Origin of the sequence: Pseudoxanthomonas yeongjuensis, assembly GCF_010093345.1 — a bacterium.
Lineage (GTDB): Bacteria > Pseudomonadota > Gammaproteobacteria > Xanthomonadales > Xanthomonadaceae > Pseudoxanthomonas_A > Pseudoxanthomonas_A yeongjuensis.
This window is the reverse complement of record NZ_PDWT01000004.1, coordinates 114,085-169,898: the sequence shown is the minus strand read 5'-3', so window position 1 is coordinate 169,898 and position 55,814 is coordinate 114,085. Positions and strand designations below refer to the sequence as shown.

The following is a 55,814-nucleotide window of genomic DNA, read 5'->3' as shown; positions in this document are numbered from 1 at the left end:
GCGATTGCGTAACCACTCTGCAGACCACGAATGGCCAGCCGTATTACTTCAATTTCCACGCCACGCATCCTGCGGAGAACTCATTGGGTGAGAAGGCGATCGCCAACACCATGGTCATCGGAAAGTCCGGTACCGGCAAGACCGCGTTGATCAATTTCCTGCTCAGCCAGGTGCAGAAGCTGAAGCCCTCGCCGACGATCTTCTTTTTCGACAAGGACCGGGGCGCGGAAATTTTCGTGCGTGCGTGTGGCGGAAATTATCTGGCTCTTGAGAACGGTCGTCCTACCGGATTCAATCCCTTCCATTGCGAACGCAATGAAGCCAACGTGCAGTTCCTGGCCGACCTGATCAAGGTGCTGGCGGGAAAGCTCAGCTATACCTCGCGCGACGAGGAAGACATCTTCCGGGCGGTCGAGAACATGCTCGATACGCCGATGCATTTGCGCAACATGACGAATTTCCAGAAGAGCCTGCCCAACATGGGCGACGATGGATTGTTCGCGCGCATGCGCCGCTGGACGGCAGGCAATTCCCACGGCTGGGTGTTCGACAACCCCGTGGACACCATCGACATGCAGAAAGCCAACATCATCGGCTTCGATTACACCGACATCATCGACAACCCCGAAGTGCGTGTGCCGGTGATCAATTACCTGCTGCATCGCCTGGAGGCCTTGATCGACGGACGCCCGTTGATCTATGTGATGGACGAATTCTGGAAGATCCTCGACGGTAAGGGCGGCCTCAAGGAGTTCGCCAAGAACAAGCAGAAGACCATCCGCAAACAGAATGGCTTGGGCATCTTCGCCACCCAAAGCCCGGAAGACGCGTTGGCCAGCGATATCGCTGCCGCCCTGATCGAGCAGACCGCGACCATGATCCTGCTGCCAAACCCTAATGCCAGCCGAGATGACTACATCAATGGCCTCAAGCTGACCGAAGCCGAATACCAGGTGGTCGTCAGCCTGGACGAGCGCTCACGCTGCTTCCTGGTCAAGCAAGGTCACGCCTCCAGCGTGTGCCAGCTCAACCTGCGTGGTATGGACGATGCATTGGCAGTGATTTCGGCTTCGACAGACAACATTGAGATCATGCATCAGGTGCTGGCAGAACGAGCCCGCGTAGAGGGCATTGAATCCGATGAGCTGCGCCCGGAGCAGTGGCTTGAACAGTTCTACGCCAGCCGGAAGGGATCTGGAAAGAGCAGTACAAGATCTCCCGAAGGGCGAAAAGCCATCGCATAACGATTATTTCAATGAGTCAAGGTTTCGGCGAAAGATCAGTGGAAAATTTGTTCACGTGCTATGGCTACGGACTATAGGAGAAAGCAATGAAAGCTGAATTGTCATCTGCGAACAAGCGCAATAGTAGTCGCCCGCTCGCCTTGTCTCTGCTCGCGACCATGATGGTGGCAGCGGGCAATGCGCAAGCCATTATTCCCGTGACGGATGCGGCTCACATAAGCTCCACTTTGACGAGCTGGTTTGGGGAGTGGGGCAAGACAGCTGCGCAATGGGGGAAGGAAGGTGCGCAGTGGAAGCAGACTTGGGATCACTACTTGCAACAACTTGTGATGATGAAGGGTCTCACGATGTCAATGGGCCTGGACAAGGGCGTGAACCTGGAGCCGGTTGACGAAAACACTTACATGGTGGCCGAGCGCTGTGGTTCTGGATTCAGTCTCGGTAGTTTGACCAAGATGATCAGCCTCAATAGCTCCGGAAACATCTACGAACAGCAAAAGCAGATATGCGGGAACATACAGCGCGTGCAAAACATGAAGTACAACCTCACGGTTAAATTCATGAAGGACAACGTGCCGAAGATGGAAGACATGCTCAAGGAGATAGAGAACGAGCGCAATGCCAACAACAATCAAGGCACCGTCGAAGGCACCACCAGCAAGTCCGCACAAATGAATAACTCGATCGCTTTGAACTTCCAGAATTACCAGTCGCAGATTACGACTTATGACGCATATGTAGAGACGCTTGAAGGCACCCAACGAACCTTGACGCAGGGTGCTCTGAAGGGAAAGCAGGGAATGCTCGGCGCTTTCGTGAAAACCGCGGCACTGAAGACTGCCTTGGAAGTCGGCGACTGAATTTTCTTCAATGAGATTTTCGATAGTCAAAGCGGTGGCTTTTAAAGGATAAGAGCAAAGATGAGCAGGGGAGTTGATATCGTGGGTGGATTGCTGGGAAGCAATGGATGGCTGGAGTGGCTCCATCCGAAAGTGCAGTCCGTCGGGGACTTCGTCTTCTTCCGGCTCATCCTGACGTACCTGCGGGAAGAGATACGCGATTTCGGTATCAGCCTGATGGGCAATGCCATGCAATGGGTAGGCGGCATTGCGCTTACCCTACTGACGCTATGGATCATGATCCAGGGCTATCGCATCGTGACGGGCCAGTCGCGTGATTCGATGATGGCGCTGGTGACGAGCTCGCTGAGAGCGGTATTCATTCTCACAGCTGCCACCACAATGGCCATGTTCGGCTCGGACCTGCATAAATTCCTCAACGAGGATGTCAAGAACGAGATCAACCATGTAGTGACGGGCGATGATGAGTCCCCGGAAGATCAGATCGACAAGAACCTGGCCTGGATGCAGGTTGCCCTGTCGAGCATCGATGGGCTGGACGTCATGGGTGACCCAACCCTGGACGGTCAGAAGACGCGTGCCATGTGGTTCATAGGTATAGGTGCCGGTGGCCCGGCGATTACCGGAGGTACGATGTTGTTGTTGTATGAGGTCGCCATGGCCTTGTTTATCGGACTAGGTCCAATCTTCATCCTGTGCCTGCTGTTCGATCAGACCAAACCATTGTTCCAGCGATGGCTTTTGTATGGCATAGGCACGATGTTCTCGATGGCGGTGCTCAGCGCCATGGTGTCGATCGCCTTGGCGATGGTCACCCGGGTGGCCGCCGCATTTTGGACTACCGCTCTGGCGGGTTCTCTGCTGGGTGAGAATTTCAGCGACGGCATGACCAGCCAGGCGATGCAGCAGGGCGGTATGGGCCTGATTCTCACGGCCTTGATCATCAGTGCGCCACCCATGGCGGCGATGTTTTTCCAAGGGACCTTAGGCCAGTTTATGGCGTACTCTCAATTTGGTGGCGGTGGAGGTGCTGTAGGCCATCGTCCTGGCGAGTCAGGATATCAGGGGGGGAATGGATCACATATTGCATCGGCGCCACAGAATAGCCAACAGACAACGCAGGCACTACCCACTCAGCCAGCCAACACGAGAATAGCTGGCGCCCCAGAGCCGTCAGTGGACGTAACGGCCGGTCAGCGTGGATTAGCAAACAAGGGGCCAGTATCCTGAGCTTATGACTAGTGCAATGGGTATAGAGATGAATATCTGGCGATTACTGATTCTATGCTTGCTGGGCGTCGGCTCGTTTGCTCATGCTGAAGGTGGAACCTGCCCACCCGGCTACTACCCACAAGGAGGGCAGGGCGCAATGGGCTGTGCTCCAATTCCGAATTATCAAGGCGGCGCCAGCGGAAGTTCTCCTATAGAGCGCCCTCAAGGTCATTGGAAACTTACTTGGGGAGCAATAGCTATGGACTACAGTGGAGATGTTGGAGTCACAGTTGGGAAGTTCTCAGAGAATGACGCCAAGCGCGATGCTTTAGCACGCTGTGCTACTTGGGGGGCTAAGAAGTGCAAGATCGAGATCACTTACAACAATCAATGCGCTGTGATTGTGAAGCCAATGCGTGATGGTGAGATTTCTGCTGGAACAGCGGTTGTTCAAGGTGGACCATCAATTGAAGCTGCCACTCGACTTGCCATGTCGACATGCGGGGAAAAAAATGAAACTGAAGAGTGCAAAGTTATTTACTCAGACTGCACGAAGCCAGTGTTGGAGTACTAGAAGGTACGTAAGAATCCCCGAAGTCACAGGGCGCACTGAAGGTCGAACGTGATCCCGTCGTAAGGCTGGATCTTTAATAAGGAATTAATCCATGTCGCGAACGCTCCGGTTAGCAAGCATCCAATATTCTAAGTAGATTTGAACAATGTGATCAGCTTCATAATTTATGACTATATTGCGTTCGCTTAACAAAATATTTGTTTTAATGAATTGCCTATAACATATCTTTGGTCCTGCATGGAGCAGCCCTATGACGCACGGAAGAACGATCCTATTGATACTGATAGCGCTGCTGCTCGGGTCTTGCAAAGCCAAGACGCCCGATGAGGTCTCTCCGGCCGCCGTCAACACCCCTACCAATCCGGTAAAGCAGGACACCCCCACTGTGGCCAATGATCATCAGAACGAAGCTGTCACGCAGCCTCCGTCGCCCAGCAGCGCGCTCTATTTCATCTATCAGAAGGATGGCGATGGCGCCTTGTCGTATGAGGTCGAGAATGGAAGCTGGACCACTTACTGGTATGGCTATCAGTTCGACCTGGATGGAAAGCATTACTACACCGGTTTCGCCTACGACACGCCGTTCAAGTTCAGCAAGGCCGAACAGGAAAGCGAGCCTGCTCCGGAAACAAAAGCGACAATCGCCCAGTCGACTTTCTTGCTGACCGCCCCGGGCACGGATAAACCGTGGACTTTCCAGGGTTCGGATCGTTCCGTCGGTGAATTCGGTGCCTATGAGAAGGGCAACGAAATCGACGACAAGCGCGAACCCCAAAGCTACCGCACGCCCGGTGGCAACCTGCTGTTGGCGATCCCCACCTGGTATCTGGCGTCCGGCACGCGGATCAGCTCTTTCGACCTGCTGGTTTTCAACCCCCACGAGCTGACCAAGACCGACCAGCAGCGCTGGGTATATGTCGGCAATGTTGTGGTCGGGGCGGACAACGGCGCCGCCTGTGATGAAGAAGACGGTGGCAAGATCGCCTGCGCCAGTAGCGCCGGCACATTGAGCTTCGTGCCGCAGGCGCAGGACGATCTGCCACTGCTTCGCGTTGCGCGCAGTGGGACGGAAATCGCCGAAGGCGGAAAACTTCGCACGCTGGGGCCGGCCGACAGCGCCGAATATCGCTACGACGCCAACAGCAAGCAATACCAGTAACAGCAACGGTTGACCTATTGCTCAGGACCCACGGATGGGTCCGGTTGACGCAGCGCGGCGGGTTTCGCCGTAACTCAACCCAAAGGAATGAGAATCATGGAACGTGATTACAGCAGGCAGGAAGTCCTCGACATCATCGAAAGCGAGGCGCGGGAACGGAACATTCCGCGCGATGACTTCATGCGCTTCGCTTATATCGAGACCGGCGGCAGCTTCAACGAGCAGGCTTCCCGCGGGGCTGCCGGCGCCAAGGGATTGTTCCAGTTCGTCCCGGATACCGCCGACGCCTACGGAATCCGTGGGCGCGAACTGGATGCGGTAGCCAATACGGATGCGGCGGCGCGCCTCTATCAGGACAACCGGCAGACGTTGGTCAATCGCCATGAACGCGATGGGCGTCCCTATCTTTCCGGTAAGTCCGAGCCCGATGGGCTGGACATGTACATGGCGCATCAGCAGGGTGGTGCGGGCTATCGCTCTATCCAGACGGCGATCGCCACGGGTCATTTCGGCCGCGACGATACCCGCGCCAATATCCTGAACAACGTCAGTTCCCGGGACTTCGAAACGGTTACCGGCACCAGATATGCGGATTTCAGGAACATGTCCGACCGCGACATGGCGACCACGTTCACGCAGTACTGGGACCAGAAATTCGACCGGGTACGGATTCCCGAAAAGGGAATCGAACCCGTGACCGAAGGCGGGCAGACCACCGCGCCCGTGCAGACAGCGCCAACCCCAATCCTCCCGTCGCAGCCTGCCCCCGGTACGACTGCGGAAACCGCGCAAGGAATAGCGTTGACCGCGGCTCATGATCTGAGCGTGAAGTACGACCACGTGAAGTACGCCATGAGCGGCAAGTACCCCGGTGTCGACGGAAAACACCCGGACCAGGGCTATGTCGACTGCTCGGGATGGGTGGCGACCATGCAGAACGCGACCATGGCCGAAATCAACGCCAAGACTGGGCGCGAAGTCTTCGACAAGAATGAACTGTTCAAGCTTGGCACCGATGGCGCGGCGATGATCGTCGACAAGGCCCAGGCACGCTCGGGGGTCATGATCGAGGGCAAGGCCGTCACCCGGGATGTCCTAAAGGAAGGCATGATCATTGGCGAGGACAATGGCCCTACCAAATGGGACGCCGGCCGTTACAAGGGCATAGACCACATCACCATGGTGGTACGCGACCCGAAGAGCGGCGAGCTCGTGATCAGCCAGTCACGCGGCGGCGAAGGCGTTGAGCTGAGTTCGCTGGACGGGTACCTGGAACGCAAGCAGGCGAATGGCGTGAAGTTGTATGCCACGGATCCACTGGCCGAGGCGCGCACGCTGTTGCAGGACAAGCGGCAGGACCAGGTACAAGGCCAAACGCAAGCATCAAATCCGCAAGCGCCGCGAACTGCCGCTTCCGATGGGATGCTCAAGCATGGCGAAAAGGGCGAAGATATCCGCCATCTACAGGACACCTTGAACAAGCTGGGCTACCGCGATCATGAGGGTCGCGCCTTGAAGGAAGATGGCGGTTTCGGCGACCGGACCAAGGAGGCCTTGCAGGCTTATCAGCGAGCGCATGGGCTGAAGGCCGATGGCATCGCAGGCCCGCAAACCCTGGAAGCATTGAAGAAATCGGAGCAAGCGCCCCTGCTCTCCGACCCGCGGCACCCCGACAACGCGATGTTCCAGCAAGCGTTGAAAGGCATGGAGCAACTGGGTCCGCAGGCGTTCAAGAACCGCCAGGAAATGGAGAATGCGGCCGGTGTGGCGGTATTCGAAGCCAAGGCCAGTGGCTTGAAGCAGATCGATCACATCGTCTTGAGCAGCAACGGTACCGGCCTGTTCGCGATGCAGGGTGCACCCAACGATCCGGCCCACCACCGTGTGCATCTGGACAAGGCGCAGGCCGCAGCCGAGCCAATCGAAAAGAGCACGGTACAAGTACAGCAGGAAACCCAGCCAAACGCGCAGCTGGAACGGGAACAACAGCGTTCGATGAAGGTGTAGCTGTCCTTCTTCAAGCCGACAAGAGTCCAAGGAGATGGGCTCTTGCGAGAATCAATTTCTGGACAAGATCGCCATCGTCTGATGTGTCTGATTCGGCATGCTGCTTGTGCGGTCACTATCGATAGGGACGTTCAGGAGTCTGTTCAGTTGCAGGAAATACACGCGAGAATGCGGATGACGATCTAGCTCCATCCACTATTCAATCTCGAGTTTGCGGCGATCGTGTTTCCGTTTCTTCGCTTTCCGCCATTGAGCCGCTGAAGCAGATTGCTTTTTCAACATGACCGAAGGAAACAACCGCATGCATGGAAAGATCATTGTCGCCCTGGCATTGTCCGCCTTGGTAAGCGCATGTGATGCCGCGCCTTCAACGGATACTCAGGCAAGGGCCGCAACCCCGGCCGTGAATGAGCCGGCGCAATCGCAAGTCCGTGCTGCTGAGCGCGTTCTCGAAGGTGTGCTGAAGAAAGACATGGCGTATGTCGATCTGCGTAACGCTGTATTGGCGGAAGGCTGGCTTCCGTTGGTGGACCCGTTATGCGAAGAAAATGTAGGTGGCGAAGCTGCAATCTGCAGCCAGCTTGCGGAGCTTGAATCATGCAGCGGCGATGGCCGTTGTCTCATGCGGTTCGCGCACGGTTCCGACCAAAGCGTGCTCAAGGTCGATGCCTACGGCGATTACACCAAATGGCCGCTCTCCGGCGCGGCGGCGGTACTGAATGTGCGTGGCTGGGAATTTTCACCTGCCCAGGGCGCCACCATGGTCGCGCAATGCCCGTCGCAGAATTTCGAGGATTTCCTCAATGCATTCGCTGGTGACGACGGTGTTCAGAGGGATTTCACCCTCCCGTTGGTCAAGGTGATGCAATACCGCGATGCAGGCGAAGACTACGAAACGTATCCGAGCTACGTGAGCGCGGCGGACTATTCCGGTTTTCGCATTGATCGCGGCGCCGATGGCTTTCATATCGTCGACAGCACCGGCAAGGCCGACCCCATGCCCACGCCGCTGGAGATCAAGCCAGAGGCCGAAGGTTCTTATTACGTGAGTTATCGCTACGGCATGTCGGAAGGCAACTCGTATCGTTTCCAGCATCGGCGCGGTTGCTGGTATCTGGCTGAAGACCCCGACGCGCCCAGCCCTTGATCGCTGCAGTTCCAACACACACTCAGTCTAGGAGACAGTCATGAGCAGGTACAGGATTACGGAAAGTGTAGGAAGTCGCGTCGAGGATGTCGGCAGCTTTCGAGACCTCGAAAAACACCATCCCAGTTCGGGCCGCGAGTCGGGGCGGAATTACGAAACTATCGACGGCGAGTTGGAAGAGGTGCGACGCACCAGCGATGGCCGCACCTTGGTAAAGAAGGATTTCATCCTCAGCCAGGACAGCCCGGGGCCGGTATACGTTCCGTCTCCGGCCGCCGGCTACATCCATTATCTTGGTGACGCGACCAACGCCGTCCGCATTTACGACCGTCCCTTCGGCGAGCCTGGAGCCAGGCTGCTGGCACAATCCCTGCATATGGAGCGCGGCAACTCGCCACCGGAGGGCGCACGCGTCGAGTATGGGCAACGCTTGGGCCAGATGGGCGATACCGGCTCGCCGGGTTCGTTCCATGCGCACGTGGAGATGGAACCCGCGCAGTTCCGGCGTTATGTCGCCGATATAACCAGCGGTGTCATCACCCCTGATTCGTATCCCACAAGGGGCAGCGACGGGCCGGTACCGGTTTCCGTTTCCGCGCTCGCCGACGGCGTGCTGAAGGAAGGCGACCGTGGCCCCGAAGTGACCGCTTTGCAGCAACAATTGAACCAACAGGGGTTTCGCGATGCACAGGGCCGGGTACTGGCCACTGACGGCGATTTTGGCCGGAGTACGGAGCAGGCCGTGCAGGCCTTGCAGCGCGCGCGCGGACTGGAGGCCGATGGCGTGGTGGGCCGCGACACCACTGCTGCCCTGCGCGCGCCTCCACAGCAAACTGCGACCACGCAGCCGTCCATGATTGCTGCGCAATACGGGCCGACCACGCTCAGCAACCTGATCGGCAGCGGTGAAGGCGGGTACAACTCCTACAACCGCGGCCGTGCCGGTGACGCCGACGGCAAGGAAATCGATTTCTCGCAGATGACCCTGGCCGAAATCATGCGTCGCCAGGACCTGCCGCGCAATGATCCCGATCGGCTATTTGCAGTGGGCAAATTCCAGATCATTCCCGGCACCATGGAGGAAACGGTCACCGCGTTGCGGCTGGACCGCAACCAAAAGCTGACTCCTGAATTGCAGGAGCGGATGTTTTCCGACTATCTGGTGGATGAAAAGCGCCCTGCGGTCAACGCGTACATCACCGGAGAAAGCAGCGGACCCGAAGGCCTGCGTCGCGCACAGACCGCACTGGCGCAGGAGTTCGCCAGTGTGGCCGATCCGCGTACCGGTCGCAGCTTCTACGATGGCGATAATGCCGGCAACAGCGCCTCCATCACCCCGCAGCAAGCAGGACTGGCTTTGGAGCAGATGCGTACGCAATACCAAGCCAATATCGCCCGCGGCCTGTCATCCGATGCGGCCTATCGCGGTCTGAGCGGTGAGGCATCGGCGCAAGCGCCACAGCCACAGATCCAATCGCAGGGTCCGGCTGCTGCCACTCTTCTCGCCACTGGTACGCGAGGGCCCGAAGTAGTGCAATTGCAAGAAGCATTGGGCCGTTTTGGTTATCTCGACAGCCAAGGCCGTGCGCTGGCAAAGGACGGCGATTTTGGACCCCGTACACAGCAGGCAGTGCAGGCTTACCAGCAGGCGCATGGATTGAAATCCGATGGCGTGGTGGGTCCGCAGACGCTCGAGGCACTGGCGAAGTCGAAGGAGGCGCCGTTGCTCTCCGATCCGCGGCATCCCGACAATGCCCTGTACCAGCAGGCGGTGAAGGGCATGGAGCAACTGGGGCCGCAGGCGTTCAAGAATCGGCAGGAGCTGGAGAACGCGGCCGGCGCCACGGTGTTCGAGGCCAAGGCCAGCGGCCTGACGCGGATCGACCACGTCGTGCAGAGCAGCAACGGCACCGGACTGTTCGCGGTGCAAGGTGCGCCCAACGATCCGGCCCATCATCGCGTGCACCTGGACAAGGCACAGGCGGCAGCCGAACCGATGGAAAAGAGCACGGTGCAGGTGCAACAGGAAATCCTGAGCCAGCAGCCGCAAGTCCAGCAGCAGGAGCGTGAGCGACGCTCGATGGTTGCCTGAGTGTCGGCTATGCCGAGGTTGCAAGAACCCCTGCCTGGCGGGGGTTCTTGCTGTAGTGGATTCTGTGGCAGGGTTAGGCAAGCAGCCTGTGCGGACCATGGCTGCCGCTCCTTGCGGAAACGCTTGTCACCATGAGCGTGTCGACGAAATAGACCGGTTCCTGCAGCCAGGCATCCAGACCGGCCGCCGATAGCGTCAACTGCGATGAGAGATCATCATGCCTCTGCTGGCCATCGTGGAGTCCAGGAAACCCGTGGACCCATGCCTTACGTATCGGCTGGGGCATCGCCTTCGCGGCTCACGTCGCTCCTACGCGAGCCGGGTCGTCTTCGCTGTTGCGCATGGCGAAGTTTAGCTATTGTTTCCGCGCATCTGATTCCGTACTTACTGGACAGTTCGACTTCCCCATGATTACCCGCGATACCACCGCATTCCTGCAGTTCGCCGGCCAATGCCCCGCCGACTTCGGTCCACCCATCGCGCGCGCCGCATTCCTGGTGGCTCCGGATGGATTCGCGCGGGCGGAGCAGTCGGCCAGCGACAACCAGTACATGGCCCAGGCCGGAGCGTTCGATGCCGCAGGGGCCATGGCCCAGCATCGCGGCTTGCATCGCGGACTGGCCACCGAATTGCCTGTGGTGTGTTTCCCCGGCGATCCGGACACGCCAGACGCCCTGTTCCCCAATAACGTCTTCGCCACCGCACCGGCGCGGCTCATCGTCGGCCGTATGCGCCATGAAGTGCGTCAGCGCGAAGCCGTGCGTGCCGACCTGCGCGACTTCTTCACCGGCCTGCTGGGTTACCGCGAACTCGATCTGTCGCTGCAGCCGCATCCGTGCGAACTGACCGGCGCCCTGGTCATCGACCGCGCCCGCGGCCTCGGCTACTGCGGCCTGTCCGAGCGCTGCGACGAGTCCGGCGCCGCGCTGATGCACGAAGCCTTCGGCCTGCGCGCCACCTTGATGTTCGACCTGGCCCCGGGCGAATACCACACCAACGTGGTCCTGGCCGTACTCGCCGGACGTGCCGCCCTGATCTGCCCCACCGGCTTCGCCGATCCGGCGGTGGTCGAGACCATCGCCAACTTCTACGCCCCGCACGGCATCCGCCTGTCCCCGGCCGAACATGCCGCCTTCGCCGGCAACGCCATCAGCCTGAGCGAGGCTTCGGTCTGGATGAGCGCCGGAGCCGACGCAGCGTTGACCGCGTGCACCCGCCAGACCCTGGCCGAGGCCGGATTCCGTGTGCGCAGCGTGGCCCTGGATGCGATCGAAGCCGCCGGCGGGTCGTTGCGCTGCTGCGTGGCCGAGGTTTTCTGAGCGTCAGTGAACCTGAATGGCCTGAGGCGGCCTGTGGACAAGTTCAGACCGAATTCACCGCTGCGGCCCAAAATCGCAGGCCATTCCTCATTACAGCCGGTGACGGGTCCCGTTCATTCAGGGAAGCCGAAATCCGTTACGATTCCGTTATGCGATTGTTGTCCCGTTCCGTACTTCCCCTCGTCCTGCTGATCGCCCTTTCCGGGGCGAGCGCGGTCGCTTGGGCGCAGTCCGACGCACAGGAGCCTCCGCGGCAGCGCGAGGACGCCGGCCCACCGAGCAAGCCCAGCCGGATCTCGCTGTCCGACTCGGTGCGGCGCGCGCAGCGCGAGACCGGTGGCCAGGTCCTGGGTGCCGAGCGCGTGCAGTTCGACGGGCGCGAGATCAACCGGGTCAAGGTAATGGACGATCGTGGCCGGGTCCGCTACATGGACGAAGACCCGCAACGCGGACGCAGTCGCTCGGGCAAAGAGGATTCCAGGCGCGAACGCGGCTCCGATGAGCGTGGTCGTGGCGTCGAACGTCCCGAATCCGAGCCGCGTGCACGCCGCGATAACCCGCACAGGCCTTAACCTGTTCATCAACGTGGCGCAGTCGCCACCAGTTCCGATTAGGGAGAATCCATGCGTATTTTGCTGGTCGAAGACGAAGCCCCCCTCCGCGAAACCCTGGCCGCGCGCCTGAAGCGTGAGGGCTTTGCCGTTGATGCGGCGCAGGACGGCGAGGAAGGCCTGTACATGGGGCGCGAAGTGCCGTTCGACGTGGGCATCATCGACTTGGGCCTGCCCAAGATGTCGGGCATGGAACTGATCAAGGCCTTGCGCGACGAAGGCAAGAAATTCCCGGTGCTGATCCTGACCGCGCGTTCCAGCTGGCAGGACAAGGTCGAAGGCCTGAAGCAGGGCGCCGACGACTACCTGGTCAAGCCTTTCCACGTGGAAGAGTTGCTGGCCCGGGTCAATGCGCTGCTGCGCCGCGCCGCCGGCTGGAGCAAGCCGACCCTGGAATGCGGCCCGGTCGCGCTGGACCTGGCCGCGCAGACGGTCAGCGTCAACGGCGGCAACATCGACCTGACCAGCTACGAATACAAAGTGCTGGAGTATCTGATGATGCACGCCGGCGAGCTGGTGTCGAAGGCCGACCTGACCGAGCACATCTACCAGCAGGACTTCGACCGCGACTCCAACGTGCTGGAGGTCTTCATCGGCCGCCTGCGCAAGAAACTGGATGCGGACGGCGAACTCAAGCCGATCGAAACCGTGCGCGGACGCGGCTACCGTTTCGCCATCCCGCGCAACCACGAGGGCTGATGCCCCCCCGCGCGGCGGACGCTGGTGCGGGAAAAAGCGGGCGCGATCCTTTCGCAGGGTGGCGCCCGCGTTCTTTGCGCGCCCGGCAACTGCTGGCGGCCAGCATCGGCCTGGTCGCATTCCTGTTCCTCGCCGGCTACGCGCTGGACAAGGCCTTCGTCAGCACCGCCGAACAGAACCTGCGCCATCGCCTCAAGGGCTACGCCATGTCGTACGCCAACAAGGTCGAATTCGCGCGCGACGGCAGCCTGATCCCGCCCGAATTGCCGGTCGATCCGCGCTTCACCCAGCCCGGCAGCGGCCTGTACGCCGAAGTGAGGCTGCCCAACGCGCGCTGGGGCTCCGATTCCACGCTGGGGCCGGGCATGCAGGAAGTCCCGATGCTGGCGCCGCTGCAGGAAGTCTTTACCGGACCGGTGCCGATCACCCAGGTCGATGGCAGCGAGGGTAGCGTTTACCGTTTCGGCCTGGGCACGGTTTACGCCAATCGCGGGCCGGATGCGGAGTTCCCGTATTCCATCTATGTCTCCGAGGATTCCAAGGTGCTGTCCTCGCAGCTGCGCACCTTCCGCGGCGCGCTGTGGGTGTACCTGACCGCGGCGGGGATCTTCATGCTGCTGCTGCAGGTGCTGGTGCTCAACTGGAGCTTGCGTCCGCTGCAGCGGGTGATCAACGAACTGACCCGCGTGCAGCGCGGCCAGGCCAGCCGCATGAGCGAGCGCCATCCGCGCGAACTGGAACCGCTGACCGAAAGCATCAACGCCTTCATCGAGAGCGAGCGCGAGAACCTGGATCGCCAGCGCAACACCCTGGCCGACCTGGCCCACAGCCTGAAGACGCCGCTGGCGGTGTTGCGCTCGCAACTCGACGAAGGCATCCACGCCACCGCCCTGCGCGAGGAGCTGGATACGCAATTGAAGCGCATGAACAACCTGGTGTCGTACCAGCTGGCGCGCGCGGCTTCCAGCGGCCACGCGCTGTTCGCCGCGCCGGTGCCGATCGAGGCCAATGCCGAGGAGATCGTGCGCGGGCTGGAAAAGGTCTATGCGGCCAAGGGCGTGATCTGCGAATTCGAGATCGATCCCGAGGCCCGCTTCCATGGCGAACCCGGCGACCTGCAGGAACTGATGGGCAATCTGCTCGAAAACGCGTTCAAGTGGGCGCGTTCGCGGGTTCTGTTGACCGCGACCCCGACCAGGACCGTCGGCAATCGCCGTGCCGGCCTGCTGCTGGCGGTGGACGACGACGGCCCCGGAATCGCCGAGGAGGACGTGGCCCACGTGCTGCAGCGTGGCGTGCGCGGCGATGAGCGCGTGCACGGCCATGGCATCGGCCTGTCCATCGTCCAGGACCTGGTCCGCGGCTATCGCGGCGATTTGCAGGTGCAGCGCTCGCAGGAACTGGGCGGCGCGCGCTTCGAGGTGATCCTGCCGCAGGGGTTGTGAGACGGATGGTTGTGGGAGCGACGTAAGTCGCGAACGGGAGTTCCGCCCACCTCGGGAATCATCGAAGGTTTCGTTGCCAAGCATCGCGACTTACGTCGCTCCCACAGCCGTCGCCCTATGCCACTCCTACGGCGTAGAAACGTTGCAGGTGGGCGGCGACTTGCGGCAATTGTTCTCGCAGTACCTGCGGTGCGGAGAAGTGGTATTCGCTGGCGACGGCGAAGAATTCTTCCGGTGATTCGGAGGCATAGGGATCGATGACGGTGTCATGGCCGGCGTCGACTTGCTTGCAGAACGCATCGTATTCGCGCTGGAAGTCGGCCGCCCATTCGCGTTGCCAGCGGCGCGGCAACGGTGGGGTTCCATCCATCGCGCCGTCCAGTGCATCGAGCTTGTGGGCCATTTCGTGGATCGCCACGCAGAAGCCGGCGTGCGGGTCGGCCAGGTCGGCCTGCACGTCGGCCCAGGACAGGATCAGCGGGCCGCTGTCCCAGGATTCGCCGATCAGTTCGTCCTCGTATTCGTGCAGCACGCCGGCCGCGTCGACATGGCTGCGCTGGACCCGGAACGCATCCGGATACACCAGCAGTTGCGACCAGCCACGCAGTCCGCCCGCGCCGTATCCGAGCAATGGCAGGCAGCACAGCGCCGCCAGTTGCAGTCGCGCAGTCGCGTCGAGTTCCAGTCCGGCGACCGGGGTGATGGTCTTGCGTTGCAGGAAAAGCGCAGTCAATTCCTGCAGGCTTGCGTCGCCGGCATCGTCCAGTACGCTCAGCAGCGCGGTCGAGCGACGCATTTCACGCCATGACACCGGATCCGGCAGGGCAGGCGGGCGTCGCAGCCAGCCGAACAGGGATCCGATCAGCGAAACATTCCCGGCAGGAAGCTGTGCCACTTGGAACCACGCAGGCGCGGCTGGTTGTCGTCGTCGTTTCCACCGCCACCGCCGCCCGGGTTGATCGCGGGTTTGGAGGCCTTGGCACGGACCGGGGCGGCCGCCTTGGCGTGGACCACGCCCGCCGCCTGTGCGGATTCATCGCGGCCCATGGCCTCGGTGGCCTGGCAATTGGGGACCACGCTGTCGGCGCGGTTGTTCAGGGCCAGGGCATGCGCGCTGGCGGACACCAGCAACAAGGCGATGATGAGGCGCAGCATGGGCAAGCTCCCGTCGGGGCCGCGGTACGGCGGCGCGGAACTATAGCGCGGTTTCCACCGCCTTGCCTGTGCCGGATGCTGCGTCGCAACAGGCCCCGGCAACGTCTTCATGCAGACTCCGGGGCCATGCAGATATCCGCCGATGACTCCCTCAGCGCCCCTGCATTGCGGCGTGCATTGATCGCTGGCGCGCGCCGGGTCATCGCCTCGCGCGACGGGCTCAACAAGATCAATGTGTTCCCGGTCGCCGACGGCGATACCGGCAACAATCTGGCCGCCACCCTGGGCAGTGTGCTCAACGGCGCGCTCAGCCGCCGCAGTCGCCATGCCGGCGAATTGCTGTCGCGGGTCGGTAACGACGCCATCGATGGTGCGCGCGGCAATTCCGGCGCGATCCTCGCCCAGTTCCTGCATGGCATCGCCGAACACGTGAAGCCGCTGCCTTCGCTGGACGCGGGGTCGCTGGCCGCGGCGGTGCGCCACGGTGCCGCCAGCGCACGCCTGGCCCTGGCAAGGCCGGTGGAAGGAACCATCGTCAGCGTCATCACCGCTTTCGCCGAGGAGCTGGAAAGGAGCTCGCTGGAAAACCGCGATCGCGGTTCGCGTGCAGGCTTCGCTCTCGCCTTGTCGCGCGCACGGCGCGCGCTGGCCGAGACGCCACGGCAACTGGCGGTGTTGCAGAAGGCGGGCGTGGTCGATGCCGGTGCCCAGGGTTTCGTGGACCTGCTGGAGGGCATCGCCGAATTCGTCGAAGGCGGCCCGCGCGCGATCCGCATGCGCGGTGCGAACGCGCCAGCGGCCAACGAAAATGGCGAAACGGTAATCCACGAACACGAGGTCGATCCGCAGCGCCGCTGGTGCAGCGAATGCCTGCTGCTGGGCGAGGCGCTGGATCGCGAGCGCCTGCGCCTGGCGCTGGAAGCGATCGGTGCCGATTCCATCGTCATCGCCGGCGGCGCGCAGCGGCTGCGCGTGCATGCGCATGCGGCGAATCCGCAGGCGTTGTTCGATGCCTGCGCCGCCCTCGGCCAGGTGGAGGCGATGAAGGCCGACGACATGCTGCGCCAGCAGCGCAGCGCGGCTTCGGGCCTGCGCGTGGCCGTGGTCACCGACAGCGCCGCCGACCTGCCCGAGACCATCGCCGAGCGTTATGCGATCGGCGTGGCCCCGGCGCGGGTGGACCTGGACGGTCGCGACTACCTGGACAAGGTGGGCCTGTCCACGGGCGAGTTCTATCGGCGCATGGCCGAGTCGCAGCAATTGCCGCGCACCAGCCAGCCGCCGTCGGGGGATTTCATGCGCCAGTTCGAGCTGGCGCTGGCGCATCACCCGCAAGTGGTCTATGTGGGCCTGTCGCGCGCGGTATCGGGCACCCTGCAATCAGGCGAACACGCCGCCGCGCGCAGCGACAGCGGGCGCGTGCGGGTATTCGATACGTTCAACGCCGCCGCCGGCGAGGCCTTGCTGGTCTGGCGTGCGGCGGAAATGGCCGCGACGGGCGCCGATGCCGCCGCGATCCTGGCGGAACTCGAACGCCTGCGCCCGCAGACCCTGCTCTGGGCGATGACCCGCGATATCAGCCACGTGGTGCGCGGTGGACGTATCCCCGCCTGGGCCGCGCCGCTGGCCCGGCTCACCGCGATGACCCCGGTGGCGCGGATGCGCGCGGACGGCACCCTGGGACTTTCCGGTGCATTGTTCGCTCGCAAGCGCGCACCCGAAGCCTTCGCCCGCAGCGTGTCCCGCAAGTTGCCGGCAGGCGTGCGTTGGCGGCTGATCGTCGGCCATTGCGATGCGCCGGCCGCGGGCGAACGCCTGCTCGCCGCACTGCACGCGCGCCTCGACATCGGCGAGTCGTATCTGGTCGAAACCGGGGCGGCGGTAGGCGCGCACGCGGGTCCCGGTGCATTGATCGTCGCCGTGCAGCCCGCGGCGCCGTGAGGAAGCGGCTCCCGTCTCGCGCATAATCGCGGCATGCCTGCCCCACTCCTGTGTGTCGCCCTGATCCTCGTCGCCTACCTGCTCGGTTCGCTGTCGGGCAGCCTGTTGCTCGGGCGCCTGCGCGGCGTCGATATCCGCACCCAAGGCAGCGGCAACGCGGGCGGCACCAACGCCTTGCGCACCCAGGGCTGGAAATTCGCGTTGGGCGTGGTCCTGGTCGATGTCGGCAAGGGTGCGCTGGCCGCATGGCTGGGTATGCGCTTCGGCCCGACGGACGATGCGCTGCCACCGAATGCGCTGGCCTACGCAACCGCATTCGCCGCGGCCATCGGCCATGTATGGCCGTTGTGGCACGGGTTCCGAGGCGGCAAGGGCGTGGGCACGTTGCTCGGTGGCTTGCTGGTGCTGTGGCCGACGGCGGTGCCGTGGTTGCTGCTGGTGTGGTTGTTGGTGCTGGTGGCTTCCGGTTATGTCGGGCTGGCCTCGGTGATCGCGGTCGCCTGCGTGGTGCCGTTGGCATGGTTCATCGGCGCGGAGGCCGACCACGCACGCCGGCTGTTCGCGTGTACGGCCGCGTTGCTGGTCCTGTTCACCCACCGCGGCAACCTGCAGCGCCTGCATGCCGGTTCCGAATCGCGCTTCGAGCGCGTGCGCCTGCTGCGCAAGCGCACATGAGCAGCGAACGCGAAATCCTGCAGCGCCTGGTCGCCGGTCCCGTGTCCGGCGATGCGCTGGCGCGCGATGCGGGGTTGACCCGCGCGGCGATGTGGAAGCGGGTGCAGGCATTGCGCGAAGCGGGCGTGGAAATCGATGCGCAGGCCGGTCGCGGTTATGCGTTGCGCAATCCGGTCGAGTTGCTGCGCGCCGACGCGATCATCGATGGACTGCCGGCTCATATCCGTGCCGGCATCGCTGCGCTCGATCTGGCCTGGTCGCTGGATTCCACCAACAGCGAGCTGCTGCGTCGAGAAACCCCGGCGAGCGGAATCGCAGTGTTGATGGCCGAGCGCCAGACCGGCGGGCGCGGGCGGCGCGGCAAGACCTGGGCGTCGCCCCTGGCCGCGCATCTTTATCTTTCGGTATCGCGCCAGTTCTCCGGCGGGTTGGCCCGACTCGGCGGCCTGAGCCTGGTCGCAGGTGTTGCCGCCGCCGAAGCGCTGCATGCGTGCGGCTACCCCGGCGTGCGCTTGAAGTGGCCCAACGACCTGCTGGTCGACGACCGCAAACTCGGCGGCCTGTTGGTCGAAGGGGGCGGCGAACACGCCGGCCCGGTGCGCGCGGTGATCGGCCTGGGCGTCAACGTGCGCATGCCCGAAGCCGCGGCCGCGGCGATCGATCAACCGTGGATCGATCTGGCCGGGCTGCAGGACCAGGCGCCGTCGCGCAACCGGATCGCGGCGATCCTGCTGGCGCATCTGGTCCCCGCGCTGGACCGGTTCGATGCCGAGGGACTGGCTCCGTTCCTCACCCGTTATGCGCGCTTCGATGCGCTGGTCGGACGGACGGTGGCGATCCATCTGGGCGCGGCCGTGCAGTCCGGTATCGCCCTCGGCATTGCCGGGGATGGCGCCCTGCGGGTAAATATCGAAGGCGGGGAACGCCTGTTCCATGCCGGTGAAGTCAGTGTGAGGCCGCAATGAATCGATGGTTGTTCGATCTGGGAAATTCGCGCCTGAAGTGTGCGCAGCTGCACGACGATGGCCACTTGGGCGAAGTCATCGCCTTGGCCCACGATGAGGAGGGATTCGTCGAAACCCTGCGCGGGATATTGCCCTATCGCGCCGATTCGGCCTGCCTGGCCAGCGTGGCTTCGCCCGCACTGACCGCGGCGGTGGTCGATGCCCTGACCGCACGTTTCCAGCGCATCTCGCTGGCGCGCAGCAGTACGCAACTGGCGGGCGTGCGCATCGCCTATGCGGAACCGGCGCGGTTGGGGGTGGACCGGTTCCTGGCCCTGCTCGCTGCGCATGCGCGGGGAAACCGGCCCTGGCTCATCGCGGGCGTGGGCACGGCCCTGACCATCGATCTGCTCGATGCGGAGGGCCTGCATCGCGGCGGCCGCATCGGACCCTCGCCGCGGATCATGCGCGAAGCCCTGCATCATGCTGCCGCGCAATTGCCGGCGCAGGGCGGAAGCTATCGGGAATTCGCCGTCGATACCGCCGACGCGCTGGCCTCGGGCTGCGAAGGCGCGGCCCTGGGATTGATCGAGCGCAGCCTGCGCCAAGCGGAAATGGCCCTGGGCCTGGCCCCGGCACTGCTCCTGCATGGCGGGGGCGCCGATGCGCTTGCGCCACACCTGCCTGGAGCACAGCGCGTGCCGTCGCTGGTCCTGGAAGGACTTGCATTATGGTCGCGGGCCGGCGCGACGACTCTTTGAAGCGATGACCCTTTAGGATCGCCGCATGTAGAATCGCCGCATGCTGATTCGCGCCCTGATCGTCCTGCTTGTCGTATTGAACCTGGGCGTTGGCGCATGGTGGATTTCCCGTCCCGCCGCGCAGCCTCCCGCACTTCCCGAGCAACCCGCGGGGGTCGCGCGTCTGCAATTGCTTAGTGAACGCGAAACAACGGCTGAAGCCACGCCGCCCGCGCCAGCGCCAGCAGTGGCACCGGCATCCACCGAAGCAGCGCCGGCACCGGTCGTTGCCGCTGTCGTAGCGGCGAAATGCTTCAGCATCGGGCCCTTCGACAGCGATGTCGCGGCCACCGCCGCGGCCGCCCGCATCGCGGCCCAGGCCACGCGCGTTCGTCCGCGTGAAGTTGCCGGGCAGCAGGCCAGCGGCTACAACGTGCTGCTGCCGCCCCTGGCGGATCGCGCGGCCGCGCAGGCCCTGGCGCAGCGCATCGGCGCGGCCGGTTTCGACGATTTCCTGGTAATCAATGGCGGCGAACAGGCCAACGGCATCGCCTTGGGCCGCTACCGCAGCCGCGAAGGGGCCGAACGCCGCCAGGCTGCGCTCAAGGCCGCCGGTTTCGATGCGCAATTGCAGGCCATCGGCAATGAGGGCCCGAGCCGATGGTGGCTGGATATTGCCGCGGCCGAAGGAGTCGCGGTATCGCGGCTCAGGAGCCTTGCTGCCGCGCCCAAGTCGCAATCCCTCGATTGCGCCGTGCTGCGGTAGGACGTGCTGCGGTAGAATCGGCGCCCGCGCTTTTCTGCGCCGGCCAGCCCGGTCCGCGAGAGTCGCCCCAAGCCATGCCGGCATAGCTCAGTTGGTAGAGCAACCGCCTTGTAAGCGGTAGGTCCCCAGTTCGAATCCGGGTGCCGGCACCATATGTCGCGACCATCGGTCAGCCATACGGCGGCGTTCCGCGTGCGTGGAATCCGCGCATCCGCCGGTTGCGACAACCCTATCGGTATATACGTCTCAGTGCAGAGTCAGTGCCACATGCCACGTCATGGGCTCCTGTTGACCACTGCGTCTCTCGCAACCAAGGCAGTGAACAAGCCTTGGCTGCGCGCGTTACATCGCAGCGTGCAGGCGTTCGCGATTGAACGCGACGGGCGCGGCGACTTGCAGCGGCCGCCACGACTGGCCCTGCTGCATGCGCTTCCAGGTCTCGCGGACTATCGTCGCACCCAGCATCCAGTCCAGCTGCTGCCATTGCGGAACGACGCGCTGGTAGCGCCGCCCAAGGCTGTCCATCAGTTCGTCAAGGTTCCTGTTGTGGTTCAACAGGTAGGCGTCGTAGCCGAACTTGAGGGTCGGGATGTAGTCGTCGAATTCGACGGGTGCGCGATGAAAAGCACTTTCCCGATAGCAGCCGCGCCAGTAGCGCAACTCGGCATCGATATCCAGTATCACGTCCTGGCGGGTAGCGCGAATATCATTGACCTTGCCCATGGGCGCCTCCATCTTCTGCGGGGGTTTCCTGCAACCGGATCATCCCAGCATCGGGCAAGATAACCGTGAGGGTCATGTGACCATGAAGTTAAGTGTTCACGCCGTGTCTCCGCCCCGCATGAAGAGTGCGTGTTGCACCGCCACAACGCAGGCGATGGGGAACACCGCTAGACTCGTCACCCTCGCATTGAACGAAAGATCCCGCACATGAGCCGAACCTACCCACCGGTTTCATTGATCGGCGTACCCACCGATATCGGCGCAGGCCATCGCGGCGCGCGCATGGGCCCGGATGCCCTGCGCATCGCTGGTTTCGGCGAGGCGCTCACCGCCCGCGGAGTGGACGTGGCCGATCGCGGCAACCTCAACGGTCCGGTCAATCCATGGACGGCGCCGGTGCAGGGTTATCGCCATCTCGAGGAAGTGGTCGCCTGGAACCGGGAGCTGATGCACGCCACCGCCGCGGAGCTCGCCTTGGGACGCATGCCGATCATGCTCGGCGGCGACCATTGCCTGGGCATGGGGTCGATCACCGCCGTCGCCCAGCATTGCCGCGACAGCGGGAAGAAATTGCGCGTGCTCTGGCTGGATGCGCATTCGGATTTCAATACCAGCGCAGTCACGCCCTCGGGCAACATCCACGGCATGCCCGTGGCTTGCCTGTGCGGCATCGGTCCCGACGCGCTGACCCGGTTGGGCAAGCATGTGCCGGCGATGGATCCGGGCGACATCCGCCAGATCGGCATCCGTTCGGTGGACGCCGAAGAGAAGCGCCTGATCAAGGACAACGGCATCGACGTCTACGACATGCGCTACATCGACGAGAACGGCATGAAACGGACCATGGAAGCCGCACTGCAAGGCGTGGACGAGAACACCCATCTGCACGTGAGCTTCGACGTCGATTTCCTGGATCCCAGCATTGCGCCGGGCGTGGGCACCACCGTGCCCGGCGGCCCCAACTATCGCGAAGCGCAACTGGTGATGGAAATGATCGCCGACACCGGGCGCATGCTGTCGCTGGATATCGTCGAGTTGAATCCGGTGATCGACACCCGCAACCTGACCGCGGAACTGGTGGTGGACCTGGTGGAAAGCCTGTTCGGAAAATCGACGTTGATGCGCGACTGAGACGAAACTGAACGCGGACGTCCGTGTTCACACGGGATGAATGCGCGACACGGCAGCTTGTACGCAAGGTTGCCGACAGGGGTTCGATAGCTGCGGTAGCCCCGGCAAGATACCCATCAACAGGAGAGTCAATATGAAGCGTTTACTGGCATTGATCGTAGTTTCGATGTTCATGATGGGCACGCTGACCGCTTGCAATACCATGGCGGGTGCGGGCAAGGATGTGGAGAAGGTCGGCGAAAAGGTCCAGGACAAGGCCGAAGATTGCAAGGACGCCAAGTGCTGATTCCTGCATCGCAGTAAAAACGGCGCGTTGTTCGGCGCCACGAAGAAGGGCCGGCATATCCGGCCCTTCTTTCGTTCTGGAATTTGTTTCATTCGGGAATGTGAGCAGGATGTCGTTGCATCCGTTATTTCGCGTTGACGAAGGGTTGACCGGCGGCGAACGCGTTTTTTGCGAAGCTGCATCCACGGTACCTCCGCCGTGGTCATTCAAAGAGGCAAGCCATGAACAAGGACACCATCGCCGGCAACTGGAAGCAGCTCAAGGGCAAGATCCAGGCCAAGTGGGGCGACCTGACCGATGACGATTTCCAGGTAGCCGAAGGGAATTCCGAGTACCTGGCGGGCAAGCTGCAAGAACGCTACGGTTGGGATCGCGATCGGGCGCAGACCGAAGTCAGCGATTTCGCACGCAGCCTGAAATCGGAGACCAGGAACTGAGTAGCGATCGCTCCCTTCCATTCGGTACGACAGCGGGCCTTTCGGCCCGTTGTTCGTTCATGGCAGGCGTGGCTCAACGATAAGGAGGATCGGCCACGAAACCGTTCGGAAACGCGCGTGGTTGTCCATTCCGCCGGTCGTGGCGCGGATAGTCGTAATCGCGGGGGATGATGCCCATCGCCATCAGCCGCCGGTCGTCGTCGTAGCGCAATTCGCTGACCTGCGCCGGGCTGCGGGTCGCGCGCACGAAGCTGGTCTGGCCCACCGGCGACCATTCGCGCTGGCCATGCCCGGTGCCCATGCTCTGGCGCGCGGCGCTGTCGGCCGCCTGTTCGCGGGCCATGCCGTTGGCCGCGGGAGCGGACGCGGCCTTGGCTTCATCGCGCCGGTATTCGCGCTCGCGCGTAATCGGAGGTGCGGGAGTGGGGTAGTACCGCGGACGCGATTCCTGGAACACGGCCACGCCGATCACTCCGACATTGTGTGGCCGCCCGGTGCGTGCTGCGTAACTGTCGCCGAGGTCGGTGAACACGAACTGGGCGATGTCGTCCAGCGACTTGCGCCAGCCGGCGATCTCGGTGCTTTCCCAGGGCTCGAGTACATAGCCGGCCTGTGAGGGGCTGGCGGTTTCACCGGTGACCGCATTGATGCCGTCCACCGACAACACCACCAGCACGCGCTCACCGGTGGTATTGCTCAGGCGCACGCCATAGCGGTCGCCGGGCGCGCCGGCCACCCAGGTATCGCCACGATGCGGGTATTCGCGCAGCCATTCGCCGGTGTCGCGGTCCACGACCGAGACGTCGACGAGGGGTCTTGCGGACAGAGGGGAGCAGGCGCCGGTCATCAGCATCGCCATCGACATCAGCAGGGTCTTGCGGAACATGGTCGTTCTCCTTGGTGAGCAGGACGATCAACGCGCGGATCCGGCAAGCGGGGTTAAGCGGAAGTGTGGGAGCGGCGTCCCCGCCGCGAGCTCTTGCTTGGCTCGATCAGCAAGGATGCAAGGGCAAGGTCAAAGATCAAGAGCTCGCGGCGGGGACGCCGCTCCCACGGGCGGTTAAACTTGGATTCGTTCATATCCCGAAACGACCCAGCGAATGACCCGCGTCCTTACCGGCATCACCACCTCCGGCACCCCGCACCTAGGCAATTACGTGGGCGCCGTGCGCCCGGCCATCGCCGCCAGCCGCGCCAGCGATGCGGAGAGCTTCTATTTCCTCGCCGACCTGCACAGCCTGATCAAGGCCCAGGACCCGGCGCGCACCCAGCGCTCGACCCTGGAGATCGCCGCGACCTGGCTGGCGGCGGGGCTGGAACCGGACAAGGTGTGGTTCTACCGCCAGTCCGACATTCCCGAGATCACCGAGCTGACCTGGTTCCTGACCTGCGTGGCCGGCAAGGGCATCCTCAATCGCGCACATGCGTACAAGGCGGCGGTGGACCGGAATCGCGCCGACAGCGAGGACGACGATTCCGGGATCAGCGCCGGATTGTTCATGTATCCGGTGCTGATGGCCGCCGACATCCTGATCTTCAAGGCCGACCGGGTGCCGGTGGGCCGCGACCAGGTCCAGCACATCGAGATGGCCCGCGATTTCGGCCAGCGGTTCAACCATGTCTACGGCCGCGATTATTTCGTGCTGCCGGAAGCGGCCATCGACGAGAGCGTGGCCACCTTGCCCGGCCTGGACGGCCGCAAGATGAGCAAGAGCTACGACAACACCATTCCACTGTTCGCGCCTCGCGCGGAGCTGAAGAAAGCGGTGTCTTCGATCACCACCGACTCGCGCGCGCCGGGCGAGGCGAAGGAAACCGAGGGCTCGGCCCTGTTCCAGCTGTACCAGGCCTTCGCCAGCGCCGACGAAACCGCGCAGATGCGCCAGGCCTACGCCGAGGGCATCGGCTGGGGCGATGCCAAGCAGAAGTTGTTCGAGTGCATCGATGCGCAGATCGCGCCGATGCGCGAGCGCTACGAAGCCCTGATCGCCAAACCCGCCGACATCGAATCCATCCTGCGCGATGGCGCCGGGCGGCTGCGCGAGAAGTACGCGATTCCCTTCCTCGCCGAACTGCGCGAGGCGGTAGGACTGCGCGATTTGTCCCAGCAACCGAAAGTGGATGCAAAAGCTGCGGCGAAATCGACGCTGCCTTCGTTCAAGCAGTACCGCGACAGCGACAACCGCTTCTACTTCAAGTTCATGGATGGCGACGGCGTACTGCTGGTGCAGAGCAACGGCTTCGATTCGCCGAAGGAAGCCGGCCAGCTGATCGCGGTGTTGAAGCGCAGCGATCGCGCCGACGCCATGGAAACGCCGGAGATAAACCTGCTGGTGCCGGTGCAGGACGTGCTGGCCGCGTTGCGGCAACTGCGCGAAGCCGAGGCCTGATGCCGTACCTCGCGCTGGTCCTGTTCCTGCCGTGGTTCCTGCTGATCGGCGCGCTGTTCCGGCTGTTCCCACGCCAGCCCCGGGATGCCGCGCGCAAGCGTTTCGACCTCGCCGCGTTGGCCATCGCCTTCGTGCTCAGTTTCGGCGGCATGCAGTGGGGCTATGCGTTGGGCTTGGCCGACGTGGGCACCGGCGCCATCTGGAAGCAGGTGCTGGCCACCCTGGTCGCCTACGGTGCGTTCCTGGCGGTCATGTTCATCGCTGTGGTCCTGCGCACCTGGTGGCTGCAGCGTCGCGAGACGTAGGAGCGCCCCTTGGGCGCGAGCTTCTGGGTTATTCGCGATCTGATCGGAGAGCTCGCGCCCATGGGCGCTCCTACGAAAGCCGCATCGTGCAGGGACGCCGCGCTCGCTAGAATCCGAATTCAGCTACCGGTCCGGGAAAGGCATGAGCGAGCACGGCATCCACACCATCGACACCGCGTTCCAGCGCGATCATTTCGATGCCGCTTACCTGATCGTCGAGAACGGCCGTGGCGCCTTCGTCGATTGCGGCACCAATTATTCGGTTCCCAACCTGCTGGCCAGGCTTGCGTTGGTCGGACTCGCCCCGGCCGATGTCGACTGGCTGCTGGTGACCCATGTGCATCTGGATCACGCCGGCGGCGCGGGTGCGTTGATGGCCGAACTGCCCAACGCCCGCCTGGTGGTGCACCCGCGCGGAGCGCGGCACATGATCGATCCTTCGAAGCTGATCGCAGGCGCCACTGCGGTTTATGGCGAAGCGGAAATGCGGCGCAGCTACGGCGAGATCCAGCCGGTGCCGGAGTCGCGGGTAGTGGTCGCGGAAGACGGGCATGTGGTCGATCTGCAGGGCCGCGAACTGGTCTGCATCGATACCCCTGGCCATGCGCGGCACCACTATTGCGTATGGGATGCGCGCAGTCGCGGCTGGTTCACCGGCGACACCTTCGGGCTTTCCTATCGGGAACTGGACAGCGCGAACGGGCCGTTCGTGCTGCCCACGTCGTCGCCGGTGCAGTTCGAGCCGGCGGAGCTGAAAGCGTCCATCGCGCGTTTGCTGGCGCGCGATCCGCAATGGATGTACCTGACACACTACGGACGCGTCGGCGATGTCGAACGACTGTCGCACGACCTGTACGCGCAGATCGACGCGATGGTGGCGATCGCCCGCGATTGCGATGGCGGGCCGGATCGGCATCGTTGCCTGGCGGAAGCGCTACGCGCTCTCTATCTGGAACGGGCACGCGTCCATGGCTGTCCGCTGGACGATGCCGGCGTGGAGAAGGTGCTGGGCATGGATATCGAACTCAATGCCCAGGGGCTGGCGTCTTGGTTGGATCGCGACAAGCGCCAGGATCGACTGTAGGAGCGACGTAAGTCGCGAAGGGTTTTGATTTTTAAAGCGTCAAGTCGCGACTGACGTCGCTCCTACGCGCGCGAAGATGTCGTTTATTTCCAGACGTTGGGTTCCTGCCGGTCCGACTCGCGCATCGGCACCACGCAGAAGCGGTGGCCGCTGGGCGCTTCCATCACCCACCAGCGTTCGCGCACGAATTCGACGCGCTTGGCGCCGAGCTTCTCGAGCCGCTTCACTTCCGCCTCGATGTCGTCGGTCTCGATGTCCAGGTGCACGCGGGAGGGATGCGAGACCTTCTGCACTTCTATGTGCAGTCCGCCAGGGCCGTCCTGCATCGGCGCATAGATGCCCAGGCCGTCCTCGTCGTAATCCTGGACTTCCAGGTTCAAGGCCCGGCCCCAGAAGTCCGCCGATTCGCGCAGGGTCCCTTTCTTGCAATCGATGATGAAGCCGGCGAGTCGGCTGCGATGGGTCATGACGCTCTCCGCAATAGGAGGTTGTAGGAGCGGGCCTTGCCCGCGATGCTGTTTCGAATGGAAAACGCGCAAAGCATCGCGCGCAAGGCGCGCTCCTACGAAGACAGGGCCAGGTCGTCGATCAGCGCCTTCAGGAAGCGTGCCGCCTCGCCACCGGTCGCGGCGCGATGGTCGAAGGTCACCGACAGCGGGATGATCTTGTGCGACTCGAAGCCGCCCATCACCGGCATGACCTGGTGGCGGGCGCGGCCGGCGGCCACGATCGCCACGCACGGCGGCACCACCACCGGGGTGGCGTAGCGGCCGGCGAACATGCCGAAGTTGGACAGGGAAATCGTGTAGCCGGTCAGTTCCGAAGCCGGGATGCTGCGGTCTTCCACCTGCACGCGCAGGCGGTTGACGCCTTCGCGGATGCCGCGCGCATCGAGGATGTCGGCATTGCGCAACGCCGGAACGAACAGGCCGTCGTCGGTGTCCACGGCGATGCCGATGTCGACCTGCGGATGCAGGGTGCGACTCAGTTTCTCGCCATCGAACCACGCGTTCATGGCCGGTACCGCCTTGCAGCCACTGACGATGGCGCGGATCAGGCGCACGGTGACGTCGTTGCCCGGTTGCCATGCCTGCACGTCGGCGTCGTCGCTGAGCGTGGTCGGCACCACTTTGGCATGCGCATCGGCCATGACCCGGGCCATGTTGCGGCGGACGCCCTTGAGTTGTTCGGGCTGACCGCTGACGGAAACATTCGGCGGCTGGGTGCGCATGGGCTTGCCGGAGGCGGACAACTGGGTGCGCTCGCGCTCTTGTCCCGCAACGGGACTGCCTTGGGGAGGTAGGAGCGGGCCTTGCCCGCGATGCTCTTGCTTGCCGACGACCGCAGAAGCATCGCGCCCAAGGGGCGCTCCTACGGCAGCGAAGCCATTCGCCGCGGCCTGCTTTACATCGGCCATGGTCACCGCGCCATCGGCGCCGGTGGCGCGGACGCGGGAAAGGTCCACGCCGAGTTTCCTCGCCTGCGCGCGCACCGCCGGCATCGCCTTGATGCCACCGACCGCGACCGCCTGTTCCTGGTGCACGGCGTTGGAGGATTGCATGGCGCCGACCACGGTGCCCGCATCGTCGCGCTCGACACTTGTGGGAGGGGCTTCAGCTCCGCCAGCTTCGGACACGGTCGGGGCCGAAGCCCCTCCTGCAATGGCGGCGCCCGCGCTTTTCGGTGCGCCATGCGAATGCCCGGTGTCCTGTCCGTCCGCGCGTTGCGGCAGGTTGGGGTCGGGTTCGAATTCGGCCAGCATCGCCCCGGTCACGACGATGTCGCCGGCGTTGCCGGCCAGCTTCAGCACCTTGCCGGAAACCGGCGAGGGCACTTCCACCACGGCCTTGGCGGTTTCCATCGACACCAGCGGTTCGTCCAGGCGGATCACGTCGCCTTCCTTGACGAACCATTCGACGATGGTGGCATCGGGCAGGCCTTCGCCCAGGTCCGGCAGGTGGAAGGTCTTGCTGTCGCTCATGTGTTGCTCTTCCTAGGTATTTTCGTCGATGAATTCGATGGCGCGCGCCGGAATCCAGCCGCTGTCGCCGTTCGCGTTTTCCGCCCACCACCAATCCGCTTGTTCGGAATGGAGGATCAACACCTCGCCGATCTCCGTCGCGAGTTCGCGCGTGTCGTAGTCGCTCAGCGCAGTGGCCTGGCCGCTGTCGCGATCGAACAGCACCGCCGGGATCCAGCCGCCCAATCCCTGAGCCAATGTAGTCCACACGAACTGCGGCCAATCGCTGTCGCGCTCGCCCAGGGTCACCGGATCGCCGGCCGCCACGCGGATCGGTAGGCGACCCGGTGCGCGATGCGCGGCGATGACCCGGGCACGGCGCATCAGCCTGCGGCCAGCACGCGCTTCGCTGCGGCGACGATCTTCTCCACGCTCGGCAGGTATTTCATCTCCAGCCGGAACAGCGGGATATGGGTGTCGTAACCGGTGACGCGCTCCACCGGCGCCAGCAGGTCGTACATCGACTGCTCGGCCAGTCGCGCGGCGATTTCCGCGCCGAAGCCCGCGGTGCGCGGCGCTTCGTGCACGATCACGCAGCGGCCGGTCTTGCTCACCGATTCGGCGATGGTGTCGAAGTCCAGCGGCTTCAGCGTGGCTACGTCGATGACCTCGGCGCTGATGCCTTCCTTGGCCAGGGCCTCGGCCGCTTCCAGCGTCTCTTTCACTTGCGCGCCCCAGGTCACCAGGGTCACGTCGCTGCCGTCGCGCAGTACGAAGCACACGTCCAGCGGCAGCGCTTCGCCATCGTCGACCACCAGTTCCTTGTACTGGCGGTAGATGCGCTTGGGCTCCATGTAGATGACCGGATCCGGGTCGCGGATCGCCGCGAGCAGCAGGCCGTAGGCGCGCTGCGGCGAGGACGGCATGACTACGCGCAGGCCGGGCACGTTGGTGAAGATGGATTCGTTGGCTTCGGAATGGTGTTCCGGCGCGCGGATGCCGCCGCCCCACGGCACGCGCAGCACCATCGGGCAATGCAGGCGGCCGCGGGTGCGGTAGCGCATGCGTGCGGCGTGGCAGATCAGGTGATCGACCATCGGGTAGACGAAGCCGTCGAACTGGGCCTCGGCCACCGGTTTCATGCCCATCGCGGCCATGCCCACGGTCAGGCCGGCGATGGTGGTTTCGTCCAGCGGCGTGTCGAGGATGCGTTCGGAACCGAAGCGTTGCTGCAGTCCGGCGGTGGCGCGGAACACGCCGCCGTTCACGCCCACATCCTCGCCCAGCACCACCACCGAGTCGTCGTGGGCGATTTCCCAGGCCAGGGCCTGGGTGATGGCTTCGATCAGGGTGATCGGCAGGTCGGCTTTTGCAGGAGGGGCTTCAGCCCCGACCCCCACCGAAGCGGTCGGGGCTGAAGCCCCTCCTACAGTCTTCGCGACTTCCACGTTCATGCGCGGCCCTCCGCGGCGATCGCTGCGGCGCGCTGCGCCAGCAATTCCGGCGGCGGATCGGCGTACAGGTAATCGAACATGGCCTCGACCGGCTGCACCGGCGTTTCCAGATAGGCATTGACCTCGATGTCGACCAGACGCCCGCATTGCTCTTTCCACGTGGCTTCTTCCGCTTCGCTCCACAGGCCCTGCGCAGTCAGCCAGGTCCGCAGCCGCGGGATCGGGTCGCGTTCCCAGGCCGCCTTGACTTCGGCATCGTCGCGGTAGCGGCGCGCGTCGTCGGCGGTGGTGTGGTCGCCGAGGCGGTAGGTGACGAACTCCAGCACGCTGGTGCCCAGGCCGCTGCGCGCGCGTTCGGTGGCGATGCGCATGGCCTCGAGTACCGCGATCAGATCGTTGCCATCCACCTGCAGGCAGAAATTACCGCCGGCGATGCCTTTCTGGGCCAAAGTCTGGGCCCCGGTCTGGGCCGAGCGCGGTACCGAGATCGCCCAGCCGTTGTTGATCACGCACAGCACCAGCGGCAAGGAGTAAGCGCCGCCGGAATTGAGCGCGGCGTAGAAATCGGTCTTCGACGATCCGCCGTCGCCGCAGGTGCTGACCGCGATCCGCGCTTCGCCGCGCAGCTTGAACGCCAGCGCCGCGCCGGCCGCGTGCAGGCACTGGGTGGAAATCGGCACGCACCAGGAAAAGTCGTGGCGGGCGTTGGCGAAATCGTTGCCGCGTTCGTCGCCGCCCCAGTACAGCAGCACTTCGCGCGGGCGCACGCCGCGCATGAACTGCGCGCCGTATTCGCGGTAACTGGGGGCGAAGGTGTCCTCCGGACGCATCGAGGCGCCGATGCCGACATGGGTGGCCTCATGGCCGAGGCAGGAGGCGTAGGTGCCCAGCTTGCCGGTGCGCTGCAGGGCCACCGACTTGGTGTCGAAGGTGCGCACGAACAGCATCTGCTTGAACAGTTCCAGCAGTCGCCCGGTATCGCGCGCGGCCTCCGGCAGGTCGTCGCGGACGGGTTTCCCGTCCGAGCCGAGGTATTGCAGGTATTCGATCTCGAATTTCGCGGCGAGGGTCATCGCGTGTCGGGTTCCTGTTACATGTGAAACCAATGATAAGTCGAGCCATGTTAAGGAACCGGGGCGACAAAGCCGCCTTGCAGCGCAGCAATACGCCGGGCAATGGTTCGTGGGGTCGGGACGAAAAAAGGACGCGGCTTCGGCCGCGTCCTTTCGTTTCCTTCCTGGCGAAGCGCGAGCTAGAACAAGATCGCGGTACCGATGCTCGCGCTGTTGTTGGAGACATCCGCATCCGCTGTCGCCGAATCAGTCGTGCCGTTTACCTGCACATTGCGGTCGGCTGGCGTGGGACGCGCATGGACCCTGATGCCGAAGTCGATGTCCGCTCCCGCAGCCAGACTGCCGCCGGTGCTGCAGCGGAAGGTCTTCACGCGCCCCTTGCCCTGCTTGTCGCACCGCCAGCCGGCCGGCGCGGTGATGCTGGCGGCCGCGGTCATCGTGTCGCCACCCAGCACGAGCACCGGTTGCCGTGCAGCCAGTGGACCGAGGTTGCGTACGCTGGCGGTATAGGAAATCCAGACGACGCTGGCGGACACCGTGGCCGGGCCCTCCAGCTGCAACTCCAGGTCGGCAGCCGGCACCGCACCCACATCCGCCGTGGCCATGGCTTCGTCGTTGCCGCTGACCGGATCGAACGACGCGGTCGTGGCGGCCACCGCCAACTTGATCGCATGGCCGGCCTGCGTCGCGCCCGTGGGGGCGCTGAGCGTGAAGCTCGCGGTGGCGCCATTGGCCAGGCCGTCGTTGACGCAGGCGATCGAAGTCGCACCGCTGGCGATCTGCGGCGCATCGCAATTCCAACCCCCCGGTGCGATCACGGCGAAGCCCGGCAGTTCGGCATCGATGGCGAAACCGGCGCCGGTCGCCATGGCCTGATCCGGCCCCAGGTTGGTCACGCTGGCGGTGTAACGCAGGGTTTCGCCGGCATTGACCGTGGCGGTATCGGCAATGGCGGTCACCGCCAGGTCGGCGCGGGGGCGTGCCTCGAAATAGGCCACGACCGGGGCATGGTCGGACAGGCGCGAGGGCGAGGTGATGTCGTTGCGCGCGATCTCCGGGAAGTCGGCATTGATGCGCGCGTGGTCCAGGCCGAACGCGGTGCTGGCCAGGATCATTTCCTCGTTGGCCAGGACGTGGTCCAGGGTCTGCGCATTGCCGCCGAACACGAACGAATAGCGCTCGTCCGCCGGTTCCAGCACGCCCAGGTTGACCAGGTCCGGATCGACCAGGTCGATGCCATCGCCGGCGACCGCGGTCTGTTCGTCGGGCGTCGGGGTGCCGGTGACCACGTTCATGGTGTCGGCCAGGCCGTCGTTGAACGCGAACGCGTTGAAGTCGCCCAGGGAGACGATGCGCCGCGCCGGGTCGGCGATCTGCATCTGCTGGATCAGCGTGGCCAGGTATTCGGCCTGGTGCTGGCGCTTCAGGCGCACGCGTTCGCCCAGGGTGGTCGGGCCGGAGGGCTCGACGCTGTCGACGTCGTTGAGCGAACGCTGGTGCACCGCGATCACGGTGACCGGGTAGGGCGTGCGTCCGTCGGCGTAGTGCACGACCGCGTCCAGCACCAGTGGCGGCCGGTCGTTGAGCAGGCTGACCGTGCCGCTGGGCTCGGTCCAGGTGACGTCCTTGCCTTGCTGGGTCACGCCGATCACCTGCACGCGGGCGATGCCGGTGGCGACTTCCGCGGTCTTGACCAGGAAACCGACATCGATGCCGCCCACGTCGTTGCCTTCCTCCAGGTAGGCGACGTACTGCGGGTCGGCCTGGCCGGCGGCGACCGCATCGCCATTGATCTTGTTGGCGAGGGCTTGCAGTGCGGACAGGTTTTCCACTTCAACGGCGGCCAGGATGTCCGGCGCGCGAAGGTAATCGCGCACCGCCAGCGAGGCCTTCGCGAGGCGGTTGGCGAAGGCGCTGGCGGTCAGCACCGGCTCGCCGGTCGTCGGGTCGTTGACCGTGTCGAAGAAGCGCTCCAGGTTGTAGCCGGCGATGGTGAATTCATCGGCATTGGCGGCGCGCGCCGCACGCGGTGCGGGGCCTGGCGTAGTGGTGATGGCGACAGCGGGATCGCGCAGGATCGTGTAGCGGCGGAAACCGTAATCCAGCGGTCCGGTGAGGCCTTCGATCACGGCGCCGGCGGCCAGGTCGAGCACGAACGCGGCCCCGCCCAGGGTGTCGCTGTCGATGGTCAGCAGTTCCGGGTTGAAGTCCCAACGCGGGATCGGTGGGATGCTGCTGCCGGCGGGTGCGGGATCGGGCGCCTGGATGCCCGGTTCGCGGAACGGGCGGGCAATGCCGGTGATCACCGCATTGAGGATGCCGTTGCTGGTGCCGGTGGCGTTGGGTTCGCTGGTGTTGCCCTGGGTGGGCGCGACCACGGTCAGGCTGGCGGCGCTGACGCGCATGCCTTCCAGTCGTTCCAGCTGGTCCAGCGGACCATTCGGATCCGGGAACGTCGTGCTCAGCGCCACCGGCGCCGGCAACGGATTGCCGGTGGAGAGCAGGGCGACCGAGGTGCCGTTTATCTCGGTCAGCGGCAGCTGGTTGGGGTCGGCACTGGGTACGTACTCGACCGCGGTACCGCCCACCCGCACCTGGTTGCCCACCGCGGCCGCGGCCGGCGGGGCGATGCTGGTGAAGACGAAGACGCCTTCCGAGGTCGCCGGATCGGCATCCGCCTCTGCGTCTGGCGCCTGCAGGAAGAAGCCGTTGTTCTTGCGTCCGGTGACGATGCCGGTGGTGTAGACCAGCTGGTTGGCGTACGGCGAAGTGGCGCCGTTGCCCTGGATGTCGTGGATCGGGGTCAGGCTGACGTCGTCGTTGACGATGGTGCCTACTGCCTGCGTATCGCCCGGCAATGCGCCGCTGACGTCGCTCAGGTCGAGGAACAGGGATTCGTCGCTTTCGGTGATGGCGTCGTCGACCAGGTCCACGGCCACGCTGGCGGTGTCCTCGCCTTCCGCGAACGCGATCGTGCCGCTGGCCGCGACATAGTCCGGACCCGCGATCGCGGTTCCATCGGCGGTGGCGTAGGCGACGCTGGCTCCGCCTGTGCCGGCCGGCTGGCTCAGGCGCAGTACGAAGGTCAGCCTGCCGCTGGCCTCATCGGCGCTGGCATCGGCTACCGAGAGGATCGGTTGGCCGCCGCCGCCGCAGACACTGGCGGGCGATGCGCTGTTGCGCGGCGCCGGTGCGCCGGTGGCGAAATCCGCGCCGTTGTTGTTGCTGTCGGTGCAGCCGCTGTCCGCGCGCAGCACCGCCAGCGTGTTGCTGGGCGCCGGCGTGGGCGCGGAGCCTTCCGAACAATTGACGGTGGTGCCGAAGCCGACGAAATCGATGTTGCCGGTCGGGCAGGTGCCGCTGAGGGGGGTCGTATTGTCGACCAGCGCGACCTTGCCGGCGCCGCCCGCCATGGGGATCGTGCCGGTGGCGTCGGGCGCGGGCAATGCGGGCGCGGCGGTATTGGCGCCGTCGGCCTGCTTGACCAGGTAATAACCGCCGGCGGGAATGCTGCCGGCGAGATCGGTGCGCTGCCAGCTGCTGCCGGTGGCGCTGGCGTATTGCACCGACCAGCCCTCCACGCTGACCGTGGCGGCCGAATTGTTGTGCAATTCGATGTAATCGCTACGGACCGGGGCGTTGGTATTGCCGCCTCCGCCGTAGACCTGGCTGATCACCACCTGCGCCTGCGCCGTAACCGCGCATCCCGACAACATTGCCGCCAGCGCCAGATGGCGCATGAGCCCGTTCTTCATGAACTTCCTCCGTGATTATGTGGACGCGGCACCATCCCCGCCTGCGCCGGTCGATTGTGCCAGCAATCCTGCTGGCCACGCATGACACCCCGGTGACGCGACCCGGTACCATGCGACACCCGCGTCTTTCAGGTATCGCATGAGCATCCAGGACAACCAGCGCCCGTTGGAAGACGGCATCCACACCGATCTGGCCGGGCGCATGACCTATAGCGGCTACCTGCGCCTGGACCGCCTGCTGTCGGCACAGCAGCCGCTGTCGAATCCGCCGCACCACGACGAAATGCTTTTCATCATCCAGCACCAGACCTCGGAACTGTGGATGAAGCTGCTGATCCATGAGCTGTCGGCGGCGCTCGCGCATTTGCGGCGCGACCAGGTGTGGCAATGCCAGAAGGGCCTGGCGCGCTGCAAGCAGGTATTGCAGCAGCTGACAGCGCAATGGTCGGTGCTGGAGACCCTGACTCCCTCCGAATACATGGGTTTCCGCGATGTGCTGGGACCGTCGTCGGGCTTCCAGTCGTTGCAGTACCGCACGATCGAGTTCCTGCTGGGCAACAAGAACGCGGCGATGCTCAAGGTGTTCGGACACGATCCCGAGGCCCAGGCCGGATTGCAGCGGGTGCTGGAGGCGCCGGGTCTGTACGACGAGTTCCTGCAATACCTGGCGCGCTTCGGCCACGCGGTGCCGCAACGGCACCTGCAGCGTGCCTGGAGCCTGCCGCATGTCTCGGACCCGGACTTGCTGCCGGTATTCGAGAACATCTACGAGAACACCGACCGCTATTGGCGCGAGTACGCCCTGTGCGAGGACCTGGTGGACGTGGAAAGCCAGTTCCAGCTGTGGCGTTTCCGGCACATGCGCACGGTGATGCGGATCATCGGCTTCAAGCGCGGCACCGGCGGTTCCAGCGGCGTGGGTTTCCTCAAGAAGGCGCTGGAGCTGACCTTCTTCCCGGAGCTGTTCGAGGTGCGCACGATGATCGACGGCGAGCCCGGAACGCCTCCGTCTGGCTGAAGTCAGGGGCGGAGGGCGTGAATTTCCCTTGGAAATCAGCGGCCATGGCCGATTCAGGATTGACCTGCAGCTTGTACCTGCGCATGCCCGGTATTTGACGCGAAGCACGCGTCTCGGTGATTCTCCCCCGTCCCGTGCCCTCAGCGCGGCTCGTCATTCCTGAACAAGACAAGGGGAAACCGCATGAGCGGTGCCGTCGATACGCAAGCGCCGGGGAAGATCCCGGAATTCAAGCAGGTGTTGGGCCATCCGGCCCCGCTGTGGATGTTGTTCATGACCGAATTCTGGGAACGCTTCGCGTTTTACGGGATGCGCTGGGCATTGGCCCTGTACATCGTCGCCCAGTTTTACAGTGGCGACAGTACTGGCGAGGCGCCGGCCAGCCGGCTGTACGGTGCGTACCTGGCGCTGGTCTATGCGGCAGCACTTTTCGGTGGCTACGTCGCCGACCGCGTAATCGGCTACCAACGCTCGATCCTGCTCGGAGCAGTGATCATGGCTGCCGGCCTGTTTCTGATCATGCTGCCGAACGAGCATCTCTTCAAACTCGGCTTGGCCACGGTCATCGCTGGCAATGGCTTGTTCAAACCGAACATATCGACGATGGTCGGCAAGCTTTACTCCACTAGCGACGAACGCCGCGACTCGGGTTTCACCCTTTTCTATATGGGCATCAATCTTGGCGCGATGATTGCGCCATGGCTGACGGGTATCCTCGCCGAACGCGTGATGGGTGGGACGTCGGAGATGCCGGCGTACAAGGTCGTGTTCCTTGTCTCGGGAATCGGCATGCTGATCAGCCTCGTCTGGTTCTGGTTCGGGCGCAGGCAGCTGCAAGGCATCGGGCGGCCGCCGGAAGGCGCAGAGGGCAAGGGTCGTGTCCTGACCACTGCGATCTGCGCGCTCATCGCCATTCCAGTGATCTATTTCCTGCTGTCGATCGGCGCGGGTGCGCTGCAGTGGGTCCTGACCGTATTGTTCGTCGGGCTTTGCATCCTGATCCTGAAGGAAGGTTTCAAGGATGGTGCGGTGAGACGCGACATGGCCATTGCCATGCTGATCATCTTCGTGTTCAACGTTTTGTTCTGGTGCTTCTTCGAGCAGGCGGGCAGTTCGTTCAACTTCCTCGCCCAGAACATCGTCAATCGTGATTTTGGCGGCTGGATTTTCCCGGTTGGCTGGTTCCAGTCGGTCAATTCGCTGGCGATCATCACGCTGGCGCCGGTGCTCGCCTGGCTTTGGGTGAAGATGGGCCGCAACAACCCGTCGATCCCGCGCAAGTTCGGCCTCGGCCTCATCTTCAACGGCCTCGCCTTCCTGCTCCTGATGTTCGCGCTGTCGAGCCTGGTCGATCCGCAGACACTGAAGATCCCGTTCTGGACACTGTTCATGGTCTACGTTATCCAGTCGGTCGGTGAACTCTGCTTGTCGCCTATCGGCCTGTCGATGGTGACCAAGCTGGCGCCTGTGCGCCTGGTCGGTTTCGGCATGGGCGGCTGGTTCTTGTCCACGGCAATCGGCAACAACCTGTCCGGAATCTTCGCCAGCGAAGTCAGCGGCGAAAGCGGCATGACCACGGCGTCCGCGCTGAGCGGTTATACCTTTGGTTTCTGGGCGTTGCTGGGCGGTGGCGTGCTGCTGTTCCTGCTGGCGCCGTTGATCCAGAAGCTGATGCACGGCGTCAAGTGATGCGGAAGCTATCGGTCGGCTCAGGCGTATTGCTGCTCGCGGTCGCTATGACCGCGTGCGGCGCGCGCGAACAGGCGGAACCGAATCCGCCGTCGACTACGCCGAACGTATCGACCGAGCCAGACACTTCACAGCCGGTCGCTTCCGGAAACACGCCTGCCGCCGCGGACATCGCGGCGGTAGCGGCGTTGAATGCGTCTTTCGATCCGCTGCGCGATCCGGCCAGCGACCTGGAAACCGCCAAGGTCGAAGCCATGCGCGGCGGCAAGCGGATCATGCTCGACGTGGGGGGCGAGTGGTGCAGCTGGTGCCACATCCTCGACAAGTTCGTCGAAGAGGATGCGGAGATCCGCAGCTTCCGCGACGCCAACTATGTATGGATGAAGGTCAACTACAGCGAAGAGAACGAGAACAAGCCGTTCCTTTCCGCCTATCCCGGAATCAAAGGCTATCCGCACCTGTTCGTGCTGGACGCCGACGGCAAGCTGCTGCACTCGCAGTTCACCGGCGAGCTGGAAAAAGGCAAGGGCTACGACCGGGCGAAGTTCTTCGATTTCATGAAGGCCTGGGCGCCGCCCGCATCCACAACCCCGTAGAGCCGAGCTTGCTCGGCAGCTTTTCCGCATGAGCCTGAAAAGCAGCCGAAGCCTGAAAAGCAGCCGAGCAAGCTCGGCTCTACGTCCGGAAGGAAGTCATTTGGCGATGAGGTTCTGCACCCCGTCGGCCAGCTTGGCCAGCAGCACGTCGAGTTGCGCGCGGTCGGTTTCGTCCAGGTTGGCCAGCAGCTGGCGCTCGCATTCCAGCGCCATCGGCGCGACCTCGTCATAGACCGTGTAGCCGATCGGCGACAGCTCCAGCACCGACCGGCGACGGTCCGAACCGTGGGTGTCGCGCTGGACCAGGCCGCGTTCCAGCAGGCGCGCCAGGGCGCGGCTCACCGCGACCTTGTCCATCGCCGTGCGTTCGGCCACTTCGCCCGCCGACAGTTCCGGGTAGCGTCCCAGCACCGCCATGATCCGCCATTCGGTCACCGCCAGGCCGAAGCGCTGGCCGTACAGGCCGGAGATGGTGTGGCTGATGTGGTTGGAGAGGATGCTCAGGCGATAGGGCAGGAAGTTCTCGAGCTCCAGCACCGCATGCTCATGCGGGACGTGCTCTTGTGGAGCGTCGTTTTCTTGCGGGGCACGTTCCTGCGCGTGTTCGTGGGGGGTGTCTTCAGTGGGGGTATTCATCGATGGTCCTTGGTGATTGGCGCAGTGCCGCTTGCAATTGGTTTCACATGAAACTATAAAGTCAGCCTCCCCGAGACAAGCCCGCGAGGCAAGAACCATGAGCGCACAGCCCAATCTTGGCATGCAGGTCACCACCTTCGAAAATCCGATGGGTATCGATGGCTTCGAGTTCGTCGAATTCGCCGCCCCCGAGGGCCAGGGCGAACTGTTGCACGGCTACTTCCAGAAGATGGGTTTCACCGCGGTGATGCACCACAAGACCCGGCCGATCACCGTCTATCGCCAGGGTACGGTCAATTTCCTGGTCAACGAGGATCCGGATTCCTTTGCCGCCGATTTCGCCAAGGCCCACGGCCCCAGCGCCTGCGGGTTCGCCATCCGCTTCCGGAAGCCGGGCGCTGAAGTATTGAAGGCCGTGCTGGGCAATGGCGGCGAAGTGATCGTGGACAAGGCCGACAGCAAGGCGGTCGATACGCCCGTGGTCAAGGGCATCGGCGACTGCATGCTGTACCTGGTCGACCGTTACGGCGACAAGGGTTCGGTATACGAGGATTTCCTGCCGGTGCAGGGCGCCGACCAGAATCCGCAAGGCTTCGGCCTGACCTTCATCGACCACCTCACGCATAACCTGTATTTCGGCAACATGCAGAAGTGGTCGGACTACTACGAGCGCCTGTTCAACTTCCGCGAGATCCGCTACTTCGACATCAAGGGCGCCAAGACCGGTCTGGTGTCCAAGGCCATGACCGCGCCCGACGGCGTGGTCCGCATCCCGCTCAACGAATCCAGCGACCCCAAGTCGCAGATCAACGAATACCTCGACGCTTACCAGGGCGAAGGCATCCAGCACATCGCCTGCTTCACCGACGATATCTATTCGACCGTGGAAGCGATGCGCGAAGCCGGGGTCGAATTCCTGGACACGCCCGATGCGTATTTCGAGGTGATCGACCAGCGCGTTCCCGACCATGGCGAGGACGTGCCGCGGCTGGCCAGGAACAAGATCCTGATCGACGCCGACCCGGAAACGCACCAGCGCAAACTGCTGCAGATCTTCACCCAGAACGCGATCGGCCCGATCTTCTTCGAGATCATCCAGCGCAAGGGCAATGAAGGCTTCGGCGAAGGCAACTTCCAGGCCCTGTTCGAGAGCATCGAACGCGACCAGATGAAGCGCGGGTTTCTGTAATACTTGGCGTAGGAGCGACATGAGTCGCGAAACAATCCCTGTGGCGACTGGATAGAATCGGATCCGTCTTTGTATTCGCGACTCACGTCGCTCCTACGCCCCTACGGTCGCTCTGACAAAGGTGCAGCATGGCCAGCAACGGTTACCAATCCGGTTTCGGCAACGAATTCGCCACCGAGGCGTTGGCGGGCACCTTGCCGGTCGGCCGCAACTCGCCGCAGCAGGTCGCGCATGGCCTGTATGCCGAACAGCTTTCCGGCACCGCATTCACCGCACCGCGTGGCGAGAACCGGCGCAGCTGGCTGTACCGTATCCGGCCGGCGGCGATGCACGGCCGCTTCGAGCCGTTCCTGCATTCCTGGTTCCACAACGATTTCGGCGATGGGCCGGTCACCCCCGACCAGTTGCGCTGGAACCCGCTGCCGATCGGCGCGGCGCCGGTCGATTTCATCGATGGCCTGTTCACCATGGCCGGCAATGGTTCGGCGGCCGCGCAACACGGCGTCGGCATCCACCTGTATGCCGCCAATCGCTCGATGCAGGGCCGCTATTTCTACGATGCCGACGGCGAATTGCTGATCGTTCCGCAACAGGGCGCGTTGCGCATCGCCACCGAACTCGGGGTGCTGGAAGTGGAGCCGCAGCAGATCGCGGTGATTCCCCGTGGCATCCGCTTCCGCGTCGAACTGCCGGATGGCGCCTCGCGCGGGTATGTGTGCGAGAACTTCGGCGCGCTGATGCGCCTGCCGGACCTGGGGCCGATCGGTTCGAACGGCTTGGCCAATCCGCGCGATTTCGAAACCCCGCATGCGGCGTATGAAGACGTGGAAGGCGAGTTCGAGCTCATCGCCAAATTCCAGGGCCACCTGTGGCGCGCGCCGGTCGGCCATTCGCCGCTGGATGTGGTCGCCTGGCACGGCAACTACGCGCCGTACCGCTACGACCTGCGCCGCTTCAATGCGATCGGTTCGATCAGCTACGACCATCCCGATCCGTCGATCTTCACCGTGCTCACTTCGCCCAGCGACACGCACGGTACCGCCAACCTCGATTTCGCGATCTTCCCGCCGCGCTGGCTGGTGGCGCAGGACACGTTCCGGCCACCGTGGTTCCATCGCAACATCGCCAGCGAATTCATGGGCCTCATCCATGGCGTCTACGACGCCAAGGCCGAGGGTTTCGCCCCCGGTGGCGCGTCGCTGCACAACTGCATGAGCGGGCACGGGCCGGATGCGGCCACGTTCGAAAAGGCCAGCCATGCCGACCTGTCGAAGCCCGACGTGATCGTCGACACCATGGCCTTCATGTTCGAGACCCGCGCCGTGATCCGGCCGACCCGCCAGGCCATCGAAGCGGCGCACCGGCAGCGCGATTACCAGGAGTGCTGGGCCGGCTTGCGCAGGAATTTCGTCGCGCCGGAGGATTGAGTCGCGGTCGCTCAGGCCGCGGAGGATTGCGGCACGGCCAGGTCGAGCCGCTCCAGTGCCGGCAGGTAGGATTCCGGCAGTACTTCGGACAATCGCTCGCGCACCCGTTGCGCCAGCGAACTGCTGGCGATGCGCTGCAGGCAATGCACGCCGGCGAGCAGGTGGGCGACGATCGCATCCGGGTCCTGGCAGGCCTGCAGTTGCTTCCTCTGCGCGACCGCCGATTCGTCGCGCTGCAGTTCCAGCATGCCGATCAGGTAGAGCTTGGCGGCCACCAGCGAGCGGCGCGTGCCGGTGGCTTGCGTTTGTGCGGCAGGAGCTGGTGTCGGGACCGGGGCCGGGGCGTCGACTGGAATGGGGGCGGCTGCGGAGGTGCGGGCCGCGAGCGACGCGGGCGCCTTGGCTACCGGCTCGACAACGGTATTGCCGAGATACCCGGCTTCGTACAAGTGCATGATCAGTGCCGGCGCATCCGCCCCGAGCAACGCGGTGAGTTCCTTCAGGTCGCGCCGGCCATCGCACAGGATCAAAGCGCGCCGCTCGCGCATGCTCAACGGCCCCGCGTGCGATTGCAGGGCCTGTCGTGCCTGGTCGGTCTTGTTCGGTTGCATGAAGCAGGCTTCGCGTGATCCCCCCCCGGAACGGACGCAAGCTACCGGGCGAGGATTAAACGCGCATGACAACCCCATCGGCGTCATGTCGCATCGGCGTTGCCTGCATGGCCGGCCCGGCGCCGGGAATTGCGATGCTGATTTGCAGTGGGTTAACACGGCAGTGCTAGCGTGCGGGTCTTCCAATCGCCCTCGGAGTCCAACCATGCGTCGTTCGCCTCTCCTGCTGGTCATGGCCATCGCCAGCACTTCGCTGATCGCCTGCAAGCCCGCCGCGCCCGCGGCAGGGGAGGCGCCTGCCGCCGCCGCAGAGCAGCCTGCAGAAGCAGCGCCTGCTCCGGTAGCCGAAACGACCCCCCCTGCCGCTGCGGAAACCGCACCCGCCAGCGAAGGCCAGGCCGGCTTCGCCGGCTACGGCGACATGAAACTCGGCAGCACCACGGAAGAAGCGAAGACGGCGTGGGCCGGCGAACTCAATGGCAAGCCGGGCGAGGCGGGCGGTTGCTACTACCTGACCCCGAAGTGGGTGAAGAAACCTTCCGATTTCGCCTTCATGATCGAAGGCGACAAGTTCGTCCGCTATGACGTAGGCACCGACAAGGAGACTGCTCCCGGCGGCGGCAAGGTCGGCATGAGCGTGGACCAGCTCGACAAGCTCTACGCCGGCAGCCTGCAGTCCACGCCGCACAAATACGTGCAGGGCGGCCAGTACCTTTCCATCGCCGCCAGCGGCGTGGCGCCGAGCAAGCTGGTCTTCGAGACCGATGCGGCGGGCAAGGTCAGCGCGTGGCGCGTGGGCTTGTCGCCGCAGGTCGATTACGTCGAGGGTTGCTCCTGAGGTAGGAGCGGGGCCTTGCCCGCGATGCTTCCGACTTTGCTTTTTCCCTGCCCCTGTTCGACGCAGGGAAGTCGGGACACAGAGCAAGATCAAAAGCTCGCGGCTTACGCCGCTCCCACAGGAAGCCGCTTGCGGATGCCGCTCTATCGGTTGCTTTGGCATAGAATCGGCCGCAACACAGACGGGGAGTAGCGACGATGGCCGAAGCCTGGGGTTTTTTCGCATTGGGCCTGGTGCTGCTGGCACTGGGGGGCGATTCCATCGTCAAGGGTGCTTCCGGCCTGGCCCAGAAGCTCGGGGCTTCGCCCTTCGTCGCCGGCCTGCTGCTGGTGGCGTTCGGCACTTCTTTGCCGGAACTGTTCGTCAATGCGCGTGCCTACATGGTCGGCGCCCAGGATCTGGCCCTGGGTAACGCGGTCGGCAGCAATATCGTGAACTTCGGCCTGACCCTCGGACTGGCTGCCATCGCCGCGCCCCTGCTGGTGCGCATGCGCCTGCTGTCGCCGATGCTGGTGCTGCTGGCGGTCGCCGGCCTGACCCTGATCGTGTTCGGTCTGGATGGGGTGATCAGCCGCGTCGAGGGCATCGTGCTGTTGCTCGCCTTCGTCGCGGTGCTGGGCTTCATGCTGGCGCGCAGCGGACGCGAGCAGGCCGAAGTGCGCGAAAGCGTCGCCGCCTATGCGGCCACCCGCAGCGTGTTGTGGATGAACCTGCTGCGTTTCGCGGTAGCGGTGGCACTGCTGTACTTCGGCGCCAAGTTCGTGGTCCAGAGCGCACCGGTGATCGGTGCGGCCTGGGGCTGGTCGCCACTGCTGGTCGGCCTGTTGCCGGTGGCGATCGGCACGGCCCTGCCGGAAGTGGCCGCCGCCATGGCCGCGGCGCGGCGCGGGCAGGGCGACATGGTGGTCGGCCACGTGATCGGCTCCAGCCTGTTCAACCTGCTGGTGGTGATCGGCGGCATGGCCGCATTGCGCCCGTTGCCGCTGCCCGAGTCTTTCGTGAAGCTGGAACTGCCGGCCGCGATCGCCTTCGTGCTGGTCCTGTATCCGATGCTGCGCGGCGACCTGCGCATCAGCAAGACCGAAGGCGCGATCCTGTTCGTCGCCTTGCTCGGCTGGATCGCGCTGGAACTGCGGCTGATCCTGGGTTGAGGGCAGTCGCGGCGACGCCCGATATACTCGGCGCATGAGCCGAGTCCGTCCCGTCGCACGCGCCATCGAACTGCTGCGCGATTTCTTCCGCCTGCAGGCCGCCGCCGGCATCGTGCTGATGGCCGCCGCCGCGTTGGCGATGATCGTGGCCAATTCGCCCTGGCACGATGCCTACCAGGCGTTCCGGCACCTGCCCATCGGCTTCACCATCGGCGGCTTCGGACTGGTCAAGGGCGCCGAACACTGGATCAACGATGGCTTGATGGCGGTGTTCTTCCTGCTGGTCGCGCTGGAAATCAAACGCGAGACGCTCAGCGGCCAGCTTTCCAGCCGCGAGCAGATGCTGCTGCCGGTGCTGTGCGCGATCGGCGGCGTGGCGGTGCCGGCGATCCTGTTCTGGGGCGTCAACCACGGCGATCCCGTCGCCTTGCGCGGCTGGGCCATTCCCACCGCCACCGACATCGCCTTCGCGCTCGGAGTCCTGGCATTGCTGGGCTCGCGGGTGCCTCTGGGAATGAAGTTGCTGTTGTCGACGATTGCAGTCGTCGACGACCTGGTCGCGATCCTGATCATCGCCATCTTCTATACCCACGACCTGGCCGCGCACCAGTTGGCCTGGGCGGGGGCCGGCATCGGCCTGATGCTGCTGCTCAACCGGCGCGGGGTGACCCGGCTGTGGCCTTATCTGTTGCTTGGCGCGCTGGTCTGGTATTTCGTGCTGAAGTCGGGCGTGCACGCGACGCTCGCCGGCGTGGTCACCGGCCTGCTGATCCCGTTGCGCGGCAAGACCGCGGGTGCGCCTTCGCCCCTGGAATCGCTGGAACACGCGCTGCACCCGTGGGTCGCTTACCTGGTGTTGCCGCTGTTCGCCTTCGCCAATGCGGGACTGGCGCTGGGCGGGCTGCAGGTGGGCGACGTGCTGGCGCCGGTGCCGCTGGGCATCGTGCTGGGCCTGGTGCTGGGCAAGCCGGTGGGCATCGTCGCCGTGGCGTTGATCGCGCGCGCGGCCGGCATCGCGCGATTCCCCGATGGCATGGATTTCAAGGCCATGCTCGGCCTGGGCATGTTGTGCGGTGTCGGCTTCACCATGAGCCTTTTCATCTCCAATCTCGCCTATTCCACCATCGGCGGGCATTTCGGCGAAGCCTCGGTGCTGGGCGTGTTGTGCGCGTCGGTGATCTCGGCGTCGGTCGGATGGGTGTGGCTGCGTTTTACCTTGAAACCGGGCCAGGATTGAATGCGCAGTGCCCTGGTCTTCGGCGGCAGCGGCCAGATCGGCGTGCCGGTGATCGAACGGTTGCTGGCCGATGGCTGGCGGGTCGTCGCGGTGTCGCGCACGCCGCAAGCCGATCGCGAGCGCCTGACCTGGTTGCGCGGCGACCTGCAGCAGGCGCAGGGCCTGCCCGGGCGGGTCGATGCGATCTTCAGCCTGGGGCCGCTGGATCATTTTTCGCATTGGTACGAACGGACTGCCATGGTTGCGCCGCGTGTCATTGCGTTTGGTTCGACCAGCGTCGAAACCAAGCAGGACTCCGCTGACGCACACGAACGCGATATCGCGGATCGGCTGCGCGCCGCGGAATCGCGGATATTCGCCATCGCACGCGAACGCCAGGCCAAGGCCACGCTGCTGCGCCCGACCCTGGTCTATGGCGCGGCACGCGACCGCAGCCTGACCGAGATCGCGCGGATGGCGCGGCGTGTCGGCTTCTTCGTGCTGCCTCGCGGCGCCGATGGCCTGCGCCAGCCCGTACATGTGCAGGATCTCGCCGACGCAACGTTGGCGGTGATGGATGCGGATGCAGCCAGTGGTCGCAGTTACGCGCTGCCCGGTGGCGAAACGCTTGCGTATGCGCAGATGGTGGAACGCACGCTCGCGTCGCTACAGCCGCCGGCACGATTGATCCGGATGCCGGCGCCTATGTTCAAGGCCGCTGTGGCGATTGCACATATGTTCGGGAAGATGCAGGGCCTCGGTGACGCGGCCGTGGTGCGGATGCACGAGGACCTGGTGTTCGATGTGGAGCCGGCGCACGTGGATTTCGGCTATGCGCCGCGCGCATTCAACCCCACGGATGCGATGTTTTCCTTGTCCCCCAAGGGGACTTCCTTCGTTGCGTAGATCCGAGCTTGCTCGGATGCTCTTTGGGTGGAATAAAAAGCATCCGAGCAAGCTCGGATCTACAAAACGCGCAGTCAGTACTTCCAGCCCATCTTGCGGTAGAACTTGGACAGCACCCAGATCGGGCCGATCAGCAGATAGGTGAGGTCGGTGAAGAAGCTGGGCTTCTTGCCTTCGTACAACTTGCTGTGGCCGATGAACTGCGCGATCCATGCCACCACGAACACTGCGATGGCCAGGTACAACAGACCTTGCAGGCCCAGCCTGGCCTGCAGGAGCCGGCACAGGCAGCCGATGGTGAAGAAGGCCACCAGCATCCCGTAGCCGATGGGCCGGGACAGGCGGTTGTAGTACATCCAGGCGGCGAACATGGCCAGCGCCGCCCAGATTCCGTTGTTGAACAGCGTGCCGAACACCGGGATGCACCAGATCAGCGCTACCACCGACCACAGGATCGCCGGTACGGCGAACACATGGATCAGCTGGTTGGTCTGGTTCTGGTGATCGCGCGAGTAGCTGGCGAAAAACCGGTCGATGGGGCGTTCTGCCATTGCATTCATACATCCCTCCCGAGGATCGGTGCGCAAGGGTATGGAGCATAGCCGATTCGCGCGGGCCGTTCCGTGTCGTGGCGCCTAGTGGGCGACGGTTCTGGAGAACAGCTGGATCACCGCCACCCCGGCTACGATCAGGCCGATGCCGAGCAAGGCGGGCAGGTCCAGCGGCTGCTTCATCAGCAGCCAGCCGATGGCTGCGATCAATACGATGCCCACGCCCGACCAGATCGCATAGGCCACGCCCATCGGCACGGTCTTGAGCACCAGTGAGAGGAAATAGAAGGCGACACCGTAACCGATGGCGACGACGAGGCTGGGTCCGGTCCTGGTGAAACCTTCGGAAGCCTTCAGCGCGCTGGTGGCGACGACTTCGGCGACGATGGCGATGCCGAGGTAGAGATAGCCGATCTTCATGGGCGTGCTCCCGGGTGAGGCGCTTGCTGCGACGAGGGATCGGAGTCGCGAAATTATCGGAGCTGCGAAATCAGTGAATCGTCATCCCCGCGAAGGCGGAGACCCAGTGCCTTTGCCCTTCGCTCCGATCAGCAGCGCGTTTTCTTTGACCTGCGAAAGTCACTGGATCCCCCCCTTCGCGGGGATGACGGTCAAATGCAAATGCAAGCGCGAAATGGGTGTGGGGTCGGGACCGCGATCAATCGACGCTGATATCTGCCAGTTTCCACAACGCTTCCGCGTACTTCGCCCGCGTGCGTTCGATCACTTCCGCCGGCAGCTTCGGTCCCGGCGCGGTCTTGTCCCAGTCCAGGGTTTCCAGGTGGTCGCGCACGAACTGCTTGTCGTAGCTCGGCGGACTGGTGCCCACTGCATATTCGTCCGCGGGCCAGTAACGCGAGGAGTCGGGGGTCAGCATCTCGTCCATCACGTACAGGCGGCCGTCGGCGTCGGTGCCGAACTCGAACTTGGTGTCGGCCAGCAGGATCCCGCGCTGCGCGGCGTAGTCGGCGGCGAAGGCGTAGATGCGCAGGGTCGCGTCGCGCACGCGTTCGGCCAGTTCCGGTCCCACGGCCTTGACCATGGTGTCGAAGTCGATGTTCTCGTCGTGGTCGCCGACCGCGGCCTTGGTCGAGGGGGTGAAGATCGGTTCCGGCAGTTTCTCCGCCTGGCGCAGGCCGTTGGGCAGGGCGATGCCGCTGACCGCACCGGTGCGCTGGTAATCCTTCCAGCCGCTGCCGATCAGGTAGCCGCGGGCGATCGCTTCCACCGGCACCGGCTTCAGGCGCCTGGTCACCACGCTGCGTTTCGCGTACAGCGCCGGGTCCACGCCTTCGGGCAATACCGAAGCCACGTCGATGCCGGTCAGGTGGTTGCGCAGCAGGTGCGCGGTTTTCTCGAACCAGAAGTTGGAGATCTGGCACAGCATCTCGCCCTTGCCGGGAATCGGGTCCGGCAGGACCACGTCGAAGGCGCTGAGGCGGTCGGTCGCCACCATCAACAGGTAGTCCCCGGGTGGCGCATCGGCGGGCAGGCGCTCGCGGGGCAGGGCGAAGACATCCCTTACCTTGCCGCGATGGCGCAGCGTCAGGCCGGGCAGATCGGATTGCAGCAAGGTAGTGGGCATGGAGCCTGGGTCCGCCGTACGAAAGGGAGCAGGCCGCCTAGTTTACGGCGCACAGGCGCGGCTGTGCCGTAAAATGCCGGCAACGACTGGCAACAAGGCCGCCGATGAACCGCTGGTACGGAAAACTGCTGGGCCTGATCGCCGGCGCCCTGCTGTTTCGCCCCAATCCCATCTTCGGTGCGCTGATCGGCCTGATCATCGGCCATGCCTTCGACCAGGACTGGTTCAAGCTGAGCCGCGAAAACCCGTACCGCGTGTTCAACCTGACCAGCGACGCCACCGACGCGGAGGTCGACCAGGCCTATCGCCGGCTGATTTCCCAGTACCACCCGGACAAGATGGCCGGCGCCGCCGCCGAGCTGCGCCAGCAGGCCGAGAAGAAAGCCGGCGAGATCAACGCCGCCTACGACCGTATCAAGAAGCTGCGCAAGCGCTGATCACCATTGCCGATCCACAAGGGAACCCCCCCCGAGATGTCCGACTGCCTCATCGCCCCGTCCATCCTCTCCGCCGATTTCGCCCGCCTGGGCGAGGAAGTGGACAACGTGCTCAAGGCCGGCGCCGATTGGGTGCACTTCGACGTGATGGACAACCACTACGTGCCCAACCTGACCATCGGCCCGCTGGTGTGCAGTGCGTTGCGCAAGCACGGCGTCACCGCGCCGATCGACGTGCACCTGATGGTGCAGCCGGTGGATCGCATCGTCCCGGACTTCGCCGAAGCCGGCGCCACCCTGATCAGCTTCCACCCCGAAGCCAGCAACCACGTCCACCGCACCATCCAGCTGATCAAGTCGCATGGCTGCAAGGCCGGGCTGGTGCTGAACCCGGCCACCCCGGTCGATGCGCTGGACTGGGTGCTGGAAGACCTGGACCTGGTCCTGGTCATGTCGGTCAATCCGGGTTTCGGTGGCCAGGCCTTCATTCCTTCGGCGCTGGACAAGCTGCGCGCGGTGCGCAAGAAGATCGACGCCAGCGGCAAATCGATCCGGCTGGAGATCGATGGCGGAGTGAAAGCCGACAACATCGGCGAGATCGCCGCGGCGGGCGCGGATACCTTCGTCGCCGGCTCGGCGATCTTCAATGCGCCCGGCTCCGACAGGAATGGATATGCGGACGTGATCGCGAGGATGCGCGCCGCGGTGGCCGCCGCCAAGGAATAAGGGCGCTCGCCTTCGCGAGCGCCCTCCGGAAATATTTGGAGGCTTATCCTGCCTCCGCCAGTCGTCCCTGCTATGGCCTTCGATATTGCGGGCGAGTCGTGACAGCATGATGACAACGGCGTAGGAACGACGTAAGTCGCGATTGAGATCTACCGATATTCTTTCGCGGCTTACGTCGCTCCTACGCTTTTTTGCCATCGACCTTCCCCCCACGGAAACTTCATGTCCCCACCTCGCTGGCGCCTGATCCTCAACGGAAAATCCGCAGGCGACGATGCCCTGCGCGACGCGGTATCGACGATGCGGCAACGCGGCATCGTCCTCGATGTGCGCGTGACCTGGGAAGAAGGCGATGCCGAACGCTACGTTTCCGAGGCCATCGCCGATGGTGCCGACACGATCGTCGCCGCCGGCGGCGACGGCACCCTCAGCGAAGTGGCCACCACGCTCGCGCATCGGGACGAAGCTGCCACTGCCTTGCCCGCGCTGGGCCTGGTGCCGCTGGGCACCGCCAATGATTTCGCCAACGCCGCCGATATTCCGCTGGACCCCCTGCCGGCGCTGGAACTGATCGCCGGTTCGCCGGTCGTCGCCATCGATCTGCTCAGGCTGGTGGCCGACGATGGCGTGGTCCATTGGTGCGCCAACCTGGCCAGCGGCGGCTTCGGCACCCAGGTCACGGTGGAAACCGACGAGGGATTGAAGAAGATGCTGGGCGGCCTGGCGTACCTGGTCACCGGAATCTCCCGGCTGGGACGCATCGAGCCGATCCAGGCACGCTTGCAGGGTCCGGATTTCTCCTGGGAAGGAAGTTTCATCGCGCTCGGCATCGGCAATGGACGCCAGGCCGGTGGTGGCCAGGCGTTGTGCCCCGATGCGCGGATCGACGACGGATCGCTGGACCTGACCGTGGTCCCGGAGCTCTCCGGCGAGGTCGCTGCGACCATGGGCGCGCTGGTCACCGCGGGCAAGGCCGCGGCGCTGGAGCGCGTGGCGATCAGGGCGCAGTTGCCATGGCTGGAGATCGACGCGCCCGGGCCGCTGACCCTCAACCTGGACGGCGAGCCGATCGAGTCGCGGCATTTCCGCGTCGATTGCGTGCCCAAGCGGGTGCGGATGCATCTGCCGGCAGGCTCGCCGCTGCTGTCCTGACCCCGGTTGTGCAGATCCGAGCTTGCTCGGATGCTCTTCGGTCTGGGCCAAAGCATCCGAGCAAGCCCGGATCTACGCACCGAAGGCAGTCCCCCTGGGGGACAAGGAAGGCAATTCGATGCCGGCTCGGTTAAAGTAGGCCCCGTGATCACACAGACGCCCTCCCGCGCCCTCCTTTCCGCTCGCCCCAGCTGGCGATGGTGGCCTGTTGCCGTCGTCTGCCTGCCCCCCGCGACCCGGAAGGAAACCCGCCTTGATCACGCATGCCCAGTTCCAGCAACACGCCAGTAACGGCCACACCCGCATCCCTGTAGTCCGCGAAGTGCTGTCCGACCTGGACACGCCGCTCTCGGTCTACCTGAAACTCGCCGACGCCCCGCACACCTACCTGCTGGAATCGGTGGAAGGCGGCGAGCGCTTCGGTCGCTATTCCATCATCGGCCTGCCCGCGAAACGGGTGGTCAGCTTCCGTGGCCACGCCATGGAAATCCGCGACAACGGCCAGGTCGTCGAATCCCGCGAGGTCGCCGATCCCTTCGCAGAAGTGGAAGCGCGGCGCGCCTCGCACTCGGTCCCGAAACTCGAAGGCCTGCCCGGTTTCACCGGTGGGCTGGTGGGCTGGTTCGGCTTCGAATGCATCGGCTACATCGAACCGCGCCTGGCCGGTGGCGACAAGCCTGACGAGCTCGACACGCCCGACATCCTGCTGATGCTCTCGGAAGAGCTCGCGGTGTTCGACAACCTCAAGGGTCGCCTGTACCTGATCGTGCACGCCGATCCGCGCGAGGATGGCGCTTGGGAAAACGCACAATCGCGGCTGGATGCGCTGACTGCCAAGCTGCGCCAGCCCGGTTCCTATCCCGCGCCGATCACCCGCGACGTGCTGGACGAAAGCCATTTCGTTTCCGGCTTCACCCACGACGGTTTCATCGCGGCGGTGGAGAAGTCGAAGGAATACATCCGTGCTGGCGACATCTTCCAGGTGGTGCTGTCGCAGCGGCTCAGCGTGCCGTTCAGCGCGCGGCCGGTGGACGTGTACCGGGCGTTGCGCGCGCTGAATCCGTCGCCGTACATGTACTTCCTGGACGTGGGCGACATACAGGTCGTGGGCTCGTCGCCGGAAATCCTGGTGCGGCTGGAGGACAACGAAGTGACCGTGCGTCCCATCGCCGGCACGCGTCCGCGCGGCAGGACCCACGACGAAGACCTGGCGCTGGAAGCGGAGCTGCTGGCCGATCCGAAGGAGCGCGCCGAGCACCTGATGCTGATCGACCTGGGCCGCAACGATGCCGGCCGGGTTTCCGAGGCGGGGACGGTGCAGGTGGGCGAGCAGTTCGTGATCGAGCGCTACAGCCACGTGATGCACATCGTCAGCGAGGTCACCGGCAAGTTGCTGCCGGGCCTGAGCTACGCCGACGTGCTGCGGGCCACGTTCCCGGCCGGCACGGTCAGCGGCGCGCCGAAGATCCGCGCGCTGGAAGTAATACGCGAGCTGGAGCCGATCAAGCGCAACGTCTATGCCGGCAGCATCGGCTACATCGGCTGGCACGGCGATGCGGATACGGCGATCGCGATCCGCACCGCGGTGATCAAGGACGGGCGGCTGCATGTGCAGGCCGGGGCCGGGATCGTCTACGACTCGGACCCGGAGAAGGAGTGGGATGAGACGATGAACAAGGGCAGGGCGTTGTTCCGGGCGGTGGCGGAAGCGGCGAAGGGGTTGTGAGCGACAGGACGCCAGTTACAACCCCTCTAAGGAAAGTGGGTCGTTGGACAAGGCGGGTGGTCGCAGGTCGAGTGAGCGACGATCTTTCCAGATCGTCATCCCCGCGAAAGCGGGGATCCAGCGACTTCGGTCGGCGAAGGAAAAGTCGCTGGGTTGGCCAGGTCTGCTGTCGAAAGGCGCTTTCTCCTTCGTGGGAAAGACGCTCGTTTCTTTGCTTTAAAACTCGACCTGCTGGACTCGAATCTGAAGCAGTCATCCAAAAAAGGAATGTCGCGATGAATCTTAAAACCACAATGGTCCTGCTCCTTTCGTTGATCGCGGTAGAGGCCTCGGCGCAAGTCAATTCATTGCCATCGCAACCACACCTGCTGGTGAAAGGGCAAGCAGAGCGCGTGGTGACGCCTGATCGGTTCATAGTCGCCATCGCATTGCAGAGAGTCGATTTATTGCCGGAACAGGCCCGTACGCTCGCTCAGGCTGATGCCGCGTGGATCCTCAAGGCTTTCACGGATCATCATGCATTGCGAGACACGATTGAAGCATCGACGCTTTCGATCCAGCCAAAGTATGCCTACGAGCAGAACAAGCAGGTGTTCAAAGGCACCCAGGTTGGTCGGAATCTGTCTGCGGCATTCGCCAATTTGGCCGATACACGTCAGTTTCTTGCGGAAATAAAGACCAGCGAGAACCTTATGCTGACTGGCATATCCACTCGCTATTCGGCCGAGTCGGAACTGCGTATGCAACTCAAGCGCGAGGCTGCCGAGCAGTCGCGACAATCTGCACAAGGGTTGGCCAAAGCCTATGGTGCGCGTATTACGGGCCTGTATACGATCTCCGACGTTGCGCCCAGTTTTGCCTATGGCGTCGAGGCGGGTACTTGGCCGCGCGGAGCAGGTACATATCTTCCTCCCGCTCCACCGGCGCCGATGATGGACATTGGCGCGGCGCGCCCGGCCGATGTTTACGGTTACGTTGAGTCTTTAGAGGCGGGGACGGTCAACATTTCGGAAAATGTCTACGCAATCTTCCTGATCGAACAATGAGCCAGTCGCCATGCTTTTGATGTTGGACAACTACGACAGCTTCACCTACAACCTCGTGCAGTACCTGCAATCGCTTGGGGCCGAGGTCAAGGTGGTGCGCAATGACGCGCTGACCGTGGACGAGATCGAAAAACTCGCCCCCGAGCGTATCGTCATCTCGCCCGGCCCGTGCACGCCCAACGAGGCCGGCGTCTCGCTCGAGCTGATCGAACGCCTGGGCCAGCACACCCCGATCCTCGGCGTCTGCCTCGGCCACCAGAGCATCGGTCAGGCCTATGGAGGTGACGTGATCCGGGCTAAGACCATCATGCATGGCAAGACCTCGCGCATCCGCCACGAAGGCAAGGGCGTGTTCGCCCACCTGCCCGATGCCTACGAGGCCACGCGCTACCACTCGCTGGTGGTGGATCGCGCCACGCTGCCGGACGTGCTGGAGATCACCGCCTGGACCGAGCTGGAAGATGGCTCGTTCGAGGAGATCATGGGCCTGCGCCACCGAGAATTCCCGGTGGAAGGCGTGCAATTCCATCCGGAGTCGATCCTGACCGAACATGGGCATGCGTTGTTGAAGAACTTTCTGGAAAAATAAAGCTCGTCATTCCCGCGAAGGCGGGAATCGCTCTTGCTTTTCCCCGAGAGCGATTCCCGCCTTCGCGGGAATGACGAGCAAAAGCGATTAGGCTTTCCCGATTCCCGATTCCCGATTCCCGATTCCCGATTCCCGGCCTCCGATATGCCATTGACCCCCCAAGAAGCCCTCCAACGCACCATCGAGCACCGCGAGATCTTCCATGACGAAATGGTCGACCTCATGCGCCTGATCATGCGCGGCGAAGTCTCGCCGATGATGAGCGCTGCGATCCTCACCGGCCTGCGGGTGAAGAAGGAAACCATCGGCGAGATCGCCGGCGCCGCCACGGTGATGCGTGAGTTCTCGCGTACGGTGGACGTGCCCGACAAGACCCGCCTGGTCGACATCGTCGGCACCGGCGGCGACGGCTCGCATACCTTCAACATTTCCACCGCTTCCATGTTCGTCGCGGCGGCGGCGGGCGCGCGCATCGCCAAGCACGGCAACCGTAGCGTGTCCTCCAAGTCCGGCAGCGCCGACGTGCTGGAGGCGTTGGGCGCCAGCATCGAACTGCAGCCCGAACAGGTCGCCCGATCGATCGCCGAGACCGGCATCGGCTTCATGTTCGCTCCCGTGCACCACCCGGCGATGAAGGTGGTCGCACCGGTGCGCCGCGAGATGGGCGTGCGTACCCTCTTCAACATCCTCGGTCCGCTGACCAACCCCGCCGGCGCGCCCAACATCCTGATGGGCGTATTCCATTCCGACCTGGTCGGCATCCAGGCGCGCGTGCTGCACGAACTCGGCGCCGAACGCGCGCTGGTGGTGTGGGGACGCGACGGCATGGATGAACTTTCGCTGGGCGCGGCGACCCTGGTCGGCGAACTGCGCAACGGCGTTGTCACAGAGTACGAGCTGCATCCGGAGGACTTCGGCATCGCCATGTCCGCCAGCCGCAACCTGCGCGTGGCCGATGCGGCCGAGTCGAAGGCGATGTTGCTGGGCGTCCTCGAAAACCATCCGGGTCCGGCGCGCGAGATCGTAGTGTTGAATGCTGGTGCGGCGTTGTACGTGGCGGGCGTGGCCGATTCCATCGAGGCCGGTATTGCGCTGTCGCGCGAAGTCATTACCTCCGGCGCGGCACTAGCCAGGATGGAGGAATTCGTAGCGGTGACGCGGAGGCTTGGGTAATGAAGATATTTGCGCGCGCTTTTTTTTGCTCGTCATTCCCGCGAAGGCGGGAATCGCTCTTGCTTTACCCCGGAAGCGATTCCCGCCTTCACGGAGCTTTCAACAGCCGAATGACTGGTCATGACGACAAGGAGGGCTATGCATGAATGATGGATTCGCAAACCTCCCCCAACCGCCGTACTACGCGGTCATCTTCTCTTCGCAGCGCAATACGCACGACGAGGAAGGCTACGGAAGCACCGCGCAGCGCATGGTCGAACTCGCGCAACAGCAGCCGGGGTTCCTCGGCGTGGAATCCACCCGCGGCACCGACGGCTTTGGCATCACCGTGGCTTACTGGGAGAGCGAGGAGTCGATCCTCGCC

55 protein-coding genes and 1 tRNA gene (2 of these 56 only partly in view) are annotated in these 55,814 nt (G+C 64.0%); 41 read left to right on the top strand and 15 right to left on the bottom strand.

What is annotated here, in order from left to right:
• The 12 genes from CSC74_RS12735 to CSC74_RS12680 form a co-directional block, all read left to right on the top strand.
• Window positions 1-1,244, top strand: partial view of a VirB4 family type IV secretion/conjugal transfer ATPase gene (locus tag CSC74_RS12735; protein WP_162314857.1) — the 3' portion only. 1,213 nt of this gene lie to the left of the window's left edge; only the last 1,244 of its 2,457 coding nucleotides appear in the window; the start codon falls outside the window, past its left edge; it ends in the stop codon at window positions 1,242-1,244.
• 86 nt (window positions 1,245-1,330) lie between these two features.
• Window positions 1,331-2,104 (top strand): hypothetical protein, encoded by a 774-nt coding sequence (locus CSC74_RS12730; RefSeq protein WP_162314856.1) that lies wholly within the window; start codon window positions 1,331-1,333, stop codon window positions 2,102-2,104.
• A 60-nt stretch (window positions 2,105-2,164) separates the two neighbouring features.
• Window positions 2,165-3,334 (top strand): TrbL/VirB6 family protein, encoded by a 1,170-nt coding sequence (locus CSC74_RS12725; RefSeq protein ID WP_162314855.1) that lies wholly within the window; start codon window positions 2,165-2,167, stop codon window positions 3,332-3,334.
• A 16-nt stretch (window positions 3,335-3,350) separates the two neighbouring features.
• The gene (locus CSC74_RS12720) at window positions 3,351-3,890 is read left to right on the top strand and encodes a DUF4189 domain-containing protein (RefSeq protein WP_246193223.1); all 540 of its coding nucleotides are present in this window, start codon (window positions 3,351-3,353) and stop codon (window positions 3,888-3,890) included.
• Between the two features lie 250 nt (window positions 3,891-4,140).
• Window positions 4,141-5,049, top strand: a complete 909-nt coding sequence (locus tag CSC74_RS12715) for a hypothetical protein (RefSeq protein ID WP_162314854.1) — start codon at window positions 4,141-4,143, stop codon at window positions 5,047-5,049.
• Window positions 5,050-5,145: 96 nt separating this feature from the next.
• On the top strand, window positions 5,146-7,056 hold the full coding sequence (locus tag CSC74_RS12710) for a peptidoglycan-binding protein (protein WP_162314853.1): 1,911 nt from the start codon (window positions 5,146-5,148) through the stop codon (window positions 7,054-7,056).
• A 280-nt stretch (window positions 7,057-7,336) separates the two neighbouring features.
• Complete coding sequence (locus tag CSC74_RS12705; protein WP_162314852.1) at window positions 7,337-8,203, top strand: hypothetical protein; 867 nt, start codon at window positions 7,337-7,339, stop codon at window positions 8,201-8,203.
• A 40-nt stretch (window positions 8,204-8,243) separates the two neighbouring features.
• The gene (locus tag CSC74_RS12700) at window positions 8,244-10,295 is read left to right on the top strand and encodes a peptidoglycan-binding protein (RefSeq protein WP_162314851.1); all 2,052 of its coding nucleotides are present in this window, start codon (window positions 8,244-8,246) and stop codon (window positions 10,293-10,295) included.
• A gap of 407 nt (window positions 10,296-10,702) precedes the next feature.
• Window positions 10,703-11,614, top strand: coding sequence for an arginine deiminase-related protein (locus CSC74_RS12695; protein ID WP_162314850.1), 912 nt, complete (start codon window positions 10,703-10,705; stop codon window positions 11,612-11,614).
• Between the two features lie 149 nt (window positions 11,615-11,763).
• Window positions 11,764-12,186, top strand: a complete 423-nt coding sequence (locus CSC74_RS12690) for a PepSY domain-containing protein (RefSeq protein ID WP_211369643.1) — start codon at window positions 11,764-11,766, stop codon at window positions 12,184-12,186.
• A 51-nt stretch (window positions 12,187-12,237) separates the two neighbouring features.
• On the top strand, window positions 12,238-12,924 hold the full coding sequence (locus CSC74_RS12685; RefSeq protein ID WP_162314849.1) for a response regulator transcription factor: 687 nt from the start codon (window positions 12,238-12,240) through the stop codon (window positions 12,922-12,924).
• Complete coding sequence (locus CSC74_RS12680) at window positions 12,924-14,369, top strand: ATP-binding protein (RefSeq protein ID WP_162314848.1); 1,446 nt, start codon at window positions 12,924-12,926, stop codon at window positions 14,367-14,369. Before CSC74_RS12685 ends, CSC74_RS12680 begins: the two co-directional genes overlap by 1 nt.
• 115 nt (window positions 14,370-14,484) lie before the next feature.
• Here CSC74_RS12680 and CSC74_RS12675 read toward each other — a convergent pair whose 3' ends face one another.
• Window positions 14,485-15,264 carry a M90 family metallopeptidase gene (locus CSC74_RS12675; protein WP_162314847.1) on the bottom strand — a complete coding sequence of 260 codons (780 nt, stop codon included), beginning with the start codon at window positions 15,262-15,264 and terminating at the stop codon, window positions 14,485-14,487.
• The gene (locus CSC74_RS12670) at window positions 15,231-15,524 is read right to left on the bottom strand and encodes a hypothetical protein (protein WP_162314846.1); all 294 of its coding nucleotides are present in this window, start codon (window positions 15,522-15,524) and stop codon (window positions 15,231-15,233) included. The genes CSC74_RS12675 and CSC74_RS12670 overlap by 34 nt, the downstream gene beginning before the upstream one ends.
• 126 nt (window positions 15,525-15,650) lie before the next feature.
• On the opposite strand from CSC74_RS12670, the gene CSC74_RS12665 reads away from it, so the two are divergent.
• The 6 genes from CSC74_RS12665 to CSC74_RS12640 all read left to right on the top strand — a co-directional run bounded on the left by CSC74_RS12665 (window position 15,651) and on the right by CSC74_RS12640 (window position 20,742).
• Window positions 15,651-17,465: a DegV family protein gene (locus CSC74_RS12665; RefSeq protein ID WP_162314845.1), complete on the top strand. Its 1,815-nt coding sequence runs from the start codon at window positions 15,651-15,653 to the stop codon at window positions 17,463-17,465.
• Window positions 17,466-17,498: 33 nt separating this feature from the next.
• Entirely contained in the window at window positions 17,499-18,140 is a 642-nt protein-coding gene (gene plsY / locus CSC74_RS12660; RefSeq protein WP_162314844.1) for a glycerol-3-phosphate 1-O-acyltransferase PlsY, read from the top strand.
• Window positions 18,137-19,105 (top strand): bifunctional biotin--[acetyl-CoA-carboxylase] ligase/biotin operon repressor BirA, encoded by a 969-nt coding sequence (gene birA / locus CSC74_RS12655; protein ID WP_162314843.1) that lies wholly within the window; start codon window positions 18,137-18,139, stop codon window positions 19,103-19,105. Before plsY ends, birA begins: the two co-directional genes overlap by 4 nt.
• Entirely contained in the window at window positions 19,102-19,845 is a 744-nt protein-coding gene (locus CSC74_RS12650; protein ID WP_162314842.1) for a type III pantothenate kinase, read from the top strand. Before birA ends, CSC74_RS12650 begins: the two co-directional genes overlap by 4 nt.
• A gap of 40 nt (window positions 19,846-19,885) precedes the next feature.
• Window positions 19,886-20,590 (top strand): SPOR domain-containing protein, encoded by a 705-nt coding sequence (locus CSC74_RS12645; RefSeq protein WP_162314841.1) that lies wholly within the window; start codon window positions 19,886-19,888, stop codon window positions 20,588-20,590.
• Window positions 20,591-20,666: 76 nt separating this feature from the next.
• Window positions 20,667-20,742: transfer RNA gene (locus tag CSC74_RS12640), tRNA-Thr, on the top strand.
• Between the two features lie 190 nt (window positions 20,743-20,932).
• On the opposite strand, the gene CSC74_RS12635 is transcribed toward CSC74_RS12640, so the two are convergent.
• Window positions 20,933-21,313: a hypothetical protein gene (locus tag CSC74_RS12635; protein ID WP_162314840.1), complete on the bottom strand. Its 381-nt coding sequence runs from the start codon at window positions 21,311-21,313 to the stop codon at window positions 20,933-20,935.
• Window positions 21,314-21,520: 207 nt separating this feature from the next.
• On the opposite strand from CSC74_RS12635, the gene rocF reads away from it, so the two are divergent.
• The 3 genes from rocF to CSC74_RS12620 all read left to right on the top strand — a co-directional run bounded on the left by rocF (window position 21,521) and on the right by CSC74_RS12620 (window position 23,167).
• Window positions 21,521-22,444 carry an arginase gene (rocF, locus tag CSC74_RS12630; RefSeq protein WP_162314839.1) on the top strand — a complete coding sequence of 308 codons (924 nt, stop codon included), beginning with the start codon at window positions 21,521-21,523 and terminating at the stop codon, window positions 22,442-22,444.
• Window positions 22,445-22,577: 133 nt separating this feature from the next.
• Window positions 22,578-22,730: an entericidin A/B family lipoprotein gene (locus CSC74_RS12625; RefSeq protein WP_162314838.1), complete on the top strand. Its 153-nt coding sequence runs from the start codon at window positions 22,578-22,580 to the stop codon at window positions 22,728-22,730.
• A 221-nt stretch (window positions 22,731-22,951) separates the two neighbouring features.
• The gene (locus CSC74_RS12620) at window positions 22,952-23,167 is read left to right on the top strand and encodes a CsbD family protein (RefSeq protein WP_162314837.1); all 216 of its coding nucleotides are present in this window, start codon (window positions 22,952-22,954) and stop codon (window positions 23,165-23,167) included.
• Window positions 23,168-23,240: 73 nt separating this feature from the next.
• Here the strand turns inward: CSC74_RS12620 and CSC74_RS12615 are convergent, their stop codons facing one another.
• Window positions 23,241-24,053 carry a hypothetical protein gene (locus CSC74_RS12615; protein WP_246193221.1) on the bottom strand — a complete coding sequence of 271 codons (813 nt, stop codon included), beginning with the start codon at window positions 24,051-24,053 and terminating at the stop codon, window positions 23,241-23,243.
• 214 nt (window positions 24,054-24,267) lie between these two features.
• Between CSC74_RS12615 and CSC74_RS12610 the strand changes: the two genes are divergently transcribed.
• From CSC74_RS12610 to CSC74_RS12600, 3 genes are all read left to right on the top strand, one after another.
• A complete protein-coding gene (locus tag CSC74_RS12610; protein ID WP_162314836.1) occupies window positions 24,268-25,557 on the top strand; it encodes a tryptophan--tRNA ligase in 1,290 nt (429 codons plus the stop codon).
• Window positions 25,557-25,862: a hypothetical protein gene (locus CSC74_RS12605; protein WP_162314835.1), complete on the top strand. Its 306-nt coding sequence runs from the start codon at window positions 25,557-25,559 to the stop codon at window positions 25,860-25,862. The genes CSC74_RS12610 and CSC74_RS12605 overlap by 1 nt, the downstream gene beginning before the upstream one ends.
• A gap of 142 nt (window positions 25,863-26,004) precedes the next feature.
• A complete protein-coding gene (locus CSC74_RS12600; RefSeq protein ID WP_162314834.1) occupies window positions 26,005-26,946 on the top strand; it encodes an MBL fold metallo-hydrolase in 942 nt (313 codons plus the stop codon).
• Window positions 26,947-27,029: 83 nt separating this feature from the next.
• On the opposite strand, the gene CSC74_RS12595 is transcribed toward CSC74_RS12600, so the two are convergent.
• The 6 genes from CSC74_RS12595 to CSC74_RS12570 all read right to left on the bottom strand — a co-directional run bounded on the left by CSC74_RS12595 (window position 27,030) and on the right by CSC74_RS12570 (window position 35,188).
• Window positions 27,030-27,413, bottom strand: a complete 384-nt coding sequence (locus tag CSC74_RS12595; RefSeq protein WP_162314833.1) for a VOC family protein — start codon at window positions 27,411-27,413, stop codon at window positions 27,030-27,032.
• 95 nt (window positions 27,414-27,508) lie between these two features.
• Entirely contained in the window at window positions 27,509-28,927 is a 1,419-nt protein-coding gene (locus tag CSC74_RS12590; RefSeq protein WP_162314832.1) for a dihydrolipoamide acetyltransferase family protein, read from the bottom strand.
• A 12-nt stretch (window positions 28,928-28,939) separates the two neighbouring features.
• Window positions 28,940-29,290, bottom strand: coding sequence for an SH3 domain-containing protein (locus tag CSC74_RS12585; protein ID WP_162314831.1), 351 nt, complete (start codon window positions 29,288-29,290; stop codon window positions 28,940-28,942).
• Entirely contained in the window at window positions 29,290-30,360 is a 1,071-nt protein-coding gene (locus CSC74_RS12580; RefSeq protein ID WP_246193219.1) for an alpha-ketoacid dehydrogenase subunit beta, read from the bottom strand. Before CSC74_RS12580 ends, CSC74_RS12585 begins: the two co-directional genes overlap by 1 nt.
• Window positions 30,357-31,433, bottom strand: coding sequence for a pyruvate dehydrogenase (acetyl-transferring) E1 component subunit alpha (pdhA, locus tag CSC74_RS12575; RefSeq protein ID WP_162314830.1), 1,077 nt, complete (start codon window positions 31,431-31,433; stop codon window positions 30,357-30,359). Before pdhA ends, CSC74_RS12580 begins: the two co-directional genes overlap by 4 nt.
• Window positions 31,434-31,612: 179 nt before the next feature.
• Window positions 31,613-35,188: a Calx-beta domain-containing protein gene (locus CSC74_RS12570; protein WP_162314829.1), complete on the bottom strand. Its 3,576-nt coding sequence runs from the start codon at window positions 35,186-35,188 to the stop codon at window positions 31,613-31,615.
• Between the two features lie 139 nt (window positions 35,189-35,327).
• Here CSC74_RS12570 and CSC74_RS12565 point away from each other — a divergent pair, with 139 nt between their 5' ends.
• From CSC74_RS12565 to CSC74_RS12555, 3 genes are all read left to right on the top strand, one after another.
• Window positions 35,328-36,206, top strand: a complete 879-nt coding sequence (locus CSC74_RS12565) for a tryptophan 2,3-dioxygenase (RefSeq protein WP_162314828.1) — start codon at window positions 35,328-35,330, stop codon at window positions 36,204-36,206.
• Window positions 36,207-36,389: 183 nt separating this feature from the next.
• Entirely contained in the window at window positions 36,390-37,895 is a 1,506-nt protein-coding gene (locus CSC74_RS12560) for a peptide MFS transporter (protein WP_162314827.1), read from the top strand.
• Window positions 37,895-38,491 carry a thioredoxin family protein gene (locus tag CSC74_RS12555; RefSeq protein ID WP_162314826.1) on the top strand — a complete coding sequence of 199 codons (597 nt, stop codon included), beginning with the start codon at window positions 37,895-37,897 and terminating at the stop codon, window positions 38,489-38,491. Before CSC74_RS12560 ends, CSC74_RS12555 begins: the two co-directional genes overlap by 1 nt.
• A gap of 96 nt (window positions 38,492-38,587) precedes the next feature.
• Here the strand turns inward: CSC74_RS12555 and CSC74_RS12550 are convergent, their stop codons facing one another.
• Entirely contained in the window at window positions 38,588-39,127 is a 540-nt protein-coding gene (locus CSC74_RS12550) for a MarR family winged helix-turn-helix transcriptional regulator (protein ID WP_162314825.1), read from the bottom strand.
• 97 nt (window positions 39,128-39,224) lie between these two features.
• Here CSC74_RS12550 and hppD point away from each other — a divergent pair, with 97 nt between their 5' ends.
• Both hppD and hmgA read left to right on the top strand, forming a co-directional pair.
• Entirely contained in the window at window positions 39,225-40,316 is a 1,092-nt protein-coding gene (gene hppD, locus CSC74_RS12545; RefSeq protein ID WP_162314824.1) for a 4-hydroxyphenylpyruvate dioxygenase, read from the top strand.
• Between the two features lie 128 nt (window positions 40,317-40,444).
• On the top strand, window positions 40,445-41,743 hold the full coding sequence (gene hmgA / locus CSC74_RS12540; RefSeq protein WP_162314823.1) for a homogentisate 1,2-dioxygenase: 1,299 nt from the start codon (window positions 40,445-40,447) through the stop codon (window positions 41,741-41,743).
• A gap of 11 nt (window positions 41,744-41,754) precedes the next feature.
• Here hmgA and CSC74_RS12535 read toward each other — a convergent pair whose 3' ends face one another.
• Window positions 41,755-42,354, bottom strand: coding sequence for a hypothetical protein (locus tag CSC74_RS12535; RefSeq protein WP_162314822.1), 600 nt, complete (start codon window positions 42,352-42,354; stop codon window positions 41,755-41,757).
• Between the two features lie 205 nt (window positions 42,355-42,559).
• Between CSC74_RS12535 and CSC74_RS12530 the strand changes: the two genes are divergently transcribed.
• The 4 genes from CSC74_RS12530 (at window position 42,560) to CSC74_RS12515 (ending at window position 46,465) form a co-directional block, all read left to right on the top strand.
• Complete coding sequence (locus CSC74_RS12530; protein WP_246193217.1) at window positions 42,560-43,192, top strand: lectin; 633 nt, start codon at window positions 42,560-42,562, stop codon at window positions 43,190-43,192.
• 197 nt (window positions 43,193-43,389) lie between these two features.
• The gene (locus tag CSC74_RS12525; protein WP_162314821.1) at window positions 43,390-44,343 is read left to right on the top strand and encodes a calcium/sodium antiporter; all 954 of its coding nucleotides are present in this window, start codon (window positions 43,390-43,392) and stop codon (window positions 44,341-44,343) included.
• A gap of 34 nt (window positions 44,344-44,377) precedes the next feature.
• Window positions 44,378-45,580 carry a Na+/H+ antiporter NhaA gene (gene nhaA, locus CSC74_RS12520; RefSeq protein ID WP_162314820.1) on the top strand — a complete coding sequence of 401 codons (1,203 nt, stop codon included), beginning with the start codon at window positions 44,378-44,380 and terminating at the stop codon, window positions 45,578-45,580.
• A complete protein-coding gene (locus CSC74_RS12515; protein WP_162314819.1) occupies window positions 45,581-46,465 on the top strand; it encodes an NAD-dependent epimerase/dehydratase family protein in 885 nt (294 codons plus the stop codon). It begins immediately after the preceding gene.
• 74 nt (window positions 46,466-46,539) lie between these two features.
• Here the strand turns inward: CSC74_RS12515 and CSC74_RS12510 are convergent, their stop codons facing one another.
• The 3 genes from CSC74_RS12510 to CSC74_RS12500 form a co-directional block, all read right to left on the bottom strand.
• On the bottom strand, window positions 46,540-47,016 hold the full coding sequence (locus tag CSC74_RS12510) for an Mpo1 family 2-hydroxy fatty acid dioxygenase (RefSeq protein ID WP_246193215.1): 477 nt from the start codon (window positions 47,014-47,016) through the stop codon (window positions 46,540-46,542).
• Window positions 47,017-47,100: 84 nt separating this feature from the next.
• On the bottom strand, window positions 47,101-47,436 hold the full coding sequence (locus CSC74_RS12505) for a DMT family transporter (protein WP_162314817.1): 336 nt from the start codon (window positions 47,434-47,436) through the stop codon (window positions 47,101-47,103).
• A 238-nt stretch (window positions 47,437-47,674) separates the two neighbouring features.
• Window positions 47,675-48,601: a phosphoribosylaminoimidazolesuccinocarboxamide synthase gene (locus CSC74_RS12500; RefSeq protein WP_162314816.1), complete on the bottom strand. Its 927-nt coding sequence runs from the start codon at window positions 48,599-48,601 to the stop codon at window positions 47,675-47,677.
• A 104-nt stretch (window positions 48,602-48,705) separates the two neighbouring features.
• On the opposite strand from CSC74_RS12500, the gene CSC74_RS12495 reads away from it, so the two are divergent.
• From CSC74_RS12495 to CSC74_RS12460, 8 genes are all read left to right on the top strand, one after another.
• The gene (locus tag CSC74_RS12495; protein WP_162314815.1) at window positions 48,706-49,038 is read left to right on the top strand and encodes a J domain-containing protein; all 333 of its coding nucleotides are present in this window, start codon (window positions 48,706-48,708) and stop codon (window positions 49,036-49,038) included.
• 36 nt (window positions 49,039-49,074) lie between these two features.
• A complete protein-coding gene (rpe, locus tag CSC74_RS12490) occupies window positions 49,075-49,764 on the top strand; it encodes a ribulose-phosphate 3-epimerase (RefSeq protein WP_162314814.1) in 690 nt (229 codons plus the stop codon).
• Between the two features lie 222 nt (window positions 49,765-49,986).
• Window positions 49,987-50,916 (top strand): lipid kinase YegS, encoded by a 930-nt coding sequence (yegS, locus tag CSC74_RS12485; RefSeq protein WP_162314813.1) that lies wholly within the window; start codon window positions 49,987-49,989, stop codon window positions 50,914-50,916.
• 253 nt (window positions 50,917-51,169) lie between these two features.
• A complete protein-coding gene (gene trpE, locus CSC74_RS12480) occupies window positions 51,170-52,642 on the top strand; it encodes an anthranilate synthase component I (protein WP_162314812.1) in 1,473 nt (490 codons plus the stop codon).
• 275 nt (window positions 52,643-52,917) lie between these two features.
• Window positions 52,918-53,688, top strand: coding sequence for an SIMPL domain-containing protein (locus tag CSC74_RS12475; protein WP_162314811.1), 771 nt, complete (start codon window positions 52,918-52,920; stop codon window positions 53,686-53,688).
• Between the two features lie 10 nt (window positions 53,689-53,698).
• Complete coding sequence (locus CSC74_RS12470) at window positions 53,699-54,277, top strand: anthranilate synthase component II (RefSeq protein ID WP_162314810.1); 579 nt, start codon at window positions 53,699-53,701, stop codon at window positions 54,275-54,277.
• A gap of 144 nt (window positions 54,278-54,421) precedes the next feature.
• Entirely contained in the window at window positions 54,422-55,450 is a 1,029-nt protein-coding gene (gene trpD, locus CSC74_RS12465) for an anthranilate phosphoribosyltransferase (protein WP_162314809.1), read from the top strand.
• A gap of 142 nt (window positions 55,451-55,592) precedes the next feature.
• A protein-coding gene (locus CSC74_RS12460) for an antibiotic biosynthesis monooxygenase family protein (protein WP_162314808.1) crosses the window boundary here: on the top strand, window positions 55,593-55,814 show its 5' portion. The gene runs 141 nt beyond the window's last position; only the first 222 of its 363 coding nucleotides appear in the window; it begins with the start codon at window positions 55,593-55,595; the stop codon falls past the right edge of the window.

Bases quoted from the DNA above. Each gene is read 5' to 3' on its own strand.
- CSC74_RS12585 (WP_162314831.1), bottom strand. From the start codon at position 29,290: ATGCGCCGTGCCCGGGTCATCGCCGCGCATCGCGCACCGGGTCGCCTA.
- CSC74_RS12590 (WP_162314832.1), bottom strand. From the start codon at position 28,927: ATGAGCGACAGCAAGACCTTCCACCTGCCGGACCTGGGCGAAGGCCTG.
- trpD (WP_162314809.1), top strand. From the start codon at position 54,422: ATGCCATTGACCCCCCAAGAAGCCCTCCAACGCACCATCGAGCACCGC.
- CSC74_RS12610 (WP_162314836.1), top strand. From the start codon at position 24,268: ATGACCCGCGTCCTTACCGGCATCACCACCTCCGGCACCCCGCACCTA.
- CSC74_RS12615 (WP_246193221.1), bottom strand. From the start codon at position 24,053: ATGTTCCGCAAGACCCTGCTGATGTCGATGGCGATGCTGATGACCGGC.
- CSC74_RS12705 (WP_162314852.1), top strand. From the start codon at position 7,337: ATGACCGAAGGAAACAACCGCATGCATGGAAAGATCATTGTCGCCCTG.
- CSC74_RS12710 (WP_162314853.1), top strand. From the start codon at position 5,146: ATGGAACGTGATTACAGCAGGCAGGAAGTCCTCGACATCATCGAAAGC.
- CSC74_RS12730 (WP_162314856.1), top strand. From the start codon at position 1,331: ATGAAAGCTGAATTGTCATCTGCGAACAAGCGCAATAGTAGTCGCCCG.
- CSC74_RS12505 (WP_162314817.1), bottom strand. From the start codon at position 47,436: ATGAAGATCGGCTATCTCTACCTCGGCATCGCCATCGTCGCCGAAGTC.
- hppD (WP_162314824.1), top strand. From the start codon at position 39,225: ATGAGCGCACAGCCCAATCTTGGCATGCAGGTCACCACCTTCGAAAAT.
- CSC74_RS12570 (WP_162314829.1), bottom strand. From the start codon at position 35,188: ATGAAGAACGGGCTCATGCGCCATCTGGCGCTGGCGGCAATGTTGTCG.
- CSC74_RS12600 (WP_162314834.1), top strand. From the start codon at position 26,005: ATGAGCGAGCACGGCATCCACACCATCGACACCGCGTTCCAGCGCGAT.
- CSC74_RS12560 (WP_162314827.1), top strand. From the start codon at position 36,390: ATGAGCGGTGCCGTCGATACGCAAGCGCCGGGGAAGATCCCGGAATTC.
- CSC74_RS12470 (WP_162314810.1), top strand. From the start codon at position 53,699: ATGCTTTTGATGTTGGACAACTACGACAGCTTCACCTACAACCTCGTG.
- CSC74_RS12645 (WP_162314841.1), top strand. From the start codon at position 19,886: ATGCTGATTCGCGCCCTGATCGTCCTGCTTGTCGTATTGAACCTGGGC.
- CSC74_RS12580 (WP_246193219.1), bottom strand. From the start codon at position 30,360: ATGAACGTGGAAGTCGCGAAGACTGTAGGAGGGGCTTCAGCCCCGACC.
- CSC74_RS12515 (WP_162314819.1), top strand. From the start codon at position 45,581: ATGCGCAGTGCCCTGGTCTTCGGCGGCAGCGGCCAGATCGGCGTGCCG.
- pdhA (WP_162314830.1), bottom strand. From the start codon at position 31,433: ATGACCCTCGCCGCGAAATTCGAGATCGAATACCTGCAATACCTCGGC.
- CSC74_RS12530 (WP_246193217.1), top strand. From the start codon at position 42,560: ATGCGTCGTTCGCCTCTCCTGCTGGTCATGGCCATCGCCAGCACTTCG.
- CSC74_RS12725 (WP_162314855.1), top strand. From the start codon at position 2,165: ATGAGCAGGGGAGTTGATATCGTGGGTGGATTGCTGGGAAGCAATGGA.
- CSC74_RS12685 (WP_162314849.1), top strand. From the start codon at position 12,238: ATGCGTATTTTGCTGGTCGAAGACGAAGCCCCCCTCCGCGAAACCCTG.
- CSC74_RS12620 (WP_162314837.1), top strand. From the start codon at position 22,952: ATGAACAAGGACACCATCGCCGGCAACTGGAAGCAGCTCAAGGGCAAG.
- CSC74_RS12510 (WP_246193215.1), bottom strand. From the start codon at position 47,016: ATGGCAGAACGCCCCATCGACCGGTTTTTCGCCAGCTACTCGCGCGAT.
- CSC74_RS12665 (WP_162314845.1), top strand. From the start codon at position 15,651: ATGCAGATATCCGCCGATGACTCCCTCAGCGCCCCTGCATTGCGGCGT.
- CSC74_RS12525 (WP_162314821.1), top strand. From the start codon at position 43,390: ATGGCCGAAGCCTGGGGTTTTTTCGCATTGGGCCTGGTGCTGCTGGCA.
- rocF (WP_162314839.1), top strand. From the start codon at position 21,521: ATGAGCCGAACCTACCCACCGGTTTCATTGATCGGCGTACCCACCGAT.
- CSC74_RS12690 (WP_211369643.1), top strand. From the start codon at position 11,764: ATGCGATTGTTGTCCCGTTCCGTACTTCCCCTCGTCCTGCTGATCGCC.
- CSC74_RS12605 (WP_162314835.1), top strand. From the start codon at position 25,557: ATGCCGTACCTCGCGCTGGTCCTGTTCCTGCCGTGGTTCCTGCTGATC.
- CSC74_RS12670 (WP_162314846.1), bottom strand. From the start codon at position 15,524: ATGCTGCGCCTCATCATCGCCTTGTTGCTGGTGTCCGCCAGCGCGCAT.
- CSC74_RS12625 (WP_162314838.1), top strand. From the start codon at position 22,578: ATGAAGCGTTTACTGGCATTGATCGTAGTTTCGATGTTCATGATGGGC.
- birA (WP_162314843.1), top strand. From the start codon at position 18,137: ATGAGCAGCGAACGCGAAATCCTGCAGCGCCTGGTCGCCGGTCCCGTG.
- CSC74_RS12635 (WP_162314840.1), bottom strand. From the start codon at position 21,313: ATGGGCAAGGTCAATGATATTCGCGCTACCCGCCAGGACGTGATACTG.
- yegS (WP_162314813.1), top strand. From the start codon at position 49,987: ATGTCCCCACCTCGCTGGCGCCTGATCCTCAACGGAAAATCCGCAGGC.
- rpe (WP_162314814.1), top strand. From the start codon at position 49,075: ATGTCCGACTGCCTCATCGCCCCGTCCATCCTCTCCGCCGATTTCGCC.
- CSC74_RS12700 (WP_162314851.1), top strand. From the start codon at position 8,244: ATGAGCAGGTACAGGATTACGGAAAGTGTAGGAAGTCGCGTCGAGGAT.
- CSC74_RS12720 (WP_246193223.1), top strand. From the start codon at position 3,351: ATGGGTATAGAGATGAATATCTGGCGATTACTGATTCTATGCTTGCTG.
- CSC74_RS12650 (WP_162314842.1), top strand. From the start codon at position 19,102: ATGAATCGATGGTTGTTCGATCTGGGAAATTCGCGCCTGAAGTGTGCG.
- CSC74_RS12555 (WP_162314826.1), top strand. From the start codon at position 37,895: ATGCGGAAGCTATCGGTCGGCTCAGGCGTATTGCTGCTCGCGGTCGCT.
- CSC74_RS12695 (WP_162314850.1), top strand. From the start codon at position 10,703: ATGATTACCCGCGATACCACCGCATTCCTGCAGTTCGCCGGCCAATGC.
- CSC74_RS12495 (WP_162314815.1), top strand. From the start codon at position 48,706: ATGAACCGCTGGTACGGAAAACTGCTGGGCCTGATCGCCGGCGCCCTG.
- CSC74_RS12680 (WP_162314848.1), top strand. From the start codon at position 12,924: ATGCCCCCCCGCGCGGCGGACGCTGGTGCGGGAAAAAGCGGGCGCGAT.
- CSC74_RS12535 (WP_162314822.1), bottom strand. From the start codon at position 42,354: ATGCAACCGAACAAGACCGACCAGGCACGACAGGCCCTGCAATCGCAC.
- CSC74_RS12475 (WP_162314811.1), top strand. From the start codon at position 52,918: ATGAATCTTAAAACCACAATGGTCCTGCTCCTTTCGTTGATCGCGGTA.
- CSC74_RS12715 (WP_162314854.1), top strand. From the start codon at position 4,141: ATGACGCACGGAAGAACGATCCTATTGATACTGATAGCGCTGCTGCTC.
- CSC74_RS12550 (WP_162314825.1), bottom strand. From the start codon at position 39,127: ATGAATACCCCCACTGAAGACACCCCCCACGAACACGCGCAGGAACGT.
- CSC74_RS12595 (WP_162314833.1), bottom strand. From the start codon at position 27,413: ATGACCCATCGCAGCCGACTCGCCGGCTTCATCATCGATTGCAAGAAA.
- CSC74_RS12500 (WP_162314816.1), bottom strand. From the start codon at position 48,601: ATGCCCACTACCTTGCTGCAATCCGATCTGCCCGGCCTGACGCTGCGC.
- hmgA (WP_162314823.1), top strand. From the start codon at position 40,445: ATGGCCAGCAACGGTTACCAATCCGGTTTCGGCAACGAATTCGCCACC.
- plsY (WP_162314844.1), top strand. From the start codon at position 17,499: ATGCCTGCCCCACTCCTGTGTGTCGCCCTGATCCTCGTCGCCTACCTG.
- nhaA (WP_162314820.1), top strand. From the start codon at position 44,378: ATGAGCCGAGTCCGTCCCGTCGCACGCGCCATCGAACTGCTGCGCGAT.
- CSC74_RS12565 (WP_162314828.1), top strand. From the start codon at position 35,328: ATGAGCATCCAGGACAACCAGCGCCCGTTGGAAGACGGCATCCACACC.